The organism is Micromonospora sp. CA-263727, from assembly GCF_050942455.1.
In the GTDB taxonomy this organism is placed as follows: Bacteria; Actinomycetota; Actinomycetes; order Mycobacteriales; family Micromonosporaceae; genus Micromonospora.
Genome location: NZ_CP192031.1, coordinates 6,901,267 through 6,958,937 on the forward strand (window position 1 = coordinate 6,901,267; position 57,671 = coordinate 6,958,937).

A 57,671-nucleotide genomic window follows, 5' to 3' on the forward strand; every position below is an offset into this window, starting at 1 on the left:
CGATCGGGCGCTGACGATGCCGGGCCGGTCAGGGAGGGGCGTGCGGTGACGCATCCGGGTGCGGCACGACCGGGCGAGCCGGGTTGGCAGCATCACCCGGGGGCGGCGGCACCGCCGCAACAGCGGAGCGCGCAGCCGCAGCAGCAGACCGGCGCGCCGGTGCCGACGCCGACGCTCGGTGGCACCGGGTCGGGGCAGAGCTGGGCGGCCCAGCGCGGGCAGGGGCGGGCGACCGCCGGCACCGCGTACACCAGCCAGGCCGCCGCCGTGGCCCAGAGCGCGGCGGCCCGACCCGCCGCGACGCCACCGCCGGCGGCCCCGGCCGCGGCAGCGACCATCCCCGGTGCGACGCCGCAGTCGGCGGCCTCAGCCGCCGCCGCGACGGCGGCCCCGGTGGTACGCCAACACCGCCGGCAGCTCCGGGTCGCCGGGATCCACGTCGCCCAGCTCGTGGCCTGGCAGGCCGGCGGGGCGGCGGTGCTGGCGGCCACGCCGCACGGCGTCGGGCTGACCGTCGCCGTGGCCGCCGCCGTGGTGCTGCTGCTCTCCCCGACCGTGCTGCGGCATCGTGGCCGGTGGCTCTACCAGTGGCTGGCGGTCTGGTGGGGCTATCGGGGCCGACGCCGGCAGCTGACCGGCACCGGGCCGGACGTCGCCTGGCAGGTGCTCGCCCACCTGGAGCGCAGCGTCGAGCTCGACCAGGTCGAGATCGACGATCAACCCGCCGTGCTGCTGACCCACCGGGGCGGGCTGAGTGCCGTGCTGGAGGTCGACCCGACCGAGGGCGCGCTGCTGATGGGCGCGCCGCAGTCCCTGCCGTCGCCGGTCTCGCTGCTGCCGGCGGCCGACCCGAAGACTCCGCCGGTGACGGTGCAGGTGATCATCCAGGTCACGCCGGCACCCCGGGCGCGGGCGGCGGCGGTCGACCGGGCGTACCGGGAGCTGACCGGTGGGGGCGTGCCGGCCAGCCGGCAGGCGTGGGTGGTGCTCCAGGCCCCGCGTACCCCCGATTTCCATGCCGACCGTGACCTACGTCCGGCGCTCACCGCGGCGATCCGGCGGACCCGCCGCCAGCTGCGCCAGGACCGGGTGACCGCCCGCCTGCTCAACCGCGACGAGGTGCTCGCCGCCGTCGCCCACCTGACCCACCTGACCGGTCAGCCGGTCGGCGGGGACCGGCCGCTTGCCCGGGAGAGCTGGCGGAGCTGGTCGGCGCAGGGCACGCCGCAGAGCTGCCACCGACTGCTCGCCTGGCCCGACCGGGTGTGGGAGCTGGATCCGCTGCTGCGTGGGCTGCCGGCGGCGGCCGGCGTGGTGTCGATGTCGGTGGCCCGCGAGCCTGGTCACTCCGGTGGCGACGACGCCGTGGTGGAGGTGGCGTTCCGGCTGATCGGCGCCGACGCCGCGGCGCTCGACGGCGCCGACCGCGCGCTGGACGAGGCGATCCGCGGTCACGGCGGTCGCCTGCAACGACTCGACGGCGAGCACGCTCACGGCGTGGCCGCCACCCTGCCGCTCGGAGGCTTCCTGCGGTGAACAACAGCGTCGCGTTTCCCGGCAGCCGGATGGGGCTGCACGTCACCGACGGCGCCACCGTCGCCGGGCTGCGGCTGGTCGCCGGGGGTGGCGGGCTGGTGGTCGGCCGCAACCGGCAGCAGGAACCGGTCGGGCTGCGGGTGTTCCGGGCCGAGCCGACCCGGCTGATGCTGACCGGCGGAGTCCGCGCGGCGGAGTTGCTCGCCTTCCGGGCGCTCGCGCTCGGTGCCCGGCTGTTCATCCAGACCGCCCGGGAACAGGAGTGGGACGCCTTCCTGCGGCGCTGCGTGATCGGCCGGGAGATCGCCTCGTTCCTGCCGCCCGGGGTGCCCCCGCCGCTGCCGGCCACTCCGACCGAACCACAGCTCGTGGTGATCGACACCGGTCCGGTGACCGGGCCGGACACCAACCTCAGCGCCCCGTGGCGGGCCACCCTCGTGGTCCGCGACGACCTGGCCGGCTGGGACGTCGAGGTGCTGGTACGCAGCGACATCGTGGTGCTCCAGCGACTCACCGAGACCGAGGCCGCCACGGCGGCCAACGCCCTCGGGTTGGTGAGCGTGCAGAGCTGGTTCACCCAGTTGCACCCGGAGATGGTCGGTCTGATCACCAAGGGCAAGGTGCAGTGGGTCATGCTCAGCATGACCGGCACCGAGCGTCAGCTGATCGGCCCGGTCGCCCGGGGCGGCTGAAACCCGACACCGCCAACCCGGAACCGGATGGCCCCCGGTATCGCGCCACCGGTTGATCCGGGGAGATCAGGCAGGCCAGACCGGTGACGTGAAACACGACCGGTCCGCGGATTAGTACATCTGGTGGCTCCCGCACGGCCACCGGCGCACCTTATCCTCCGACGGTCTATCCACTCGGAGGCCCCGCGGAGGCCCAGCACATGCAGCGAAGTAGAAGTACGCGACTACTCACAATTCCGGGCGTACTGGTCACCGCCACTGCGCTCACCCTGTCCAGTGGCACCGCCGCATTCGCCGAGCCGGTGCCGGCGGCACCGTTCATCAGTGAGATCCACTACGACAATGTCGGCGCGGACACCGGCGAGGCGATCGAGATCGAGGCGCCGGTCGGCTACGACCTGACCGGCTGGCAAATCGTTCTCTACAACGGCGCCAATGGCGCGGCGTACAACACCAGGACCCTCAGTGGCTCGGTGCCGGACGCCGGTGTGGTCGTCGCGTCGTACCCGACGGACGGCATCCAGAACGGGTCGCCCGACGGCGTCGCTCTCGTCGCGCCCGGCGGCACCGTCCAGGAGTTCCTCACCTACGAGGGGACCTTCACCGCGGTCGGCGGGCCGGCGAACGGGCTGCCCGGCATCGACATCGGTGTGGAGGAGACCGCCACCACCCCGGTCGGCCACTCCCTCCAGAAGATCGACGGCACCTGGCGGCCCCCGGCGCCGAACAGCTTCGGTGTCCGCAACACCGCTCCGGACGAGAACCCGGATCCGGACCCGGATCCGACCATCGGCTGCACCATCACCGTCGACCACACCATCGCCCAGGTCCAGGGCACCGGCAGCGCCACTCCGGTGGCGGGCACCCGGGTGACCGTCGAGGGCATCGTCACCGCCGACCACCGCACCGGTGGCTACAACGGCGTATACGTGCAGACGGCGGGTAGCGGCGGGGAGCGCCCCGTCGCCGCCGGCACCGCCTCGGACGGCATCTTCGTCTACCTGACCACCTCCACCGCCAACCACCCGTCGGTCGCGATCGGCGACCGGGTGCGGGTCAGCGGCACCGCGAGCGAATTCAACGGCCTGACCCAGCTCTCCATCGCCGCCAAGAGCGACGTGCAGATCTGCGAGCAGGGCGCGACGCTGCCCGCCCCGGTCCCGGTGAGCCTGCCGCTGGACGACGCCGCCCGCGAGTCGGTCGAGTCGATGCTGGTGGCGCCGGTCGGGCAGTACACCGTCTCCGAGGTCTACAACACCAACCGGTACGGCGAGGTGGTCCTCGCCGCCGGTGACAAGCCGGCCGTCAACCCGACCGATCTGGCCCGCCCCGGCTCGGACACCGCCCGGGACCTGGCCGCCGAGAACAAGCTCCGCCGGCTCCTGCTCGACGACGGCAAGACGACCAACCTGGCCACCGCCGGGCTGCTGCCGCCGTACGTGTCGGTGGCCAGCCCGCTGCGGGTCGGCGACTCGGTGGAGGCGTTCGGGCCGTCGGTGCTGTCGTACGGCTTCAACGAGTGGCGGCTACAGCCCGCCGTCCCGGTCGACGCGGACACCCTGCCGGCCGCCCGGACCACCTTCAAGGCCACCAACCCGCGTACCGCCGCGCCGGTGAACGTCGGCGGCGACCTGCGGGTGGCCAGCTTCAACGTGCTGAACTACTTCGTGCACTTCGGCGGCGACGCCCGCGGCGCAACCGACGAGGCCGCGCTGGCCAAGCAGGAGACGAAGATCGTTTCGGCGATCAGCGCGCTCGGTGCCGACGTGGTCGCGCTGGAGGAGATCGAGAACTCGGTCCGGTTCAGCCCCTCGGACCCGCAGCAGGCGCTCAAGCGTCTGGTCACCGCCCTGAACACCAAGGACGGCGCGGACACCTGGGACTACGTCCGCACCCCGACCGAGCTGCCCGGCGCGGCCCAGCAGGACTTCATCACCACGGCGATCATCTTCAAGCCGGCGAAGGCGCAGCCGAAGGGCCCGTCGCGCTCCGTGAACGACGAGTCCGTCTGGTTCAACGCCCGCGAGCCGATCGCGCAGACCTTCACCGCCGGCAAGGTCGACTTCATCGTGGTCGCCAACCACTTCAAGTCGAAGAGCGGTGCCGGCACCGGCGACAACGCCGACGCCGGGGACGGCCAGGGCGGCTGGAACGGTGACCGGGTCCGGCAGGCCGGGGCGCTGGCCGCCTTCGTCGACCAGGTGAAGGCCGACAGCAACACCTCCGACGTACTGCTGCTGGGTGACTTCAACGCCTACACCCAGGAGGACCCGATGCAGGTCCTCTACGGCAAGGACTACCGCAACCTGAACAACACCGGGAAGGCCAGCTACGTCTTCGGTGGCGAGTCCGGCTCGCTCGACCACGCCCTCGCCTCGCCGTCGCTGGCGGACCGGGTGACCGGGGTCGACGTGTGGCAGATCAACGCGGTCGAGTCGTACGCCTTCCAGTACGACGGCCTGGCCGCCTTCTACGAGCCGGGCCCCTACCGGGCCAGCGACCACAACCCGCTGGTGGTGGGCATCAACACCGGGATCAACCCGGTCGACCTCCAGCTGCTGAGCATCAACGACTTCCACGGCCGGCTGGAGTCCCCGGCCACCGTGGGCGGTCAGGCGGTCGGCGGCGCTGCGCAGCTCGCCGGTCTGGTGAACCAGCTGCGTGGGCAGAACCCGAACACCGCGTTCGTCTCCGCCGGTGACAACATCGGCGCGTCCACCTTTATCTCGGCGATCAACGACGACAACCCGACGATCGACGCGCTGAACCAGATGGGCCTGGCCGCCTCGGCGGTGGGCAACCACGAGTTCGACAAGGGCATCGCCGACCTGACCGGCCGGGTGACCGACCGGGCGGACTTCCCGCTGCTCGGTGCCAACGTGTACCGGGGTGCCGACCGGGTGCTGCCGGCGTACTCGGTCAGCAACGTGGGCGGCGTCCGGGTCGGCTTCGTCGGCGTGGTGACCGAGCAGACCGCGTCGCTGGTCAGCCCGGACGGCATCCGCGGCCTGACGTTCCGGGATCCGGTCGCCGAGGCCAACCTCGTCGCCGGTCAGCTCAAGGACGGCAACCCGGAGAACGGCGAGGCCGATGTGATCGTGCTGCTCGCCCACGAGGGCGCCGCGACGGAGAACATCGACTCCGCCGAGGAGCTGGCGAACGACCCGGTCTTCGGCAAGTTCACCCGGGTCGACGCCACCATCGACGCGATCTTCAGCGGTCACACCCACCAGCCGTACGCCTTCGAGGTCCCGGTTCCGGGCACCGACAAGCTGCGTCCGGTGGTCCAGGCCGAGGACTACGGCAAGCGTCTGGGCAAGGTCACGCTGACCTTCGACCCGGAGTCGGGCGCGGTCACCTCGGCCGACGCGGCGCTGGTCGACGTGGTCGGCGTGCCGCAGGATCCGGCGGTGGCCGACATCGTCGCCGCCGCCAAGGTCAAGGCGGAGGAGTTGGGCAAGCAGAAGCTGGGTGAGATCACCGCCGACATCCAGCGCGCCTACACCGGCGGCAACGAGGACCGGGGCAAGGAGTCGGCGCTGGGCAACTTCATCGCCGACGTGCAGCTCGCCGGCACCTCCGACGCCGGCCGGGGCGGGGCGCAGATCGCGTTCATGAACCCGGGCGGCCTGCGGGCCGACCTGCTGTACCGGACCGACGGCACGATCTCCTACGCCGACGCCTTCGCGGTCCAGCCATTCTCCAACGACGTGGTCACCAAGACCTACACCGGTGCCCAGGTCAAGCAGGTGCTGGAGGAGCAGTGGCAGCCGACGGGCGCGTCCCGTCCAGTGCTGTGGCTGGGTGTGTCGAAGGGCTTCAGCTACACGTACGACCCGGAGGCCGCCACGGGCTCCCGGATCACCTCGATAAAGCTGAACGGCACGCCGATCGACCCGGCGGGCACCTACCGGGTGACGGTGAACTCGTTCCTCGCCTCCGGCGGTGACAACTTCACCACCCTCGGCGGGGGCACCAACCCGGCGACCACCGGCGACAACGACCTCACCATGCTGGTGAGCTACTTCGCCGCGAACTCGCCGGTCACCGCGGACACCGCGCCGCGGTCGGCCGTCGGTCAGGGCGAGCCGGCGTGGGACGTCGAGGTGCAGGCCCGTACGCAGTGCGTCGGCACCAACGCGTACGTCTCGGTCAACGCCCGCAACGCCGGCAGTGTGCCGCTCACCATCGAGCTGGTCACCCCGTACGGGTCCCGGACGGTCTCCGGCGTCGTTCCCGGCGCCTCCGCCTACCAGGCGTTCAACAGCCGGGCGAAGACGGTGCCGGCCGGCATCTCGACGATCAAGATCACCGGGATCGTCGACGGCCAGCCGGTGACCACGCAGACTGAAGCGCCGTTCGCGGCGATCAGCTGCGGTTAGCCGTTTGCGGTGGCGGCGTCCGCCGGGCGTCGCCACCGCTTCCCGGATCGCCACATCAGTTCAGGAAGCACTAGTACCAACGGAGCATCGAAATGAACACATGGAATCGCAAGCGTCTTTTCGCGGCCGCTGCTGCCGGCGCGTTTCTGGCCGGGTCGGTGGCGATGGCGTCGCCGGCTCTGGCGGAGCCGGGTGACGAGTCGGACGTGCGGGTGACGGTCGATATCGAGGAGATTCGGGAGCCGGGTGTGCTGGCCATGTCGGTGGCGGCGGATTCGGTGGCGTTGACCGAGGACGGGTCGACGTTGTTGGTGCGTCAGTTCGTCGGCACTTTGCCGACGGTGACGGTGACCGATACCCGGACGGCGGATGAGGTGCCGGAGGGTGCCGCGTGGGCGGTGTTGGGCAGCGCGACCGATTTTGTCGGTTCGGCGGGTCAGGCCCCGATCGGTGCCGGGCATCTGGGCTGGAAGCCGCGTCTGATCGACGGTGGTGACACTGGCCTGGTCAGTGAGGGTGAAGAGGTGGTGACGGTTCTGGACGAGGCGACGCAGCCGGGTAACAACGTGGGTCTGGTTGACCAGGAACTCCTGGTGTCGACCTTTGACTCGGGTGCGGTGGCGGGTGACGCGTACTCGGTGAACGCGGATCTGTTCCTGCGGACCCCGGGTGATGTCGCGGCGGGCGCCTACACCTCGACCCTGACCCTGTCCCTCTTCGAGTAAGACCAACACGTGGTGGGGGCCGTAACCACGCGGCCCCCACCACACCTTTCCGTCCGAAGGGCTCCGCCATGATCCGAACCTCGCCGCAGACGCTGCCGCGGCTGCTCGCCGTGCTGGCCGCAGTGCTCGTCACCGTACCGATCGCGCCCGTCGGCGCCGCCGCAGAGCCGGACAAGCCGACGGTGACCTGGTCGGTGCAGCCGGCCGACCGCAACGGCCCCGACGGCCGCAGGTGGATCGAGCGCACCCTCGACCCCGGTCAGGTCGTGACCGAGCACCTGGCGGTGCGGAACTTCAGCGACTCCGCCGTGGTCTTCTCGCTCAAGGCGGCCGACGGATACCTCACCGACAAGGGACGCTTCAACATGCTCCCGTCCAACCAGAAATCGGTGGACGGTGGCACCTGGATCAAGGTGCAGGAGAAGGTTCCGGTGGGGGCCAAGGAGACCAAGGTGGTGCCGTTCACCATCACCGTGCCGCAGGACGCCACCCCCGGTGACCACCCGGCCGGCATCGCGGCCACCGTCACCAGCACCGGCGGCACCGTCGCCGTCGAGAGCCGGGTCGGTTTCCGGGTCATGATGCGTGCCAGCGGCACGATCACGCCGAGCGTGGCGATCAGCGACCTCACCGCCAGCTACACGCCCTCCTGGAACCCGTTCTCCGGCGGCAACATCAAGGTCAGCTACACCGCGACGAACGACGGCAACGTCGCGGTGACCGGCGCCGGCCGGGTGACGGTCAGCGAACTCTTCGGCCTGACCAGCAAGGATGCGCCGGCCGAGGTCGAGGAGATGTTGCCGGGCGGCGACCGGGCGGTCAGCGCCCGGGTGAACGGGGTCTGGGGGCTGGGCCGGCTGCGTACGACCGTCTCGGTGACGCCCGCCGTTCTCGGCAGCGAGCCGACCGACGCCGAGATCCGACCTGCCTCGGCCACCGTGACCACCTGGACGATCCCCTGGGCGCAGCTGGCCCTCCTGATCCTCCTCGCCCTGCTCGTCCTCGGCGTCCGTTTCGTCATCCGGCAACGCCGGCGACGGCTCGCGCAGCTGCTCGCCGACGCCCGGGCAGAGGGCCGGGCGGAAAGCCAGGAGTCTCCGCTCGTGGGTGGCGCACCGAAGTCCTCCTGACCCGACCGGTAGCCGATCGCCGCTCTCCGCGCACCACTGGCCGAGGAGATACCCCGGGGGGTATAGTCGCCGACAGGAGGTGCCGAGATGAAGCTGCGACCCGAGATGACCGGCGACGCCCTGACCCGCCTCAAGCGGGCCCGCGGGCAGCTGAACGCGGTGATCGAGATGATGGAGGACGGCCAGGACTGCCGGGCGGTGCTGACCCAGCTCGCTGCGGTGTCCAAGGCGATCGACCGGGCCGGCTTCAAGATCATCGCATCGGGGATGCGGCACTGCTCCACCGCGCGCGACAACGGCGAGCAGCCGGAGATGACCGAGGAGGAGCTGGAGAAGCTGTTCCTCGCCCTGGCGTGAACCACCGGGGCTGACGTCCCGGCGTAGTTTCGCGGGGCCAACCGGGCCGACCGACCGGACCGGGCCGCACTTCGCGGCCCGTCCGGCGGAGCGCGCGAACTCGACCAAGGGAGAAGACTGCGTGCCGCATACCCCCGGGGGTATGCGGCACGCGAGGAGAGGAGTTGGGCATGGCGGTACGGGTATCGGTCGTCGCGACCTCGTCCCTGGGCGATCGCAGCTATCTGGCCAGCGACGGCCAGGTGGCGGTCGTGGTGGACCCGCAGCGGGACGTCGACCGGATGGTGCACCTCGCCGGAGCGGCGGGGGTACGGATCACGCACGTGGTCGAGACGCACATCCACAACGACTACGTGTCCGGCGGGCTGGAACTGGCCCGGCTGACCGGCGCGCACTACCTGGTGGCCGCGGCCGACGAGGTCGCCTTCGACCGGCTGCCGGTCACCGACGGCGACGTGGTCGAGGTCTCGGAGACGCTGCGGCTGCGGGTGGTGGCCACCCCGGGGCACACCTTCCACCACCTGTCGTACGTCCTCGACAGCACCGACGACGGCGGGTGGACCCCGGTCGGGGTCTTCACCGGCGGGTCGCTGCTCTTCGGCACCACCGGTCGCAGCGACCTGCTCGGCAAGCAGTACGCACACGAGCTGGCCCACCACCAGCACGCCTCGGCGCAGCGCCTGGCCGAACTGCTGCCCGACGGCGCGCAGGTGTGGCCCACCCACGGCTTCGGCAGCTTCTGCTCGGCGAGCCAGTCCGACGCCCCGGAGTCGACCATCGGCCGGGAGAAGCAGGGCAATCCGGCCTTCCGGCTGGCCGCGACGGACTTCGTCACCGAGACCCTGGCCGGCCTGGACGCCTACCCGGCCTACTACGCGCACATGGGCGTGACCAACGCCGCCGGCCCCGCGCCGGTCGACCTCACCCCGGTGACCCGGGCCGACGCCGGGCAGCTGCGGGATCGGATCGCGGCCGGGGAGTGGGTGGTCGACCTGCGACACCGCAAGGCGTACGCGGTGAGCCATCTGGCCGGCACGGTCAGCCTCGGCCTCGACGGGCCGATGTCGACCTGGCTCGGCTGGCTGATCGACTGGGGCACGCCGATCACGCTGCTGGCCGAGACCCCGGAACAGGTCGCCGGGGCCCAGCGCGAACTGGTCCGGATCGGCATCGACCGGCCCGCCGCCCAGGCCACCGGCGCCCCGCAGCAGTGGGCCACCGGCCCGGCGGAGCTGCGGGAACTGGCCGTCGCCGACTTCCCGGCGTTGGCTGCCGCGCTGGTCGGAGACGTCCCGGCCGGGCTGCCCGCCCCGCAGGTCGTGCTCGACGTGCGGCTGACCAACGAGTGGCGGGCCGGTCACCTCGACGGTGCCGTGCACGTGCCGCTGCCCGACCTGCGCCGACGCCTGGCCGAGCTGCCGCCCGGCCCGGTCTGGGTGCACTGCGGCTCGGGCTACCGCGCGACCGCCGCCGCGTCCCTGCTGGCCAACGCCGGCCGCGACGTGGTGCTCGTCGACGACCTGTTCGAGCACGCCCAGCCGGCCGGCCTCCGGTTGTCACCCGCCGCCTGACCTGTCACCGGGCACCTCGGACCGCCGCACCGTGACGACCAAGGAGACGAACATGAGCACGAACCTTCCCCCGACCGTCGACGCGGCCACCCTGCGCGCGCTGCTCGCCAGCGGGCGGGCGCCCCGGCTGCTCGACGTCCGCACTCCGGGCGAGTTCGAGACCGCGCACATCCCCGGCTCGTACAACGTGCCGCTGGATCTGCTTCGGGAGCACCGCGAGGAACTGCGCCGCCACCTCGACGAGGAGGTGGTGCTGATCTGCCGCTCCGGTGCCCGCGCCGCCCAGGCCGAACAGACCCTGGCCGGGGCCGGGCTGCCCAACCTCAGGGTGCTCGACGGCGGCATCGTCGGTTGGCAGGCCGCAAGCGCCCCGGTCAGTCGGGGCCGGCCGCGCTGGGATTTGGAGCGCCAGGTCCGCCTGGTCGCCGGCTCGATCGTCCTGGTCAGCATCCTGGCCTCGGTGTTCGTGCCGGGCCTGAAATGGGTCGCCGGGTTCATCGGCGCCGGGCTGACCTTCGCCGCGCTCACCAACACCTGTGCGATGGGCCTGCTGCTCAGCCGGCTGCCGTACAACCGCGGCGCCAGCTGCGACCTGGACGGCGTCGTCGGTCAACTGCGCGAGGGAACGCCGACCGGGACCCGGCCGTGACGACACTCGCGCTGACCGTGGCCGGCGCGGTGCTGATCGGCGTCAGCCTCGGCCTGCTCGGCGGTGGCGGCTCGATCCTCGCCGTGCCGCTGCTGGTCTACGTCGCCGGGCTGCCCGCCCGGGAGGCGATCGCCACCTCACTGCTCGTCGTCGGCATCACCAGCGCGGTGGGCGTGCTGCCGCATGCCCGCGCCCACCGCGTACGGTGGCGCACCGGACTGATCTTCGGCCTCGCCGGCATGGCGGGCGCGTACGCCGGTGGCCGGCTCGCCGGGTACGTCCCGCCGACCGTGCTGCTGGTCGCCTTCGCGCTGATGATGCTCGCCACCGCCACCGCGATGCTCCGCGGCCGGCCCGGCGACGCGAACCCGTCGACGCCGGACGGCCTGCCCGTGCTGCGGGTCGTGCTGGACGGGATCGTGGTCGGCCTGGTCACCGGCCTGATCGGCGCCGGTGGCGGCTTCCTGGTGGTGCCCGCGTTGGCCCTGCTCGGTGGCCTGCCGATGCCGGTCGCCGTCGGCACCTCGCTGGTGGTCATCGCGCTGAAGTCCTTCGCCGGCCTGGCCGGTTACCTCTCCAGCGTCAGCCTCGACTGGGGCCTGGCGACCACCGTCACCGCCGCGGCGGTCGCCGGCAGCCTGCTCGGCGGCCGGCTCGCCGGCCGGGTCCCGGCCGAGCTGCTGCGCCGGGCGTTCGGCTGGTTCGTGGTGCTGATGGGCGTGTTCGTCCTCGCCCAGCAACTACCCGCCGAACTGCGGTCCGACCCGCTGCTCTGGGCGGCCGTCGCGGTGGCCGGCGCTGCGGTGGCCGTCACGGTGCTGCTCCGGCATCGCCGGCGCGCCCCGGTCAGCCGGCCGGCGACGCCTCGGGGCTGATCGGCAGCAGCACGCGGAACAGGGTTGCTCCACACCTGGCCCGCCGGACGCCGGCGCACCCGGTCAGGACGAGACGGGCGTCACCACCGTGAGGGTACGAAACACGATCGTCTCGCTGAACGTCGTCCCGTCGACCTGGTACGCGTAGCAGCCGGGGCCGCCGACCGTCGTGGTGGCCGGCAGGTCGGTGTCCGGGTCGGTCAGCTCGGCATAGTGCCCACCGTCACGGGGCTCACCGGTGTAGGAGAACTCGACCGCGGCGGTGCCCGGCCCGTCGATGCGCCCGGCCCGCACCAGCACCGGCCCGGTGTAGCCGGAGGCGAGCCACCGCACCTTCACCGTGTAGCTGCCGTCCGGGTGCCGGTCCTGGTCGCGCAGGGGCAGGGCGGCGTCGGGAAAGTAGTCGGCGATCGGGTACACGGGGCCGGGCCCGAGCACCCGGTTCGCCCGTCCGGGCTCGGACCAGGGCCGGGCTCTGCTGACCGGGCAGTCCTCGCCTCGACCCCCGCTGGGCAGCCGCAGGGGTGGGGCAGTGAACGCGCCGGGCGCTGCCGACGCGGAGCGGGTCGACGTCGGCGGGGACGCCGTCGGGGTGGCCTCGGGTGTGCCGTCGCAGGCCGCCAGCGCCGACACGAGTGCGACGACCACCAGTGCCCGGACGAGTCTCACCACCCGGGCAGTATCGGCCATTCCGCTGCGCTCCTGCCGCCCCGGCCGGACGACATGCCCCGTTTCAAGGTTATTGTCCCTTCCAACCGGCGGGGCCGGCGCGGCTATCCGGAGCTGGCCCGGTCGAGCAGGGCCCGACGCTCGGCCGCATTGGGTGTCCGGGTCGCTGCCGCGCGGAACAGCGCCGCCGCGCGCTCGCGGTCGCCCTGCCGCGCGACGAGATCCGCCTCCACCGCGAGCGCGGGCGGATAGTCGTCGAGCGCGCCGCCGGCCCGGGCCTCGGCGAGCAGCGCCAGCCCCACCGCCGGCCCGTACGCGTATCCGTGCGCCACGGCCCGGTTGAGCGCGACCACCGGGGTCGGCTGAAGCCGGACGAGTTGGTCGTAGCACTCGGCTATCCGCCGCCAGTCGGTCTCCTCGACGCGGGACGCGGTGGCGTGGCAGGCCGCGATCCGCGCCTGCCACGCGTACGGGCCGTGCTGCGACAGCCCACCGAGCAGGCGTACGCCCTCGGCGATCGCGGCCCGGTCCCAGCGTGACCGGTCCTGCCGGCCGAGCGGGACCAGGTCGCCGTTCGGGTCGCGGCGGGCCGCGTGGCGGGAGTGCTGCAACAGGAAGAGCGCGAGCAACGCCAACGCCTCCGACTGCTCCGGCATGAGCCGGACCAGCAACCGGGCCAGCCGGATCGCCTCGTCGGCGAAGGCCGGCTCGCCGTCCGCGTCGTAGCCCTGGGTGAACAGCAGGTAGAGCACGGCCAGCACCCCGGGCAGCCGCTCGGTGAGGGCCGCCCCGCACGGCACCTGGTACCGAATCCGCGCGTCGGCGATCTTCGCCTTGGCCCGGGTCAGCCGCCGGGTCATGGTCGACTCGCTGACCAGGAAGACCCGGGCAATGTCGGCGGTCGGTACCGCGCAGATCGTCCGCAGGGTCAACGCGACCCGGGCCTCCAACGCGAGGGCCGGGTGGCAGCAGGTGAAGATGAGCCGCAGTCGGTCGTCCACGACCTCCTCCTCGGCCGGTTCCGTGGTCGCGGCGGTGAGCGCCAGCACCGCCAGGTCACGCAGCTTGCGTTTCTCGACCGAGGCCCGCCGCAGCAGGTCGAGGAGCCGGTTCCGGGCCACCGTCATCAGCCAGCCGCCCGGGTTGGCCGGCACGCCGTCCACCGGCCAGCGGTCCAGCGCCCGGGCCAGCGCCTCCTGCGCGCAGTCCTCGGCCAGCGTCCAGTCACCGGTGATCCGGATCAACGCCGCGACGATCCGCGGGTACGCGTCGACGGCCGTGGCCGCGACGACCTGCGCCGCCGCGGCCCGGCCCGCCCCCGTACCCCCGCTGCCGATCGGGGCTCGGTCGGGCGACGCCCGACGAGCCACGCCCCCGTCGCGCCCAGCGGCCTGGTCCGGTTCGGTCACTGATCGACGTCGGCGAAGGGCCGGATCTCGATCCGGCCCTCCCAGGCCATCGGGTGTGCCCGAGCGACCTCGATCGCCTCGTCGAGGTCCGCGCACTCCAACAGGTCGAAACCGACGATCATCTCCTTGACCTCGGCGAACGGGCCGTCGGAGACCAGCAGTTGGCCGTTGCGGACCCGTACCGTGGTCGCGGTCGCCGCCGGCGCAAGCTGGGCACCCTGTAGGCGCCGCCCGGCGGCGTCGTTCTCCGCCACCCAGACCTCGACGTCCGGGTGGTTCTGCGGCTCCGGGTCCGGTTCCACGTCGGTGCAGACCAGCATCATGTACTTCACGTCAGGGACTCCCTGTCTCGTCGTCACGAAGAGTGGTTCCACGGTCATGACGAACGGCGGACCGGCCATCCGGACAGCCGCACAGTGCCCATCTTCGGCAATGTCGCCGGATTCGGCGCGCGGTGAATCCGCCACGTGCGCGGCTCCCGGTGCATGGCTCCGGGTCAGGCGGTGAGGGTGGAGACGGCGGCGGCCACGTAGAGACAGCCGCCGAGACAGACCGCCGCCCCGGCGATCGCCGGGGTCCAGGCCGACACGCTGGACGCCAGGGCCCATTTTCGGGTGCGACCGGCCAGCATCGCGTGCCCCCGGATGGTCAGCACTCCCACACCGGTCAGGGTCAGCGCCATCCCCGCTCCGAACGCGAGCACGATCACCACCGCGCCCACGGAGCGGCCGGTCAACAGCCCGCTGACCAGGATGAGGAAGGCCGACGGGGAGGGCAGCAGTCCCCCGCTCAGGCCGAGCGCGACGAGGCCGCGCCGTGACCAGGGGTCGACCGGGTCGTGGTGATGGTGGTGGTGATGGGTGTGCCCGCGCCGGCTCAGGTGCCGGCGGATCAGGTGCGCGCCGACTCCGATCACCACGAGCCCGGCGAGCACCTGGAGCACGGCGGTGATCGTCTTCGTGCCGAGGCTGGCCGCGCCGCTCAACCCGGTCCAGGCCAGCGCCAGCAGCAGGACGGAGAACGTGTGCATCACCGCGACGATGACGCCGAGGCGCACCGCGTCGACGTAGCGGCCCCGCGTGCCGACCAGGTAGGCGGCGGTGATGCTCTTGCCGTGCCCGGGTGCCACGGCGTGCGCGGCGCCCACCCCCACCGCCACCACCAGGGCGACCCAGAACAGGGCGCTGTTGTCGAACAGGGCCAGCAGTCGCTCGTCGAGCCCGCTGAGGCCGTTCATCTTGTGCTCCGGGTACGTCGTCGGGACAGGACGAGAAGCAGTGCGCCGAGCCCACCGGCGGCCGTGATTCCGACGGCCAGCCCGGCGGCCGGTGCCGGCCCTCCGCCCGACCGCGAGAAGTCGACCTGGTGGGTGCCGTCGGTCGCGGTGTACAGCGACTCTGCGGGCGTCGCCGATTCGGCGCGCAGCACCGTGCGGTACGCCGGGTTCAGGTCGGTCAGCGCGGTCACGGTGATGTCGAGCGTGCTGACCGGGGCGGGGCAGTCGAAGGTCAGGCGGGCGCCCTGGGCCAGCAGCGCGTCCAGCGGCTGGAGTTCTCCCCGGCAGGGCTGGCCGTCCTGGCTGACCGTGATCCGCTCCCGGAGGTAGTCGCGGACCGCGGTGGAGCCCTGGAGCTTCTGCTCACCGGTGAGCTGGGTGGCGACCGGTCCGGTGGTCGGGTCCTCGAACGCGCCGAGCGACTGGCCGAGCGCGACCCAGTCGTCCTCGGCCGGTTGCCAGGAGATGTCGACCCGAGCGCCGTCGACGGCGACCCGGGCCAGCGTGGGTGGCCCGAAGGGATGGGCGGCGGCGGGGGCGCCGGTCGTCGCCACCAGCGTCACCCCGGCGGCGAACAGCATCCCGGCCAGACTGCTTCGGTGATTCATGATCGTCTCCGGAGCACGGTGTGGGGCTCGCTCGGGCGAGCCCCACACCGGGTTCCCTACTCGAAGAGGGACAGGGTCAGGGTCGAGGTGTAGGCGCCCGCCGCGACATCACCCGGGGTCCGCAGGAACAGATCCGCGTTCACCGAGTACGCGTCACCCGCCACCGCACCCGAGTCAAAGGTCGACACCAGGAGTTCCTGGTCAACCAGACCCACGTTGTTACCCGGCTGCGTCGCCTCGTCCAGAACCGTCACCACCTCTTCACCCTCACTGACCAGGCCAGTGTCACCACCGTCGATCAGACGCGGCTTCCAGCCCAGATGCCCGGCACCGATCGGGGCCTGACCCGCCGAACCGACAAAATCGGTCGCGCTGCCCAACACCGCCCACGCGGCACCCTCCGGCACCTCATCCGCCGTCCGGGTATCGGTCACCGTCACCGTCGGCAAAGTGCCGACGAACTGACGCACCAGCAGCGTCGACCCGTCCTCGGTCAACGCCACCGAATCCGCCGCCACCGACATGGCCAGCACACCCGGCTCCCGAATCTCCTCGATATCGACCGTCACCCGCACGTCCGACTCGTCACCCGGCTCCGCCAGAGCCGGCGACGCCATCGCCACCGACCCGGCCAGAAACGCGCCCGCGGCGACCGCCGCAAAGAGGCGCTTGCGATTCACTGCGTTCATACGATGCTCCGTTGGCACTCGTGCTTGCTGAACTGATGGGGTCATCCGACGAGCAGGTGGTGGCGGCGCCCGGGACGGCGCCACCACCACGAAGGGCTAGCTACAGCTGAGCGCGGTGAACGGAGCCTCGACCTGCATGGTCACCGACTCATCGTTGACGGTCCCGGTGACCTTCACCGTGGAGACGCCGGCCGACACCGACTTGGCCCGGCTGTTGAACGCCTGGTTGGCGGACTGCCCGGGGGCGACGCCGGAGACCGTCCGCGAGCCGTACGGGGTGACCAGCTCGATGGTGAGCGGCACACCGTCGGAGTTACGGGCGTTGACCGAGACGTACACGTTGGTGCCGACACAGTGCGTACGGGCCTGCACATCGACGTTCCAGCCGGTCAACGTGATGGCCGGGCTGGTGATCTTCTGGTTGACGCTGGACAGGAACACCTCGTAGGCGCTACCCGCGTTGACCGTCGCCGGCACGGTCAGTTCGTAGTTGATCCGGCCCAACTCGTCGGCGGTCAGGTTGGCGATGAAGATTTCGTCGCCGCCGCCGACCTTGCGCAGCGAGGCCGCGACCTTCTCGGCCGGGTCGTAGCCGTACGCCGAGACGTTGACCTTGCCCTTGACCGTGGTTTCGGTCTTGTCGACCGTCACCTGCTGGCCGACGGTGTTCTCCGGCGTACGCAGCTCGTTGACGGTGCGCTCGCCCGCGTCGTTCTTGCGGATCAGGAACCCGTCGTGGTGCACGCCGTTGGCGTAGCGGGACTCGTAGCGCAGGGTGCCCTGCTCGACGTCGATGAGCTGGTAGAGCTGGGTGTTCTCGCTGGTGCTGGTCACCTCGGCACCGTTACCGGTCCAGTTCTGACCGTTGTTGAGCGCGTACATCTTGCCGCCGGAGACCGAGACGGCGTAGACCGTGCTGTTGTGCACGGCCGCCGACTTACGGGCGGTGGTCACGTTGCCCCGGCCGTACGAGTGGTCGTGGCCCTGGAGCACCAGGTCGACGCCGTACCTCTCGAAGAGCGGACCCCACTGGCTGCGGACGTTCGGGTTGTTGCGCGTGCCGGTGGTCGAGTAGACGGGGTGGTGGAAGGTCACCACCGTCCACTTGTTGGGGTTGTCCCTCAGCACGCTCTCCAGCCAGGCGGTCTGCGCGGCCATCAGCGTGCTGTTGCTCTGGTAGTTCGAGTCCAGGGCGATGAACCGGACACCCTGGTAGTCGACGTAGTAGACGGTCTGCTTCAGCTCCGCGTTGCCCGGGCCGTTGTCCGGGTACGGGAACTGCGGGCGCCAGAACTGGGACAGGCCACCGCTGTACTCATGGTTACCCGGGACCGAGATGTTGTTGACCTGGCCGTCGATGAAGCTACCGGCCTTGTACCACTGACCCCACTGCTCCTCGCTGTTCGCCGTGTCGATGAGGTCACCGGCGTTGACGATCGCCTTGGCCTGCGGCCGGTCGGCGAACGCCTGCCGGAACACGCGCGGCACCGCGGAGTCGATGTAGTTCTGCGCGTCGCCGTAGTAGATGAACGAGAACGGCTCGAAGTCGCTGGCCGCGGTGGTGAAGTCGATCCACTCGCTCCAGTTGGTGCCGTCGCCGACCCGGTAGGTGTAGCGGGTGTTCGGCTTCAGGTCGGTGAACTCGACCGTGTGGTAGGTCGAGGCGTATCCGAGCGAGGTGTTGACCGGGGTGCTGGAAAGAGCGGAGAGGCGGGTCACCGCCCCGGTGGGGGGAGCCACGTCGCCGAGGGCCCGGGGGGCTTCGAGGATCTCGGCCCGGGCCCATTCCGCGGGGGCCTCGGCACGCCAGGTCACCCGCTGCGAGGTCGACGGTGTGGTGGTCGGGGTGAGCATGATCCGGTCCGGCATCGGGGACGGCTTGTGGATCTCGGCGGCGGGGAACTTGGCTGGTGGGGCGTCACCGAAGGCGGCGGGGCTGATGGCCACGCCACCGACGAGCAGAGCCGCGGCGCCGATCGCCACGATCTTTGCCCGGCGGCTTCCGATGCGCCAGGGGAACGTCTGGTCGGTCAAGACTCTGGTCACCCTTCAAAGAGGAAGCGGAGAGCACCGTCGACCGCCTGGACGGTCGCCGGGCCGTCGTCATTCGCCCAGCCGCGCTCAACCAGGTGACTACAAGATCCTTTCCAGGACGTGAACACTCGCCGGAACAGCGACGTGACCAGGAAGTGTTGGTCCGCCGGTCATCCGCCCGACACCCACGCATGGCTGCCGTTCAGGGTTTCGTTCCTACGATCGGGACCGCTATGACCAATCAGGACACCGCTCCCGACCGAGCCCCGGCCACCCGGCATCGCTTGCTGCGTGGGGGCGCCGCGCTGCTCTGCACGGCGGTTCTGCTCGGCACGCTGGTCGGCAGTTCCACCCCGAGTTCCGCCATCCTCAAGGACGAGCACTTCATCACCGCGCAGACGCCGGGCATCCTCGACATCGAGGGAGGCGAGTGCTTCGACGACCCGGCCGACCTGCCGGAGGCGGGCGGCGTCGTGGTCGTGTACCGGCCCTGCGCGCAGACGGCGGACAACCAGTCGTACGGCTTCGTGCACGCCGACGTGGATGCGGCCTGGGATCCGGCGGCACTGGCCGCGTTCGCCTGGCGCGCCTGCCGTCAGCTCTTCGTCCGGACCTGGCCGGATGACCAGGCCCGGGGGCTGCGCTTCTATCCGATCCTGCCGACCGTCGAGACGTGGGCCGACGGCGACCGGGATGTGATGTGCGTGGCCTACCGGCAGGGCGGCAGGTTACCGGGCTCGATGCTGCCGAAGTGGTGAGCTAACTCCCGTCGACCGGTGGCACCACCGAGGCGAGCACCGCGTCCAGCGGGGGCGGGACCCGGTCCAGGTCGAGGGCGTGCACCAGCAGCCGGGCGTACGCCTCCTTGCGGCCGGACCGGGTGCCGATGAAGCGGTGCAGTTGGGCGGCGAGTTCCCGGCCCTGCTGCGCGGGTTGCCGCTGGAAGAGCCGGAACGAGCGCAGGTCTCCCTCGACCGCCAGCACCTCCTGTACGCCGTCGGTGCTGACCGCTCGGATCAGCTCGTCCTCCAGGTCCCGGACGCAGACGTGGAACCCGAGTTCGGCGATCCGCGCAGCGGACGCGGCGGTGCCGAAGCCGGCCCGGTCGAGTCCGCGCCGGACGAATCCCTCCTCGGCCGCGTCGTAGAGGCCGGCCAGTCGCACTCCGCGGCCCCGGGGCCCGAGCAGTTCGAGGAAGTGGCCGATGTTGGTGGCACCGCCCATCGGCAGCACCCGTACGCCCTCGCCGGCCAGGTCCCGTCCCCGGCGTACCGCGAGGGTCTCCACTGCGGCCAGGTCGCTGGCCCCCTCGACCAGCAGCACGGTCCGGGCATCGCGCAGGATGTCGATCTCGATCTGCATCCCCACCTCCCCACCGCTCTCGGCCATCATGCCGGGGTCGGGCGCACCCGGCCAGGTCGCCACGCTTGATCATGTCGCTGGCAGGATGGCAACGTTGTTGCGTTTAGCGTTTTGTGCGGGGGTCAAGTCCTTTTTCGAAGATTGTGATGGTGGCGTGGAAGGGGACTGTACAAATAACGGCTGATTGACCGATCAAGGGAGAGACGCCAGATGACGACCGAGGCCACCGTGGGACAGCCGGCCGTGGGGCCGGTGGGTGCGGTCACGGATGAGCAGTTGATCGCGATGCTGGTCGATCGGGCTCGTGGGGACGGGCTGAAGCTGACCGGCGAGGGCGGGCTGCTGCAGCAGTTGACGAAGCGGGTCCTCGAATCGGCGTTGGACGGGGAGATCACCGACCACGTCGGCTACGACAGGCATGACTCGGCGGGTCGGGGTAGCGGGAACACCCGTAACGGCAGCCGGACCAAGACGGTGCTCACCGACGTCGGGCCGGTCGAGGTGCGGGTCCCACGCGACGCGGCGGGGACGTTCGAGCCGCAGATCGTGCGTAAGCGGCAGCGGCGCCTGACCGGTGTCGACGACATGGTGCTGTCGCTGTCTGCTAAGGGCCTGACCCACGGGGAGATCGCCGCGCACCTGGCCGAGGTCTACGGCGCTGAGGTGTCCAAGCAGACCATCTCCACGATCACGGACAAGGTCATGGACGGCATGGCGGAGTGGCAGAACCGGCCCCTGGACCGGGTGTATCCGGTCGTGTTCATCGATGCCATCAACGTCAAGATCAGGGACGGGCAGGTCGCGAACCGGCCGATCTACCTGGCCATGGCGGTCACCGTCGACGGCCACCGTGACATCCTCGGTATCTGGGCCGGTGACGGCGGCGAGGGCGCCAAGCACTGGCTGCACGTGCTCACCGAGTTGAAGAACCGCGGCGTGGCCGACGTGCTCATGCTGGTCTGTGACGGGCTCAAGGGACTGCCGGAGGCGGTGGAGACGGTCTGGCCGCGCACAATCGTGCAGACGTGTGTGGTGCATCTGCTGCGCAACTCGTTCCGCTACGCCGCCCGGCAGGACTGGGACAAGATCGCCAAAGCGCTGCGGCCGGTCTACACCGCACCGACCGAGGACGCCGCCACCGAGCGGTTCCTCGAGTTCGCCGAGGCGTGGGGCCGTAAGTATCCGGCGATCGTGAAGCTGTGGGAGAACGCCTGGGCGGAGTTCGTACCGTTCCTCGCCTTCGACGTCGAGATCCGCAAGGTCATCTGCTCCACGAACGCGATCGAGTCGGTCAACGCCCGTATCCGCAAGGCCGTGCGAGCTCGTGGCCACTTCCCGAACGAGCAAGCCGCACTCAAGTGCGTCTACATGGCCTTGATGAGCCTCGACCCGACCGGCGCGGGCCGCCGGCGCTGGACCATGCGCTGGAAGGCACCTCTGAACGCCTTCCAGATCGCCTTCGAAGGCCGGCTCACCCCGGCCAACCACTGACCACCTCAACAACCAAGATCAGCCGTTAACTTGACACTCCCTGATGGTGCAGACCGGCCGACACCGCGACTACTTCCTACCCGTCAACCGCGAGGGCGAGGTACTTCCCGAAGAAATCCACGCCGACCCACCCACGACCGGCCGCGCCCTGGCCAGCCTCGGCCTGCTCCTGGTCGCCCTGGTGGCCGTCGTCGGCGACGCGAAGTCGGTCTCACCCGCGATCGAATCCGGCGTCGCCGCCGTCAACCTGCCCCCGGCGTTCGTCGGCGTCATCATCGCGTTGCTGGTGCTGCTGCCCGAAACCCTCGCGGCGGCTCGCGCCGCCCGCCGCGACCGGGTACAGATCAGCCTCAACCTCTCCCTCGGCTCGGCCATGGCCAGCATCGGCCTCACCATTCCCGCCATCGCCATCGCCTCCATCTGGCTGGAGGGGCCGCTACTGCTCGGCCTCGGCGGCACCGAGATGACGCTGCTCGCCCTCACCGTCATCACCGGCGTGCTGACCGTCGTGCCGGGCCGGGCCACCCTCCTACAGGGCGGCGTACACCTGGTGCTGCTCGCCGCCTTCGTCTTCCTCGCCGCCAGCCCCTGACCACCGCCAGCCGGGCAACGGGCCGGGCCGGGAGTCCGGCTCGGCCCGTTGCCCGGCTGGACGGCGCGTCAGTGCTTGTCGAAGTGCTGGCGGGTTTCGCGGATCGCCTGCTCGGCCGCCGTCCGCTCCTCCGGCGTGGTGCCGCGCTTGGCGGCGAGCCGGGCGCGGAGAAGCTCGATGGCGATCGGGAGCACGGAGATCACGACGATGGCGATCAGGATGTACTCGATGTTGCTCTTGACGAAGGGGATCTGACCGAGGAAGTAGCCGAGGACGGTGACCCCGGTGCCCCAGAGGATGCCGCCGATGATGTTGTAGATCACGAAGGTGCGGTAGTTCATCCGGCTGACGCCGGCGACGATCGGAGTGAAGGTACGGACGATGGGCACGAACCGCGCCAGGACGATGGAACGTGCGCCGTACTTCTCGAAGAACTCGTGGGCCTTGAGCAGATTTTCCTGCTTGAACAGGCGGGAGTTGGGGCGGCGGAAGAGCGCGGGCCCGACCTTGCGCCCGAACAGGTAGCCGACCTGGTCGCCGGCGATCGCGGCGATGGTGATGAGAAGACACACCAGCCAGAGCGGGTAGGTGATGTACTTGCCGTCGGCGACGAGCAGGCCAGCGGTGAAGAGCAGCGAGTCTCCGGGCAGGAAGAAGCCGATGAGCAGGCCGGACTCGGCAAAGACGATCACGAGGATGCCGAGCAGCCCGAACGTTGAGATCAGCCACTCCGGGGCGAGCCAGTCCGGCCCGAGGGCCAGAGTGGTGGTGGGCGTCGGCACGACGATGACCTCCGGTGTCACGAGCACGTTTGTCGCCACGACGGCGCGGCGTCCGTAGTCTAGGTCGCTCCGGATACCCCGCGTGCTCGACATCACAACCATTACCGCCGACCCGGCGGATTGTCTCTTGCACGCGCCTCCGGCAACCCCCCGGTCGCCCGGTTCGCCGGAGGCGCCTCCATGCCCGCCGTTGCTCAGCCGATCGCGTACGCCCGGATGATCGTCACGTCGGTGTAGCCGCCGGTGGTGTCGGTGACCCGGGCCCGCAGCGAGACCGCACCGGAGGTCGGATTGCCGACCGCGGCGGTCCACGTTCCGTCGACCTTCTTGACCTTCACCGACCGCCAGGTCTTGCCGCCGTCGAACGACGCCTTCGCGGTGACCGTCTTCACCTTCGGGTTCGTGCCCAGCTTGGCGTCGACGTAGAACTTGGACCGGCTCAGCTTCAACCTGACGTCGGTGCTGCTGCCCGGCTTCGCCCGGTTGTAGAGGTTCAGGCCGATGGGCAGCATGGTGACCGCGTAGACGGGGGCCGTCACCGACGTGTTCGGCTTAGCCTTGAACCGGTACGTGACGCTGGTCTTCGGCGACAGCATCCCGGCCGGCGAGATGATCTCCGGGTAGTAGCGGCTCGCGTCGTTGGTGAGCTTGTACCAACCGGACTTCGTCACCTTGTACTCGAGGTACTTCTCGTTGGGCTCCCAGCCCTTGTCCCTGACCGTCTTGACCGTCTTACCGCCGAAGGTCAGGGTCGCGGTCGCCTTGTCGCCACCCTCGACGTTGTACCGGGGAAACCCGGGATCGGCGAACATGCCGTTCAGCGAGTAGGAGATCCGGCCGCCGAGCACCACCGGCAGTTGCGCCGACGGCCCCCAGGCGGAGCGGAAGAAGTGCAGGTCGTACGACTTGCCGGCGACGATCTTGCGGGACACCATGTAGCCGCCGACGTTGACGTTGGAGCCGTTCCTGGTCTCCGAGGAACTGCTGGCCCGGATGTCCCACCTGCCGGGTGACAGATGCACCTTGGTCCGGTACGGCTGGTCGGCGTTGAACAGGCCGGCGTACATCTGGCTGCCGCAGACGCGCTCGATCGGCTGCACCGCCAGGTCGCTGCCACCGGTGGTCACGCTCGGACCCTGCCGGCCCGTCACGTTCACGGTGCCCAGCGAGGACCGTTTGAAGGTCTTCGACAGTCCACTCGGGACGCCGCTGCTTCTGGTCTGCATGACCACGTAGCTGTCGACCAGGCCGGAGCCGTCACTCCATTGCCGCATCGCGGAGAAGGCCAGCTTCTTCGACGTGTTCGGGATCACGTACAGGCTGCCGTCGCCCCAGTCCGAAGCCTCGACGTGATAGCTGGCGGAGTCGGACCTGGTGCAGATCCGCGCCGCGGTCCGCGTCCAGATCCCGTCACCGGTAAGCGCCGGGCTGAGGCCGATGGTGATCTTCTTACCCTTGCGGGCGTCCACGGTCGTCCTACTGGCACCGGAGACCTTGACGGTCCGCGCGCCGAGCGTCGCCGCGGAGCCGGTCCTGACCGAGGCGAGCACCGCGTAGCTGCCCTTCGGCAACTTCCTGGCCGTGTTGGACTTGACCGAGCGGCTCTCGTTGGTGGCGAGGTTGACCACCGTCGTGCTGACGGTGACCTTCTTGCCGTTGCGGTCCAAGGTGGTGATGGTCAGCGTGTTGCTCGCGGCGACCGCCGGAGCACCGGCACCGACCAGGATGGCCGGCACCAGGACCGACGCGACGGCAACTCTGGTGAAGGCGCTGCGGCTGTGAGAAGAGAACAATTTTCCGAATCCCCGTGAGTTGAGGCCAACCCGCCGTACGACATCAGCGGAAACATCGATGCTAGGCCACGGACGCCCGGCCGCGCTGTCCCACCAGTCCCGGCTCCGGAAGCGGGACGGGGGGGTGGGTGACCCGGGTGGCGCAGGTCCGCCACCTGCCGTCGAGGCTTTCGGTGCCCGCAGGGCGCTTCAGCCCTCGATCGGTGGGCGGTCGATGTTGAGGTGGAAGGCGCGCTCCTCGGCCTCCTGACGGGCCGTGACGAAGTCACGCTGCCAGTCCTGGGCGGCGTCCGGGATACGCGCGACCACGTGCTCACCGTGCACCCGGCCGTCCGCGTCGGTCAGGCTGACCCCGACGACGGTGTGCCCACGCCCCGGGATGGCGTAGTGGCGCACCACCCAGCGGGCGGACATCTGCGAAGCATGGCGTCGGCGTCGGGCACCGGCCGTCACTGCCACGGAAACCAGCAGGACGGCGGTCAGCACGACGATGGAGACGGCCAGGAACGCGATGATCCGCACCCACCCGAGGCTACCGTGCTTCGTGCCGGCGGTGCACCGTACGGAGACGTCGACAGGCCGCCCGGAATGCGATCAGGGGCGGTCCCCATCACGGCGGAATCAGCCCCGAACTCCGGCCCAGGACATCGTCCTGGGCCGGAGCGGAGCGATGATTGATCGGCCGCGCAGATCAGACAATGTTGATGTCACTGCACCACATGTACGTCTGGTCCATGTGCGACGCCTTCCAGATCACGAAGAGGACGTGGTGTCCGGTGCGTCCGGAAGTCGTGACGTTGAATGAGATGTTCTGTGCCGGCGCGTACCGCCCGGTCTGCAAGATCTGGTCGACGTTCCCCCAACCGACGCGCTGGGTGGTCGGGTTGAACCCCTGCCGGGTGAGGTAGACCCGGAAGAAGTCAGCGCCATGGCTTGCCTGGTCGTAGAACTGGAGCGTGAAGCTGCGGCTGACCGTCGTCGTCCGCCACGCTCCCGGCTGGTTCAGGGTGTCGTTGCGGGAGAGGGCGTTGCTGCACAGCTGCCCATCGGGCGTACGGGCCTGGTACTGCCCGGCCAGGCCGTCCCGCAGCGCGCTCATCCAGTTCCACATGGTGTCGGGGTTGGCCTGGAACGCCCGGTAGCACATCGGGTCCTGCGTCTGCATTGCCGGATCCATGTGCCGGCTACCCCAGGCCTGCCAGCACTGGTAGGCACGACTTGCCGGGTTGATGACGGTGCCGTGGGCCTGGGCGGCACCGGCCCAGGGCAGCATGCCGACCACCATGGTGAGTGCCAGGACCAGCACCCGAATGGGCTGGCGGACGGCGGACCGGGATTGCCGGCCGGATTGATGGGAGTGGTGTGTACGCACGGTGCATCCTCCGTTCCGAGGCGCTCTCAGGGACGGTTTGGGAGCGCTTCCACCGAGTATCACACCAATCAGCCTCTATATCAATGATCGTCTATTGATATAGAGGCTCCGCAAGGTCAGTTGTCGATCGGCCCCGGAACTTTACGAGATCATCCGGGCTGCCGCCGTAGAGCTATCCGGGTCTCTCGTCGGTGCGCGGCCGGGCACCGGCAATGAACGTGTCCAGCGCCGACCCGTGCAGCACCTCACCGGGCAGCGGATCACGCCGCGCCCGCACCACCAGGCGCGCCACGGGCAGTCGCTGCGGGCGCAGCGCCGCAGCGAGCACCATGTTGCCGTACCGCCGGCCACGCAGCATCCGCCGGTCGGCGACGACGCACACGTCGGCGAAGACCGCTCGCAGGGTGGCCGCCTGCACCCGGGTGAGACCCAGGGGCGGCAGATCGGTGACGTTGACCAGGTAGATGCCCTCCGGTCGCAGCACCCGGGCGACCTCCGCAGCGAACGCCACGGTGGCCACGTGCGGCGGCATCCGGGCCGCCCGGTAGACGTCGGCGAGCACCAGGTCGTACGCGCCAACGGGGCCAGCGGCGACCGCCTCCCGCGCGTCGCCAACGCGGATCTCGACACCGCCCGGCCGGGGCGGCAGGTCGCGCTCGACCAGCTCGACCACGGCCGGATCCCGCTCGACCACCACCTGCGCCGAGCCGGGCCGGGTCGCGGCGACATAGCGCGGCAGGGTCAACGCGCCACCCCCGAGGTGCAGCACGTCCAGCGGCCCACCGGCCGGCGCGGCGAGATCGACCACGGCGGCCATCCGGCGCACATACTCGAAGTGCAGGTACGAGGGATCGGCGAGATCCACGTACGACTGCTCGACGCCACCGGCCAGGAGCGTACGCCCGGTGGGCCGGGCCGGATCGACAACCAGCTCGATCCGGACATCGGATGCCTCCATGACCCGGCAGGCTAATCCACCCGGATGGACGGGTAGTAAGGCTCTGTAGTTGCAGATGGCTAGCCGGAAAGAAGCCCCTAGCTGCCATATGGCCTGCTAGAAGGCTGTCTGCGCGCCCGAAGGGACTCGAACCCCTAACCTTCTGATCCGTAGTCGGAGCCGGGCAAAGCATCCCTAAAGCTGTCGCAGACTCCTATAACGTACTGGTTCAGCCGCCTCCGTCCAGACGGAGTGGTGTTTCGTTTCTGCTGGTCCAGGCGTTGGGCTCAAGGGCCACCACCATCGGCGGGCGGTGAAACCGCTGCGATGCTGGAACAGTCGCGCCCGTGCTGATGCGGTGCCCAACATCCGAGCACCAACGGAGCACCACACGATCAGCTCGCCGCCACCGTACGGGCATCCACCCACCATCGGCGTTCATCGAATTCGGCGGTAGTTAGGCGGCGTTGGGGGACTGCTGGGCTGCGTGTCGCTGCCAATCGACGGTTGCCACCGAGGCCGTACGAGTCGCCGCTGCTGTAGGTAGATCAGCCGGGGTCGGGTCGACGTTGCTGCCGACGATGGCGGCACGTGCGTGTCGCAGGGCCGCGATAAGTCGGTCGACGCCACGCCCGTTGAGATCAGTGCCGTCGCCCTTCGTGGTGAGGTAGACGGACGGCGCGTGGTTCGGGTCGTCGTCGTGCTCCAACGCGACCTTGACGTACGAGTCACTGCAACCCTCGCCTGGCACGCGGTCGATGACCATGGAGTGTAGGAGCATGTTTCCTGGTGTTCGTGCGTCCAGGATCTCTCGTTTCGAGTGGCCGTCGCACCATGTGATTCGGTGTGGGCACGGATAGTGGGCGGTGCCGCGCTCGTACCGCAACGGGACGGGGTGGTGCGCCGGTGTGACGGCGGTGTCCGGTGCTTTGGGCAGCAGTGGCGCCGCTTGGCTGTCGTGGATGAGACGCCGCAGTTCGCCGGCCAGGGTACGGGCTTCCGCGGGGGTGAGGGTGATGCCGGCCATCTGCGACTTGGTTATGTCGATCGTCCCGATCGACTCGCGGTAGTGGCGGAACACCATGAGTTCAAGCCACTCCGGGCGGTCGGCGGTCGCACGTTCCAGATGCAGATCCACCCTAACCATTGCATCCTCGCACAGGTCGGGCATGTGGACCCGGTCCTCGTAGAAGCCGTCGACGTCGTGCGTTGCCTGGCACCAGGAGGGGCACGATGCGGTCGACCAGAAGGGCGACCCGGCCGCTGGTGGTGCGATCGGTAGGGGTTCTTCCCCACGCTCGGCTGCCGAGACGAGTTTGTTCGCGAGGTCGCTGGCCTCCGCCACGGTGCAGGTAAACCAGGTTTCCTCGGCCCACCGGTCACGGAAGAACCGGAGGGCCGGCTCGACCTCGGCGGGCCGCTGAACGAGTTTGACGTGCAACCGCGCGGCCTCGTACCGGCGTTCGACGGGGATCTTCGCACCGTGGTCATGGGCATCGGCCAATGACAGCCGCATCTGGACCGCGGCACTCTCGTGACGCCGCTCGTCCAGCTTGTCATCGTCGAAGTGGCCGAACACGCACCACGAGGGCTCTGTGCCCACCATCCAGAAAGGCCGGAAGACCGGCGTCGGCGCGGGGATCTGACTCAGGCCCGCAACCGGGTTGTCCGTCCCAGCCAATGCCACGGCCGAAGTCGGTTGGCCCGCCGGAACCGGGGGGTGCGCCGAAACCGGACGGACCACGGTCAACGACCGCGGAGACCGGCCAGGGCGAAGCCTGCGGTCCTTCGTGCCCGTCCTCCGTCGGCCCAAGCTCTTCGACATCGCGCTTCCTCTCCCGTCGGGGGCGCTACCACGCCCGGCTCGCCTGCCCCCTCGCCGTTCGCGCGGGAAGGCCCCGTCAATATCCGCCCTCCACAACCGACACTGTCGGACGCTATGTGCGCTTTTGTCCCTTATGTAACCGACGCTTGCTGCGTCATGTGCTGCGGCTGTCAGTCCCCCGACCGGTCGTGGATAGAGCAGCGCTGAGACCCCGACTGGCGATCGATGGCGGACCTCCCGGGGTGTCGATTCGCCCGCCCTGAGCGCGACTTGGCCGATTCAGCCGAGCGAGTTAGGAGTTGCTGGGACTGCGATAGCGGTTGCCGCCGTATGTCTGGAGCGCGCGGGCGACGAGGTGGCGGCGAGTATGGAGGGTGTTGAGGGGGCAGATGGCGACCGCGTTCAGCTTCGGCAGGAAGCGCGGCCCTCCGCCGCTGCTGGTGGACTCCGGGAACAGCTCAGGGTTGGTGCACCATCCCACGAGGTGGCGGGTGCCTGCTTCGAGACGCATGATCTCGACGCGATCCAGAGCCTGCCAGGGGAGCCAGTAGGTCCCGCTGCGGCTGTAGACCTGAATTCCCGCCCTGCCGATCTCCAGGCGGGTGGGGTTCCTGGCCATGTTGGCGAATCCGATGGTGGCAAAGACAAGGAACGCGTCGAACAGGCCCAGCAGGGCCTTGGCGATGAGCGGGATGTCGGCTGTGGCGATGATCATCGCCAGCAGGGTGATCAGGAGTGTGGTGATGCCGACGATCGTCCAGTACATGCCGCTGCTTGCGGCGAATGCGACATAGTCCGCGGGTGGGTTGCCTCGGTCCGGACGGGAGAGCACCCAGTCGCCATGCTCACGAGGCGGCTCGACCAGCGGCTCCGTCGGGGTGCTCACCGCTTCAGCTCTGGGCGTGGGCCGATCTTCCCGAGTGGGTTGTGACGGCGTGGGGCTCCGGCGTGGAGGTTGGCCGCCGTCAACCAGTCGTCGCAGGTCCCAGATGGCGAACCAGAGGAGACCGATGAAGGGGATACCGAAGCAGGCGTTGCCAATCACCGCATTCGCCACGGTGTTCGGCTCCCACTGCCCGGTCACGGTGATACTGATCGCGCCGATCTCGCCTACACCCAACACAAGCGTCACCAGCCACAGAAGGCTGCGCCCGATCCACTTCCAGGTCCTCAACCTGCGGGCCCGCCCCGCGACGGTTCGAAGGTCGGTGATGGTGTGTAGGCCGATCGGTAAGCCGGGCCGCGACAGTGGGGTACGAACCCATTGGCTGAGCGTCTCTCGATCCGCAGGAACGAGCCGGCCGCGGACAGCGTCCTGCCAGGCGGTCCTCAACCCATCGGCGAAGCCGACGACATAGGACACCGAGGGCGTGAGCTGTGCATGCGCCACGCGAGCGGGCGCGGCGTAGACCCCGAGGAACTGTGCGATCGATGGTACCCAGTCCGGCACTGTCTCCCCGTGAACAGCGTGCCCAGAAACGATGCGGTCCCAGTGGTCTCGCCATGGCCTCAGCCAGCTCGCGATCTCGAAATTGGTGGCAAGGAGGCCCTCAAGGGCGTACAGGGGAATAGCCACGGCCGCGGTTACACCGTCGGCGTAGCCACGGCGCTGCTCGGTGAGGCGCTCGTCGGCCGACATGCCGTGATTGACGGGCACGCCGGCATCCGCCGCCAGGGGCCGTTCGATGGGCACCCGAACCGCTGGTGGTCCCGCGACCGCTCTCGCCACTGCCCTAACCCTGCCTCGTGCAGGTGGAGTGGCCTCAACCGGTGAGACCCAGGAACCACCGCCACCGACCTCCGGCTCCGGCCGGCGAGAAACCCCGCCGTCGGCAGGCCGGTGGCCGACGATTTCGACCTCCGCGACTGCGAAGTAACCCTCCTTGGCGCGGTGACGCCCGATGACGAAGAGCGAATCGTCGGTGCGGCGGACGAGCGCGCCGGGGAGCCCGGCGATGCTGCTGAGCCGGCCCAGCGGTCTGTGTTCTTGCGTGTCGAGGTCGAACCGCACCAGCGTCAGATCGTCCGAGACCGTGACGACCTGCCGTTCGTTTAGGGCGGTCAGTGCAAGCACAGGTCCTGCCGGTGCCGGCAGACGTCGCTCCACGTCGAGCTGCGATGACAGTAGGAGAAGGTCGGCTCCGTCTGACACCACCAGTCTGGTGCTGGTCAGCCAGGCTGCCGCCGTGACCGCAAGGGGCAGTTCGTACCATTCTTCATCGCCGACTTGCGTGCCCAGCCTGATCAAGCGAGCCGATGCGACCCCTGCCGATCCTCGATCAAGACACCAGGCTGATCCGTCGGGATTCATCAGCAAGTGGCTGTCGTCGAGGTCCGCTGCCCCACTGGACACCACGGTCAGCTGGCCCGCCGCCCACCGGCCGACGCCATATCCCCGGGCCATGAGAAGCGCCCCATCCGCCATGGCCAGCGAACCGTTGCTGCAGCCGAAGACAGGCGCAACCCATTTGGAACGTTGAGCCGGCAGGTCCACCGCGAGGATGCCCTGTTCGAGGGTCAGCAAGGGTCTGCCACCCCGGTCGACGGCGACTCCCGCACGCCGCACATCGGCATGATCGACGGCGCCGACGGTGAAGACTCGCAGCAGTCCGTCCGCGCCTTTCGCTACCGGCTCGCGCGTCACTCTGGGCGTCTCGGGTCGATGCTTCAGGAGTTCGTTGAGTGGTGTGTAGGCGCGGCCGTGGAAGGAAGCGGCGTCAGTGACCAGCTCGAAGAGTTCCTGCGGCGGCACGAAACCGCTGAGCATCGCCTCCCAATGGGACTGGTCGAGCAACAGCACATCCAGACGCCGGCCCTTGTCGACTTCGTCTTTGGCCTCGTCGGTGAAACCCTTGATCGCCAGGAAGACCCCGGTCACCCCTGCCATGCGCTGCTCGACGCGTCGTTGGAGCTTCGCGATCGGCCCCGTCCCCGTCTTGGCCTGCTCCCACTTGGCCTCCAGAATGTAGCGCCGGCCCGCGTGGCTGAAGACAACGTCCAACTCGCCGACGCTCCGCTGATCCGACTTCGCTCGCAGACCAAAGCTCGTCAGAAGTTCGGCGATCATCCCGTTGAACCGTTGGCCACGCGCTTGTCGGGTCAGCCCGGAGCCCGGCTGGCGAAGCGCGCCGTACTCGGCAACAAGCCTGCGCCATCTAATCGGGTCCTCAAGCACCACTACATGCTGTCGCATCACGCTCACTGGTCAACAACCACACGGACAAAGAACCGACCAGACAGGTCGAGTCGATACCGAGGCCAGCCCCATGGCCGGCCAGCTGATCCGCACCACCCGCTTGATCAACCGCGCAACGCTAATCCCTCCTCGCGGCCCAGCTAACGCCAGAAGCAACATGTGGTCGGTCAGGCCCGCACCAGCCCGACCTTGGCCGCCCGTCCCCGGTCACCGTGGTCTTCGGACGTGTTGCGGTAGCCTTCACCCAGCAAGTGCCTTCCGTGACAGGAACATGGGACTCTCGACAAGCCCCATTTTCCCTGATCAGAAGGCACTTCTTCCATTTCGGCCCAGTCTGTGGACACCCCTCAACGAAGGGGCAGGGTTAGCCCACAGCGTGAACACTCGCACCGAATCTGGGACCGGCCCACCCGTGCCCCGACGACCCTCACCAGCGCGTCATCATGGCAACTGTTCGTCCAGGGGTGCAGCGGCAGCAGCCCGCGCACGTTCCGCCGCATCCTCGGCGGATCGGACCCCAGCCCGCCGGAACGGTCGCGGCCAGCCGTTCAGAGTTTGACTCTCATCGGACTGAGCAGGTCGAGAAAACGATGGTTGGCTTCCCACCCATCGACTTCGGGAGGGGCGGCGCCGAGCCATACCGGTTCGTTGTGTGGAAACGAGTCGAGTTGTGCGCGGACTCCGCTTCGGGTAACGACGATGCAAGCCTGACGGTGACGAGATGCGAGGACACACAGGCGGCCTGCCTCAAGATGGAACTTGGATGTGTCCCGTCGTCCGGACAGCGGATGCCACGCGATGACGACTTCGAACTGGCGGCCTTGCAGTCGGTTTGCTGTGTCGACGGTAATCGATCCCGGTCCGACGCCGAGGGTGCCGCTCATCCGATCGATTGCGGTGCGGACCAGCGCACGTTGGTCTCGGTGGGTGACACCAACAGCGATGTGCTCTGGCGCGAGAGGGTGCTGCTGGTCGCCATCGATGAACTGGGTTCGGCTGACAAGCAGGTGATGAACGATCTCGGTGATGGCCTGAACACATTCGGGATCAGTCCGAGGAAGGTGGGCTGGCGGAAGCTCGGCCAGACACCATCCGTGCTGTCGGGCGGTCTGGACGACTTGCTCCAAGCGGCCGCTCCGGGCTGTTCGAATAGGCGACCAGAGTCCACGCTCCTCTTCTGCTGTGCCGGCTCGAAAGGGTTGGGTGTAGAAGCTGGAGGAAACGATGCTCGCTCCACTCGCGGGGAGCCGCCAGGACACGGGAAGCTGGACACATGGTGTCTGGGGATGATTGGTTAGGATCGTGCCGGCAGCCGTGGCGAGTGGCCAGCTTCCTGTCATCCGCAGCGCTGCTTCTTCGGCCGGGCTGAACGGGCTCAGCTGACCAGGGTCCCCGACGAGCAGTAGACGGTTGAACCGGGATCCAATCTTGGCAAGGTGTAATGACGAGACCTGGTATGCCTCGTCGATGATGCCGAGCTGCCATGGCTCGTCACATTCGATGTATGCCCATTTGTCCGCCGGAGCAACGATGATTTGGCAGTCTTCGAGATCCTGGATGTCGTTAGAGGCGCGCCAATCCGGAGGCGGGTCGTAGCCTTCCCGGTGTAAGCGCCCGATCTGGAGGCCGGTAGAAGCGAGCCGTTCTCTGAATCCTCGGACGAGGTCGTCGGCTTGAACGTTTGTCTGAGTGATGACCGGGACCTGCGAGGTCGAGGCGAGGCGTTGAGCCGTGACTTGCACAAGAGTCGACTTCCCAGCCCCGGGTGGGGAGTTCACCACCACGGCCCGGTCGCCGCCCTGCAGGTGCTGCCAGATTTGATCGGTGGCGAGTTGGTGATGCGCGGCGGGAGGGACGGCGGTAGTCATCGGCTGGTTCCCTCGACTCCGACGTGCGTCCACGGCAGCTCGGCCGGCAGCGTGTCCCGGCGGAATTCCCGACGTCCGAACTGGGAGAAAATGACTCGTTCGCCGATCTGCGGTAGGAGACGCCGCCGGTCTTTGCGGACCGCACCGCGAACGACGCGGAGTTCAACGTTCTTCTCGTCGGCGGAGATCACTTCGACTGTCACCATGGGTCTGGTGACGCCATCGGGACTTCGTACAGGTTCGGCGAACCAGTGCAGTTCAGTGCCGACGGGACGACGGAATGGCATATCGGGCCGGAGTGACAACGACGGCCGGTCTCCTGCAGCGTCACGTCGGGTAATCTCGCCCGACAGGGCATCTCCAGATGCGATGTAGTTGGCCATGACCAGAGGGTCATCGAGGGCCATGTCGCGGGTGAGGTTGGCGGTGAGGCGCTCAAGCCTTGTCAGCAGTCGCATGCCCTGAAGTTGCTGTGGGCGCCGGCTAAAGTATGCCTTGTTAGCGCGTACACGTTCGGCGTGCCTATGCCACTGATAGCGGTCCATCTCCCAACGATCTTCAACGCTGTCCGCGTCCGGAAGCCCGTCGAGCAGTTGGACGGCGTCCCAGCAAGCCTCCCAAGCCGGTTGCAACGCAGCCTCGACAGCAATCTTCATGGGTTCGCTGGCGCGGGTGATGTTGCTGCCGCTGTCGCTGAGGCGCTGGTACGCCTTAATCGCGTCGCTGAGGTGCGTCTTCTCCCAGTCGCCATCTGGTACCGGCCCTGCGGACCCGGCGCCCTCGGCGTCCTCGATTCCGGCCGGATTGTCGATCCACGCCACTTGCACGGCTAGGGCGGCGTCAAGCGCGTCTAGCTGCCCTGTCGCCCAATGCTGTGACAGCAGGTCGGTCAAGGGCAGTACCAGTGATGAGCCGGGGACGCGTTGACTGGCGAAGAAGGAGAGGTGCGCCCCGATGCTCGGCAGCGCGGGGTGAACCGCGTATTCGCCCTCGGTGTCCAGCGTACGCAGCCTGCGACCCATCACGTCGCACAACCACTGGGCGGTAGCCGCGTTCGGCACAATGAGCTGAGGCGCGGGTGGAAGTCGGCGAGCGCTCCCTGTGCGTCGGGCTGGCCGTGGCAGCACTGGTTGGATGTACCGGCCGAAGTAGCCGTTCAGATCCATGGCGAAGTCCGCGAGTTGTTGGAATCGCAGCTTGCCATTTCTCGGCTCGCCCACGACAGCGGTGCGCGGGCCGTTGCGATGGGTGCCGTACATCAGGCCGATGGGAGCGCCGAGGTCGCCTGGCATGTGATAACCGACGACGACCAGTGGTTCGGCTGCCGGGTCCAGGTGGACGTGCCGGCGAGTTGCGCGCGGTAGGGCCCGGCCGAGAGCGACTGCTCTGAGTCTGAGGTAGGTGTCGACGCTCATGTTGAGACACCTGCCAGCTGCACTGCGGCTGCGGCGCGACGGAGCTCGTCGGCAACGGCAGACTCGGCGGAGCCGATAGGCGCCCGTTCGCCCGAGGCGAGGGCGAGCGCGTGGCCGACCGTCCCGACGTCGCCGCAGAGGTTCGCTGCTTCGGTTCCCAGTTGCGCGACCTGGTCTTCGCTGCGTGCCTGACCGCGGCAGAAGTCGAACAGGGCGCAGCTAGGGCAGCCGTCACCGAAGCGCATGTCGAGCGCTCCGATGGCCTCCTTCGCCTGCTTCGCGGCGTCATGCTGCTGCTTGCTCGCGTCCTTGTTCGGGAGTGCCGGCAGACTGATGCTCGTTGGCACCCGAGGCGCGAGATGAGTGACATGAGGGAAGTCGTTGAGCAGTCGATTGAGTCGCAATACCTGAGGTCGGAGATCGAGAACGCTTGCCGTGGCAGTGAGGGCGAAGTCGCGTGCCATGACCAGCAGGCCCCGGCTAGCAACCCGGTCCGGTTCGTGGCCGAGGGAGTCGACAAGGCGGCGTAGCGCGATGACGTACACCGCGGTCTGCCGAGCTGCTTCGGCCGTCTTGACGGGATCGGCGACGCCATCGATGCACGGGAAGGACTTGATCTCGATCGGCGACAGGGCTTGCACGGCTGCGTAGCCCAGGAGGTCAGGTTCGAGATGCGCGGGCATGTCTCCGAGTGAGAGTTCCAGATACGGATGGTGTAGCAGATTGATGGCGTGCTGATCGCCGTCGAGCATCGCCTCGACGGCCTCACGGGTCAGCCGCAAGCGAAGTTCCCTGACGGCCTGCGCACCCCTAATCGCGGGGTACTGCGATCGGGCCTGGGGCTTGGACAGCAGTTGCTGGCGGACGTCACGAACGTCGAGCCCGAGATGCTCCCGCACGAGCGGGACGAGCGGCGTCATGGCGTCCGAGATGACGTTCTGCTCGAACCGGATCCCTCGTTGCAGCGCGAACGGACTGGGTACCAGCGGTTTACATCCGACTAGTTCGGCCAGCTTCTCCAACGAGACTGACGCGGCGTCGACAACCTGACGCCGAGGACAGCCGGGTGCGTCGAGGAGACCGGCAATCCGGCGGGCGTCCATCGATTCGGCGGGAAAGTCGCCCCGAAAGTGTTCAAGACGTTCGCGAGCGTCCGTGAAGATCATCCAGTAGCCTCCGTGGAGGGCTGATCGGCCAGTCGCAGGTTCGTGCCGAACAGCTGAGAGTCCTTGTCGAGCTGAGCACGAGCTCGGCGGGCTGCCTGCTCGCGTTCGGCGGTATCGGCGTCCGCGATCTGCTGCAGTTCGCGTTCTGCGGCAGCACGGACATGGGCGTAGTCGAACCCGCGTCGGCTATCCATTGCGCCGGCCACCGAGCGGGCGAAGCGCCAGACGAGCCGGCGGAGGTTGGGTGTCCAGGGTGCGTCACCCGCGCGGTCGAGTTCGCCGATGAGCCGGATAGTCACATGCAGGATGTCAACACGAGGGCTCGCTGGCGCGATGAGGCGGACCTCGAGCGGCCAACTCGAGAGGGCGAGCATCCCACGCACCGGGGTAAAGCGGTCGTAGGTCAGCGCCGGCACGACGTACACCGGACGGCCCAACGGTCGCGTGGTGCCTCCGTCGTCCCGGTGTGCCGCCCGCCAGGACCGCTGCTCGTCACGGCGCAGTGATGCGAGGCGGCTCGGCTGGATGTTCTCGCCGTACCGCCCGGCGGCAACGTCCCGAATGAGGGAGACCGAGGACGGCCTCGTGAGCAGTCCGAGCACGGCGGCCACCTGCTCCCGCACCGGCGGAGCGGCGTCGAACGTTCCCGCCTTCCCCGCAGAGGCTCGTTGCAGGACTCGGTTACGACGTTTCTCGGCCACTGACAACTCGACGAGCAGCTGATCGACCTCAGTGTGGTCTTCCGCGCTCAGCGCCGTGGCCAGCCGCTCCTGGAGTGCAGCAACGTCCGCCATCGCCGCCCTGACTTCGGCCATGCTTGGCATAGCCCAACGCTACCATGTCACTTGACTTACTTCCATGTTCTGCCAAACTTGGAGTCACGCAGGGTAGTCCTATGACCAAACACGAAGTGGTCACCTCGCCGAACTCCCTTCTTCCCCAAGGATGACGATGAAGCTCTTGCACACATCGGACTGGCACCTCGGCAAAACGCTCTACCGCCATTCGCGTTCCACCGACCACGACGCGGTCATGGCCGAGATCGTCGGCGTGGCGCGATCGTTCCGTCCCGACGTGATCTGCCACAGTGGCGATCTGTTCGACCACGGCCGTCCCGCCACCGAGGACATGGTTCGGGCCGGCGAAGTGCTCGCCGAGCTGGGATCCATCGCGCCGGTCGTGGTGGTCTGCGGCAACCATGACTCGCCGAGCCTGTTCGCGGTGTTCAACCTGCTCGGACGCCTGTCCGGTCATGCCAGCCGGGTGCACTTCGTCGACCGCCTTGATCCGAACCACTCTGTATTCCGATTCCCGACCGCCAACGGACAAACGGTCCGTCTGGCCGCGCTTCCGTTCCAGCACGCGCATCAGATGACGGACGGCTTCGGCGACCCCTCACGCTGGGGCACCGACTACAACGCCCAGATCCGCGGCATCGAAGCCTCGCTGGGCAGCGTGTTGATGGACAACTTCGATCCCCGCACCGAGTTCGCGGTCTTTGCTGCCCACCTCCACGTGGGAGGCGCCGAGTACTGCGGCAGCGAGCGCGGCATGCACGTCGACGACGTGTACGCGACGGACCTTGACCACCTTCCGTCCGTCACCTACGCCGCGTTCGGCCACCTACACAAGCCTCAGCCGCTGCCGGGCAGAAAGGTCACCGGCCGGTTCGCCGGTTCGCCGATCGCACTGGACTTCGGGGAGATCTACGACGAGAAGAGCGTCGTCCTCGTCGAGGCGGAACCTGGCAGGCCGGCTCGCATCGAGACGGTGAAGCTCAGCGGCGGGCGCCGACTACGGAAATTCCGTGGCACGCTCACCGATCTCGCCGCGGTGGCACCACAAGTCGGTGACGATCTGTGTCTTCTGGCGGTCGAGACCGACGTCCACGTGCCCACGCTGAACGAGCAGGTCAGGCAGCTCCTGCCCCGCGCCACGGTCTTGCAGGTCGATCCGATTATCGCGGGTGAACAGGTCGAGATCGTGTCCTCGGACGGTACGGCGACCGAGGCGGACCTCGACCTGGCCGGCTTGTTCGCCGAGTACCTCGGCGAGCGCGGAACACGTCGAGCCGATCAGGCCACCGTAATGCGGACGTTCACAACGCTGATCGACGCCGTGGACACCGGAACCAAGGCGATTTTCGCCGAGGAGGCTCTTCTGGTCAGCGGGTCCGCCGATGGGGCGGAGGCAACGGGATGAGGCCGTTGCAGCTCACCATCCGTGGACTGCGGTCCTACACCGCCGAGCAGGCGATCGATTTCAGCGACGTCGGGCTGCTGGCCATCCTGGGTGATACCGGCGCCGGGAAGTCGTCCATCCTCGAAGCGCTCTGTTTCGCCTTGTATGGCGGATGCACCTGGGACAAGCGCAACGCTACCGTCCTGATCGCCGACGGCGCGCCGTCAATGCAGGTCCGCCTCACCTTCGTATGCGGCAACCAGACCTGGCAGGTCACGCGATCTGCCTTCCGGGCGACATCGCCGCCGTCGCGTCACGAACTGATCTGCGTGGACACCGGGCATCGATACGACACGAAACAACAGGTCAACGCCACCATCGAACGGCTCCTCGGACTGACCCACGACGCCTTTCTCAAGGCCGTCGTACTGCCGCAAGGCCGATTCCAGGCACTGCTCCACACCAACCGGGAGGATCGGACTGCGATCCTCAAGGGGCTCCTCGGCATCGACCTGCTCGACACCGTCCGTGCGGAAGCCACCGAATGCCACGACCGTCTCCGGCCCCAGCTCGACGTCCTCCACCGCGATCGCGACCGGCTCCTGCCCGACCCCGCAGCAGCCGCCGAAACGGCGGCAGGGCAGCTCGCGGTCGCGGCCGGACGGCGTGACCGCCTGCAGAACGCACGTCAGGAACACTCGACCGCGTCACGCAACCGCGATCAGGCCCAGGCGTTGGCGACCGCAGCAACGACCCATGTCGATCGAATTCGGCAGCACCAGCTCACCGCCGGTACCGGCGACCTGCATCAGTTGGCCACCCGGGCAGAGGAGATCGGCCTCGCACGACGGCAGGTCGTGGAAGCCATCAGCGTGCAAGAGGAGAAGGTGCGGCAGGCTGAGGAGGAGATTGCGATCGCGGACGCCGCGGGACGAAGCCCCGCCGCGCTGGTCAACGCTCGCACGATCCTACAGGCCACGCGCCGGCGACTCCCCGGGCTCATTCAGGAACAGCGACGACTCGCAGACGTCGAGCGGGACCTGGCCGGTGAGCTTACGGTCTTCGAGCGGCAGCAGCCCGTGCTCGATGGACTGGCCACAGCCGCCACGGCGGCCGACACCGAAGCCAGCACCGCCGCCGAGACTGTCAACGATCTTCAGCGGCGCCTAACCGACGCTCGCACACTCGTGCAGCAACTCCGACGACGGCATGCCGCGCTCAAAGGCGCTGAGAAAGAGCTGACCGAACTCAAGACGACCACCGCGGCCACCCAAGACGACATCCTCAAGGTGGAGGAAGCCATCGGCGTCGCGGAGTTCCGGCAGCGCGAGGCGGAGGAGACGCTGAACGCTGCGGTGCGGGCCAGCTCTGCCGTGTTCGCCGCCTCGACATGCACGCCCGGCGACCCCTGCCCGATCTGCGAGCGAAGCCTCCCGCCGGACTACGTCGCCCCACGAGCGCCCGAGCCGGGGCCGCTCGAGGAAGCCGCCGAAGCCAGACGTCAGGACTTTCTCGACGTACAACTTCGTCGCGCGAGTCATCAGGCAACGCTGAGCGAACAGACCAAGCAGGCGAAGCGGCTGGGAACGAAGGTCGACACCAAACGCACCGAACTCGCTGAAACACGTGCCCAGTTGCAACAGCTACTTGAGCTGGATACTTCACCCAGTGACGACGTCGCGGACGACGACCTGTTCCGAGATCTCGTCCAGCAGATGTCGGACGCAGGCGAACGTAAGACGGTCACAGCGGCAAAGGCCCAGGCTACCCGCGTCGCGGCAACAGTCGCCAAGACCGCGCATGAGGCCACCGGCGTCGCGCTCGAACGCCGTCATGACGAACTCACCGCGGACCGGAAACGGCTCAGTGACGAGTTCGACGTGCTTACCGCCAGCGTTCTGGAGCTCCCGGCCCTCTACCACCTTCCGGTACCGCTGCACGACGAGTCGATGGAACGCATGCTCGGTCAGATCGAAGCGTGGTCCATCAACGCCGAGGAATTGGCGAACCGTCACGCCGACCTCACGTCCGACCTCGGGGGCCTCCGGGAACAGCAGGCGGAACTGGCGACCCGCCATCTGGAGCAGGTCGAGAGAACTGCTGCACCGATCGAGCAGCAGCTACGGACGCTGCACAGCACGCTTCGCGACGCTGTGGACGCTCTCGACATGACAGTGGCAGTTCCGGCCCTGCCCGCTTTCGAGCATTGGGCCGAACACCTCTCCGAAGTGGCGGAGTGGAGCGCGGTCCTCGAAAACACCGTCGAGGAGACGGCGCACACCCTGGCTACCACCGCAACCCGGGCGGCCGGCGAAGTGACCCGCCACGAAAAGGCCGCCGCCGCGGTGCTGGACACTGCAGGTGCCTTGGACGCTGACGCGCTCGACGACGCATGGGCGGAGGCGGTCTCCGACGCGAACCGCGCCGAGCGCGACCTGACCAGAGCCCGACGCGAACTGCCCATCGCCGCCGACCTCGACGACCGGATCACCCGTGCGACGCCCGTCGTGGAAGCGCTCCGTGAAGTGGCTGGCCTGCTGGCGAACGCCCAGTTCCCAGCAATGGTCGTAGCCAAACGACAGCGCGCCTTCCTCGCACTCGCCACCGAACAACTGCTCGCGATGAGCGGACGCCGGTTCGCGTTCGCCGAGGACTTTCGCATCATCGACCGGCACACCGGTCAACCACGCGACGTCCGCACGCTGTCCGGCGGCGAGACCTTCCAAGCCAGCCTGTCGTTGGCGTTAGCCATCGTCGAGCTGGCGGGCCGAGCTGGAGGCCGCGTCGATGCACTCTTCCTCGACGAGGGGTTCGGCACGCTCGACGCGGACAGCCTCGACGACGCCATCGAGGCACTGTCCCGGCAAACCCTCGGCGGTCGACTAGTCGCTGTGATCACTCACATGCGTGCCGTCGCCGAGCGGATCGACAACGTCCTCGTCGTGTCTCGGGCCTCCAGCGGCAGCCAGGTTGCGTGGGCAACTGCCGCAGAACGGGCGTCGCTCGTTAGCGAGGATCTCCAGGAAGGGCTCCTCCCATGAGCCATCGAGGGCTATTATTACGATAGGCACGCAAAACTAGGCAAACGGGCACACCCAGAATGACCCGAGGTCGCAGTCCGCTGCGGCGTTCTGGCCGTCGGTTCAACTGTGACTGGGCAGACGAAGGGCCGTGGAGGCCGGCCAATCTGGCTGGCCTGCGCGGCTCTGCCAAGTGGTAGACAGTCAGAGCTGGGTAGAGCGGGTTTGCTGTACCCAGTAGTTGTGCAGCTCGCCGGTCATCCCCGCCATCGTGATCAGCGTGATCGCCGCTCCTTCGCTTGCGACCGCGATGGAACACCCTACGAAGGGGTTTCCGTCCGGCCTATCTGCTCGGCGCTGTTGCTGTTGTCAGGTGGTGCGCCCAGCCAGGCGTGAACCGTCGCGATCTCATCGTCGGCGAACGTGATCTCCGCTGCGTCATCGCGGCTGAGAACGTTGCCGACGAACGCCGCTGCGATCTCGTCGGCTGTCGGTGGGGGGGTTGACGGTGCAACGGGCAACCGCCGATCGACGTGCCCCGCACGACGAACCCGACGGCGTTGCGGCTGACCGGCAGCCCCTGCTCGCGGAGATGATCACGGACCCAACTGGTGCACTGGGTCCAGTTGGGTCAGCTGAGACTGGGCGTACTCCGCGAGTGTCCGGTAGATCGCCGGCCACCAAGGCTGCGGCATCCGCGGCAAATCGAGATGGTCGCCCAGGCCCTCGACGGGATCCGGCAGGGCGACGCGTGGCGGCGTCGCAGTGACGGCCTTCGGAGCCGGATTGCGGCCGGTGTCCCGGAGCAAATGCTGCGACATCCGCAGGTTCGGCAACGCCAGGCTCGCCACGGCGCGGGCGAAACCGCCGAAGCAACTGGCCGCGATGCTCGCTTGGCGCAACGGACAGGCGCCAACAGTTCGACAGCGTCGACGGGTCAGCAGCCGCTAGCTGGGCAACACTGCGTCGCGGGACCGGAGTCTCGAGACCTCATGGCCTCCAGGTCGGCGGGGCTGCGGCTGCTTGGGCGCGTACCGCTCGGCTGCACCGACGCGCTGCAACTCGAATCTGCCGCTGGCAGCGTGTCGAAGCGGGGCTCCACGCCGGCCACCGCGCAAGAACGGCCGTACTAGGGCAGCCTGGATCCTCCTACTGGGAACGTCCAGCGGGAGGATCTGGTCCGCGGCCCTGCGTTAGGGAAGTTGCGTGTCGTCGACGATCCGTCGTACGGCCGCCACAGCCACCTCAAGTGGGATCCGCTCCTGCTCAACACGGCGGTAACGGGTCCAGCTCTCGGCGATAAGGCACCGGTAGAGCGCTTCCTCTGCGGCGGTGAGGAATGGGACTGGCCTGGGCGTCCGGGCCCGCAGGGGACGGTTACGAGCGTCGACGTTGGTGCCGTAGCGCTCCCACTCTTCATAGGCGGGAAGACTCATGAACAGCGACGTGGCTGGGACGCCGACGGCGCGAAACTGGTCGAGGATCTCCAGGCCGTCGCCGTCCATGTCGCCCCAGTAGAGGACGTGCGAGGCGGTCGTCAGCCAGGGCAGAGCGGCGATCGCGCCGCCACCACGACCCACGCCCTCGACGCTGATGCCGCCGTCGAGCTGAGGGAATTGGATGGCGGTGTCCTTGTTCTCGGAAATCACCACCACCCGTGGTTGGTACTCCGGTTGTGCCCGGTCGCCGATGGTGATCGAGTCGTGTCGGCGTCCGCCTGCGGCAAGGTGGACGGGGTCGAGGTAGGTGAAGTGGACTCGGGGCGGATGTGGTGGCAGCAGCCCCAGGTCGTCTTTGCCTGAGAGGCGACGTACCAGACCCAACCGATGGTTGAGCCACTTGGCATGCAGTCCCTCGATCGGCACCTGCCGGGGAGTGAGGCCGGCCGCGTCGTGTTCGGTGAACCACGCTCCGGCGCGGCACAGCAGCTCGAAGTCCACCTCGCTGAGCTCATCAACTGCGGCGACTGTCGCGGCGAGCAGTTGTGCTTGAACAAGGTGGGGGAAGCCGCTAGTGAGGAGGGCGCTGCGTTGGCGGCCTCGCTCCAGGCGCTGCGGCCAATGCCCGCCGCACAGCTGTGCGGCGTGGTCGACGTCGGTGACGACGAGGTGCGTGGGGAGTTCCTGATTGGTGTTGTGGACTCGCCGGGAGCGTGTGCGCAGTGACGTGCCGTGCGTGGCGCTCCATGCTCGCCATGTGGCGGCCCAGGCCACCGGGAAGGAAAAGTCCTTCTCGAGGTTGGTCGAGAGGGGTTGTCCTAGCGGGAAGGCATGCGGCCAGGCCCTTGATGGCTGGTCGGGCTGTTGGGAAGGTACTGGTCTCGGCGGCAATGCTGTGCCGTGCGCTGTCGCCAGCGACGCCACCGCATGAGGGTCGGCGACGCAGCGCGCCCAGGTGTTGGCGAGCCGTCGCTCGATGTCGGTCAGGACCTGCTCAGGGGATTTCATCGGCCGGTTGACTCACCGTCTCGTAGGCGACTGTCTGCCGGGGCGCTGGCACCGTTAATCGCGCTGCGCGCGATCGGTATGGCCGGTGAGCTGCTGGCCGTGTGCTGCCTGACGTCGCTGATTCGGGTGACGAAGGAGTAGTGGGTTGTCGTGTTCTTGGTGATGGCCAGTAGTTCGTCCATGTGTGGCTCGAGCGCTGTCACCTTGTCCAGCGGCGCGCCCACGATCAGCTGGAAGCCCAGGCCTCGCCACGCCTGCACGGCGCGGCCGGCGAACTCGCCATCGGACTTGACGAAACCTTCGTCGAGGAAGACCGGCGCGAACCGGGGGCGGGTCCGCAGTTCGTCGCCGAGACGGAACCGCAGTGCCGCGCCGACGATGAACGCCACCAGTTCCTGGCTCTCGCCGCCGCTCTTGCCGCCGAGCGAGGAGTGTGTGCTGAGTAGTTGTCCGGTGGTGTCGTACCGTTCGGCGGTGATCTCGACGTGGCGCCGCACGTCGAGCAGTCGGTCGCGGTCGCTGAGGTCGGCGATCGCGCGAGGGTCGTCGCGGCGGCGAAGGCGGCCCATGAACTGTTGCAGTTCGCGGAAGCGATGCTCCGTCTGGTGTTCGGGTAGGTCTCGGGTGGCGCCGGAGGACAGTGTCCGTAGCTCGCGGCGGAACTGGACTACAGCGGTGGGGGTCAGGCGCCGAAGCTTGATGCGCAGCCGGTCGCGGTTGGCGCCGAACGGCAGACTGCGGAGGATGCCGTTGATCGGATCAAGGCGTTCCTCGATTTCGTCGACCGAGGACTCCATGGCCCCGGCGAGCGGGACCAGGTCCTCGCCACTCCACTTCATGAGACGCTGACGCCACTCTTCCCGACGCTCGTGCAGACCGGTGGTGAGGATGGTGTCCAGAATCGCGGCGTAGTCAGAGTACGACGCGACACCGCGGCCAAGATTCGGGTCATCGAACTTCACCTGGTAGGCGGTGAAGATCCGCTCGAGTTCGACCTCAGCGTTACGCGCCTGATGATCGGCCTTTCCCGCTTCGGTGGATAGGCGCTGCAGGAGCCGACCCAGGTGGGTCGGGAACTGATCTAGGTCATCAGGGTCTGCTGGGGCGACTGCCTCAATAAAGTGCCGATCGAGTGCGGCGGCCTGGGCGTCGGTCAGGACCACCCGCTGGTCCTGGATGATTCGCTGAAGCTTTCCGTCTACCGCGCTGTGCTGCTCGAGCAACCAGGACGTCCTCTTGTCGAGGCCGGATTCCTCCTGCCTGAGCTGGTAGCGGACTTCGCGGGCTACCTCCAGCTGCTGGCCGAGGTGGTCGATGCGCCGTTGCAACGCCTGCAGTTGGTCGTCGGCGTCAAGAATTGTTTGACGTGCCCGGTCGAGACTGGTGATGCGCGCAACGACGCTGGCCACGTCGATGTCGTCCCAGACGGCTGCCCGGACCGCATCGTGGGCGCTGCGGCGGGCGTCCAGGTCGCTGCGCTCGGCGTCGATCACGCCTCGCGTCTGGTCGATCTGGCCTAGCTTCTTTTCGATGTCGGCCAGTTCCTGGTCGATGTCGGCCAGGGCCTCCTCGTTGCTGAATCCGATGATGTTCGCCTGTTCGCGCCGGCCGTGCGTACCGCGCGTCCCGAAGCGGGTCTGGCCGGCCAGCGTCACCCGATAGCCGGGTCCTTTCAGCTCGTCCGAGGTTTCCACGCAGAGGGCGTTTCGGGCGGGCTCAGACACGTGTTGGCGCACCCACCCGGAGAACGGGGAGTCTTTGAAGATCAGTTTTCCGGCGAGCCGGTCTGGGTTGCGCTCGGCGTGGCCGTCCTGGCCGTGCGCCACTGCTTCGAATGTCAACCGGCCGCGCAGGTGGAGCGGGTCGATCGCTGCGGAGAACTCCTCCAACCTGTCTTGAGGCACCAGCAGCAGCCGGGCGCTCGCCCCGAGGACCGTTTCCACCGCAGCCCGCCACCGCCGCTGGTCTGCGTCGACGTCGATCAGCTCAGCGAGGAACGGCAGCTCAGCCACATCGATGCGGGACGCCCGCGCGACCTCCTGGCGTAGGTCATCGAGATACTTCGGGACGCGTCCGGCCCGACCGGCCAGCGACGCACGATCCTCGGTCAGCTTCCTGCGGCGTTCAAGCAGCGGAAACTCGAGGTCCCGCAATTGCTCACGGCGGTCCCGTAGCGCCCCTGCGGCGTTCTCGTAGTTGCTAAGGAACGCCGCAGCCGTCTCTTGGAGGCGGGCGAAGGCATCCCCATCGTCCAGTGGCACGCCCAGCTTGGTGGTGCGTTCGGCGAGTGCTGCCCGCCGTGCCAGTCGTTCGTCGCGGCGCTGGTTTTCCTGGATGGCCTGCTGGGTGAGACTCTCCAGTTCGCCGCCGCCGGCCTCCCAATGGGCGGTGACCGTGACGGCCAGATCATCTTCGAGCGACGTTACGGCCGACGATGCACGGGCGAGTTCAACGGCGTTGACCTCCTTTGCTCGCTGGGTGCCGGCAATCGCCGTTTGCAGCAGCGCAGCCTCACGACCAAGGCTCCAGCGCACGATGGGGGTGTCGCCCGCCGCGGTGAGACCGAATGCCTCGATTTGCGCGGTTGTCGATCGTGCCGTCTCGAGGTCGGAGTGCTTCTGTGTGATCGGGCCGAGGATGTCGGCTTTCTGCTGCTCGGTCTGCATGGCAACGTAGGCGACCTCGAGGTCGTCGAAGTGGCTGATCGCTTGATCGGCTGCGTCGTACGTCGCTGGCCGCTCCAGGACCATCTCCTTGTAGAGCTCGTCGACAGTGCGGATCTGATGGCCGGACTGAATCCGCACCAAAAGTCGCAGGGCCTTCGCGCCGTCGCCGTTCGCGCCGATGCCCAGCCGTGTGTGCAGGCGGGCGGCGAACGAGGCGTAGCTGTCGTGTGTCACCAGGCCGGGAAAAGCCGTCTTGAGAGACTTCGGCGCGAACTGCGAGGCAGCGTGCTCGGCGAGGTCTGCCAGGTCGAGGTACCCCTCGTAGGTGGCCATCCGCATGGTGATGTCCCCGGCCTGGGCCGCCCGCGTCGAGACGTGGTACACCCGTAGCGCGGTGAATCGGCGGGCGTGGTCGTCGATGAACGTCATGGCCACCGCGCCCCAGGTGGGTCGGCCGTCGCCGCGGAGCACCTTGGGCCGTTCTCGGCCGTGGTCGTCGGCGGTGGTGTCGGTCTGGCCGCGCAGGTAGGACAGCAGGTTGCGTTGCTCGGCGCTGCGGGCTCGGCCGGCGACGGCGTCGTTGGACGCGCCGTTGAAGGGTGTGTCCGACGGCATCATCAGGGCGATGTACGCGTCGAGCAGAGTGCTTTTCCCCGTGCCCGACGCCCCGGAAATCAGCGTCGCGCCGGTGTGGAATTCGAAGCGGACCCGGCCTTCGAATCCTCCCCAGTTCACCAGCTGAAACGCCTCAGCCTTCCACTGCAGCGTGCCGGCGGTGGCTCCGGCGACATAGAACAGTGGAGTTGGCGATGACGTGGTGGCAGGCGGTGAGGGCACGGCGGCGGGCAGCAGGGCGGGTTGGACCTCGTCGCCGATCGTCACGGTGCCTCCTCGCTGATGGCAGCGTCGGTAGCGTCCGGATCGCTGCAGCGGATAGAGCCGGTGGCAGATTCATCGCTGGCTTCGCCTCGGTCTGACGCCTTGAGCCATCGCAGCAGGTCTTGCAGACGCTCCAGGGGCAGCACGACGTCGATGGCGGGGCTCACCTCGAACCGCTCGGCGGTGCTGGGGCCGATCAGCAGTCCGGCTCGGATGAGACTTTCGATGGCCTTGACGGCGCGTCGCCCATCGGCGGCGTGATCGGTGGCATGTGCCGGGCGGAGCGAGACGATGTGCTCGAGGATGTCCTGCCGGTCGACATAGGTGCGTGAGGTGCCGGCGACCTCTTCCGAGCGGCTGCGGGTGCGCAGGTACACCAGCAGGATGGTCTCCTCTCGGCTCCACGCGGTGTCATGGAGCAAGGTGGGGAACCTGCCGCCGCCTTCGGGGACTGCCGGCCGTTTGTAGGCGACCTCGCGGGTGGCGTCCAGGTGGAGGGTGAGGAACAGGTCGTTAAGCCGAGAGCGGAACAGCCGTGGGTTCGCCGTAAGCGTCTTCCATTCCTTTGGGTGGCTCTGCGCGGTGATAAACCGCTGCTTGAGCAGAGCGACCAGCACGCGGCGTTGCGGCAGCTCGAGTCCGCCTTCATCTCCTTCGAAGAGTGAGACCCTGCTGGTCAGCTCCCGCTCCGGGTCGTCCCAGCCGAGGGGGATGTCCGCGGCTGCACAGGTCGAGGATGTCTCGTCGACGCTCATGCCGGCTCCGATCTGGGCGCGCGGCCCGGGGGGTCCTCTGCGAACGTGACAGGCGAATCTGGGCTCCGCGGGCCCGGTGTAATCACTGGGACCGCGAAGTCGCGGCGGGTGCCGTCTGGCCGCAGCGTGCGGTACACCTCGGTGTGCTCCTCGTCTGGAACGAAGTCGTCCATGTTCGTGGTCAGGTGAAGCAGACCGAAGATCTCGACGGGCCGGCGTAGCGGTGCGTCGAGCGCGTCGAACAGCCGCCCCAGGGACGCCAGGGGCTCGTCCGAGGAGAGGGCGTCGTGAACGGCGGCGCGGAGTTGGTCAAGCGACGGGCCGCCCTGCGCCAGCAGGTCCGCCAGGGTGAGCCCGTCGGGGCGTTGCGTGGTGACGTCCCGCAGTGGCGGTGGCCCGGCGTCGTCCTCCGGGTTGTGGAATCGTTCGCGCAGATGGTGCACGTCTAAGCGGGCGGGGAGCAGCGGCAGCGCGACGGTCGTGCGTGGCCCGGCCGAGGTCATCCATCGGGCGAGTTCGCCGTCGAGTTGGCGCAGGGTGTTGTCCAGCTCGCGGTCTCGGACAGTGTTGTGGGTCTGGATGTACTCGCGCAGCGTCGCGGTGACGCGGTTGCGTTGGGCGAGCACCGCGTCGATGCCGCGCCGGATCAGCCCGACAGTGCCGCGCAGATCGCGGCGGTCGACGTCGTTGAGGATGTCCTCAGCCATGGGATGACTCAACAGCGCCGAGAGGTCTTCGCGCAGTTGCAGGAGCAGCTCGTCGTCTCGGAGCAGGGTGAAGGCGCCCTCGAATGCTCGGCCCTCGGCGGTGGCGGTCATCAGCGAGTCGGTGTGCCGCAGGTAGTCGTCGATCACCTCGCCGGCGTGGCGGTCTTCTGCGCGAAACGAGGCCAGGATCTGCGTGCGCAGGGCGGTGAACGCCTCCTGCACGCGGGCGAAGTCGCTCGGCAGCGCCGCCACCAGCTGAAGCAGTTCCCCGTATCCCTCGAGCATGTAGTCGGCTGACACGTGCGGCAGGTCGGCGCCTTCCAGCAGGCGGTCACGCTCGCGGGTCAGGCGGGCAATCTCGCTGTTGAGGATGTCTACCCGGGCGCCGCGGTCTGGGTTGACCTCGGTGTTGAACCGCCGCACCGCGTTGACGATCGTGGCGATCCGGTGCTCACTGAGGCTGGCGCGTTCCCTGGTCAGGTTCGTGACGAGGTTGAGAGCGTCCTGGGCGTGACTGGTCAGCGTGTAGACCTCGGCGCCATCGTCTTCCACGCTCCGGACAAGCCACTGCCCCCGCATCCAACGCATGCACAGATCACGACCCGTGCCGGATGGGAGATCAGTGAAGCCCGCGATCCGCAATTGATCAAGGTAGGTGTCGACCTGCGCGTGGAGTCGAGCGGTGGAGATAGTGCGGTTGTCCCGAGTGAACGCGCTGCGCAGCATCGCGATCACCACTTTCGCGTGGCCTCTGTACAGGAGTGTGAGGGTCGGCTGGTCGAAAGCCCCAGCGACGCGGGCAAGCTCGCCGACGATGTCGCTCACCGGGCGCGATCAGCTCTCGATGTCGGCCGGCAGGAAGGCCGTCGCCATCTACGGTGTGGCCCAGCCAGGTAGGACGGTGACTTGCCGACGCATCGCACAGCGGCGAACGTCGTGGCTCGCCCGCAGTCGCATCTCATGCAGCATCCCATCGGCGCGCTGTCGATTCGCACCCGATGATGCCAGCCGCGTCCGACAATTACCGGAGTCGTACAATCGTTCTAAAATTGTTTTCGTCCGACCAGTCCATGATCGGCTTCCATGAGCCGTGACATTCGCCTGAACGTTTACCGCAAACTGCCATCGCGAGATTCCCCGACCATCAACAGGCGCGGTCGCGTTTCACCTCATTCCATTCTTACTAGACGGATGCCGAATATTTCGGGTTGAAGCCCTCAGTCGCTACCTGCGGTTTAGCGACGATGAGCCCTGACCAGATCAGAGGGAGAGATCATGAACAGTCAGGGTGTCGTCGTGAAGCGGTGTCGGTGTGTGGACCCGGAGACGGGCCGGCAGCGCGGCGTGTCCTGTCCGCAGCTGACGCAGCGCGCTCACGGCAGCTGGTACTTCCACTGCTCAACCCGCAACCTGCTCGGGCAGACCGAGCGGATCCGCCGGGGTGGCTACCCATCGGAGGCGGCGGCGCGTAAGGCGCGTGACGAGTTGCTGGCGTTGTCCCGGGAGGAGCAGGCCGGCCGGTCCTGGACGGTCACCCGCTGGTTGCGGTACTGGCTGTCGACGAGGACCCGGATCCGGCCGACGACGCGAATGCACTACACCCACGACGTCGAGCGATTCCTGATCCCGCACATCGGCCAGCTGATCCTCGGTGACCTGAACGCACGGCAGCTCGCCGCGGCGTTCGCCCAGATCGCGACAACCCGCAACCGATCCGGGCAGCTGCGGAGCCCGTGCACCTTGCAGCACATCCACACGACGCTGCGGGCGGCGCTGACCGGCGCCGTCCGCGAGGGCCTGCTCGTCACCAATCCGGCCCGCCACCTGGAGCTACCCGCGCGCCCCCGTCCACAGGCACAGGTATGGACCGAGGCCCGCGTCGCCGAGTGGAGGGCCACCGGGGAGCGGCCCACCGTCGCGGTGTGGACACCCACACAACTGGCTGCCTTCCTCGACTACGTCCGCGACGACGGCCTGTCCGCCCTGTGGTGGCTGATCGCCCTGCGGGGTCTGCGCCGCGGTGAGGCCGCCGGCCTGCGGTGGAGCGAGGTCGACCTGCACGCGGGCCAGTTGTCGGTGGTGCGGCAGCGCACCACCGCCGGCTACGACGTGCACGAGGGGCCACCGAAGTCCGCGACCAGCCGCCGCAGCGTGGCCTTGGACCAGCACACCGTGCGGGTGTTGCGCCAGCACCGCGACCGGCAAACCCAGCAGCGCGACCTGCGGGCCACGGCCGGGGAGGTGTGGCACGACAGCGGTTACGTGTTCACCGGCCCCGACGGGATGCCGATCCACCCGGGCTATCTCACCCAGCGGATGCGGCTGCTGGTCGACCGGGCTGGGCTACCGCCGATCCGGCTGCACGACCTGCGGCACGGCGCGGCGACCCTGGCGCGGGAAGCCGGCGCTGACCTCAAAGCGGTGCAGGACCAACTCGGGCACGCCACCATTCAACTGACCGCCGACATCTACACCAGCGTCCTGCCCGAGTCTCAGCGCGAGGCCGCGGAAGCCACCGCGCGTCTGGTCCTTGACGCTGCCAAACCTGGCGAGGAGATCCGGCGCCAGCTCAGCCACCATCCGAAGCCACCGCAGGAACGCCGGGCAAAGGCACGGCCGACGGCGGCACCTGCCTGCCGCCCTCGGTGGAAGCCGTCCTCAGCCACAGGAGGCGCCAAGCTTCGGTCCTCGGCAGGCCGGCGATCCGGACGGGCGCACGGATCCCGCTGACACGTGTCATCGCTGGAGTTCCGAGCGGCACGGCGACAGACGCGCATCGCCGTCACCTGCCGCCCGGAGTCCGTTGACCGTCGTCGCGGCAGAGAATCCTTTGGCGACGCGTCGTAGCATCGGCGCATGCCGACGAAGGACCAGCAGGTGAAGCATGTGGTCGAGGGGATGGCGCTAGGTGTGCTCGCGCAGGGCGTCGAAGCGGTGTCCAGCGCCAAACAGAATCTAGAGCTTGCCTTCAACCACGCCTGGAGCAGGTGGGCACCGGCGACACGCTTTCCGAGCATCGCTGGCCCCCGGACCGATCCGGGGAATCTGTTCTGGATCGGCCTGAACAGGTCCGAAGGGCGCCAGGGCACCCGTGCGGCGTGGCGCAGCGGGCGCTGGTGCGAGCCGTATGTCACCTACGAGGACTGGACCGTTGACGAGTGTCTCGAGTTTCACGCTGATGAACGGGCTTCGGTCCAGGACTGGCAGGACCTCGGCCGGCTCTTCGTTTCGCGGTTCGGGCCCGAGGAGGTCCGCCGCGTGTCGTGACCTCGATTCCCAGTAGCAGCCGGGTGGCGCGTGGCGGCATGGGGGGACTCGTTGCGTTGTTCTCGCCGGGCGCCGTACAGCCGGCTGCCGGGATGGGGGAACGCCGAGGCAGGTGTCGGCGTACAGGTCTGAGTGCAGAGGTAGGTACGGCTGCAAGTGCACACCGCGACCGTCTCGATCTACGCACGGCGACCGCCCCTTCGACGTGGCGGCGATCCGAGTCGGTGACGTTGCCTGACAGATGTTGCTGAGCCCGCCATCCCTCGACATGCGGATCTTGCCGATGAGCGCGCACGGTCGCCTTCCCGACGCAGGAGGACGACAGCCGCGATCAGCTGACGCGCACACAGCAGCTCGTCGATCCGGTTCCGTACCTGCGGGCTCAGCGCGTCCCACCAGGCGTCGTGCGCACACATGCCGCCATTGTCGCCGATCATGCCGGCGGCAAGCCGCACCGACGGACGCGGCCCTGACGTACCGTCCGGATCTGGCCGCGATCCGGGCGCCGACCCGGCTCGACTGGTAACTCAGCGTGAGTAGCGGACGGCGGGCCACTACGGCTCGCAGCCGAAGCGGCAGACGACCCGGCCTTGTGTACGTCTGGCGTACCTGAGTCTGCACTGGAACCCGTACGCCGACAGCAGGACGGTGTAGGAGTCCCCGAGCGCCGGGCACGTCGTGGATTACCTGCAGGCCTACGAGCAGCGCTACGGCCTCTGCGGCGCGTCGCCCGCTCCTGCTGCGGGAGGCGCACAGACTCTGGATCGTGGCCAACCCGGTACGTCATCTCCGCGACCAGGACGTGGCAGTGCCCGTACCTGTCAGACGTCGGGGGTCGGGAGGAGTTCGGCGGCCGGCATTTGCATGCCGTGGACTACCCTCCGCCGCTGGAGTTCCCCGGGCAGCGGGTCGTCATCGTCGGCAGGCAACTCCGGGGCGCAGATCCTGGTCACGTAGGCCAACTACGCGAGCGGATCCGCGACCTCCCACCGATCACGCCCGCGCGGCTGTGACCTGACGATCCCCGATCGCCATCAGCCGCATGGGGCTATGCGACGCCAGGCCCCTCGGCCTACCGCCCGTGGCTGGCAACCTCCTGGCTCATGGCCGCAGACGCAGCTCACAATCTCCTCAGCCAGCGCGCCGTCGCGCCTGGTTGGCCCTACCGACCGGCAACGGGAGCTGAACCATCTGGCCGACCACGTCTGCGGGTTCGCCGCGCAGGGGGTCGTTCTGGCCCGGTGACTGACTCGTATCCGCCTCAGCAACCGGGCTGTTCTTCGGTACCGCCCGCAGTCGGTCGCTCGGCGTTGACCGGTGAGCGACACCGACGCCGATCCACTCGACCAGCGGCAAGCCGCCGCCGTACGCGCGTTGGTGAAAAGCGCCGCTCGGGCCCCCTAGGAGCGTGATCCGATACGCGAGGGTCGTTCGCGAACGGCACGACCGTGGCCTCACGACGTGCCTGCAGGCCGATGGAGGCCGGCGCGGTGATCGCGCTTGGGGCGTCACGCGTCGCGGCCGGACAGGAACCGGATCACGGTGAGGACAAGGGCGCAGCAGCCGCCGAACGCGACCCCACCCGACAGCAAAGCCTGGCCGATGCTCGGCTCGATGGCCCAGGAGATCCAGCTGGTAATCGTCGCGATCAAGCCACCCGACAAGACGGCGATGACCAGGCACAACAGCCGGATCAGGGAACCACTCTCCATGCTTCCACCTTTCGCTAAACAGACTCCTCCCCAAACGGGGTGTCTGAAGACGCGTGGGAGCGATGGAGTTGTCCGTCCATGATGGCTGGCGCTAGAGCCGACCGCAAGTACTGGCAGTCGGGGGTCGCCGCCAGCTTTCGCACGGCGCGCCACGGACTGGCAGTCCGTCTACCCCTCAGCGCCTTCAGAAATAATGTGACCAGTCCTCATAAACATCTCCTTAGCGCACAAGGAAGAGGAGAATCATGGCTGGTTCGGGAACTACCTACAAGCGGTGTGGCTGCCGAAACAATAAGACGAAGAAACGACTCGAGGCCAACTGCGCGCGCCTGCCGGAACGCGGCCATGGCACTTGGTACTTCGCCTGCTCCGCGACCGACGCGTTCGGCAGGCCGGCACGTGCCCGTCGAGGTGGCTTTCGGTCCAAGGCTGCCGCCACCCAGGCGCGGAACGAGTGGCTAAGCCAGACCGGCGAAGAACGCACCGCGCAGGGATGGACCCTCGAACGGTGGCTGCGATATTGGCTGTCCACCCGCACTAAGCCTCGATCCACCGACGCGGTTCGTGCTGAGCCTGTTGAATAGTTCCGGTATTGGGCGGTTCTGGAGCAGGGTGGGGTTGCCGATTACGTGATCGGCTTGCTCCGTGCGTGGTTGCTGAGGGGTGGGACGGGGTTCGTGGCTTGTGGTCGGGCCGCTTGGTTCCGGTCGGTGTGCCGTGGTCAGCTGGGTGCGGGGTGGACGGCGGTGAACAGGTTGTCGAACGCGGCCTGCCAGGGCCAGTAGTCGGGTAGGTGCAGGTGAACGGTCCGGGCCCGGTGGGCGAGGCGGGCGGCGACGGTGATGATCCGGGCTCGGATCGTCGCGGTGCGGGCGGTCGGCCAGGTGCCGGCGGCGAGGTGTCCGGCTGTGCGGGTGAGGTTGTGGGCGATGCCGGCGCAGGTCAGCCAGGCGTTGTTGGCGTTGAACCGGCCCGATGGCAGGTGCGCGAGTGGCCCGCCGATCAGGTCCGCGTTGACCTGCTCGATGACAGCGTGGTGACGGTGCTGGGCTTCGGCCTGGATCAGGGTGAACGGGCTGTCGGTGAACACCGCGTGATAGCGGTAGGCGGGCAGGAGTTCTTCCTGGCCCGGGGCTTGGGTCGGGTCGTCGCGGCGGACCCGGCGCACGATCAGCCGGGCGGTCACCGCGTGTCGGCTGCCGGCGAACGCGGTGTAGGTGGTCTCGGCGATCTGCGCGTCGGAGATCCACCGCTGGGCGTCGTCGTCCCAGACCGCCTGCGGATATTTGATGTCGATCCACTGGTCTGCGCTGATGTTCTCGCATGCGGTGCGGATCTTCGCGTCGATGCGGGTGGTGACGGAGAACCGCACGTCACGGCGCCGGCAGGTGCTGATGACGGTCTTGGCGTAGAACGCCGAGTCGGCCCGAACCACGATCTCGCCGGTAGCGCCGCACGCACGGGCGGTGGTGATCGTCTCGGCGATCATGCTGGCGGCGCCGCGAGCGGAACCGGCGTTACCGGCGCGCAGCCGGGTCGCGGCGATCACCGGCGCCGACAGCGGCGTGGACAGCGTCGCGACCAGCGGGTTGTAGCCGCGTAGCCGCACGTTGTAGCCGCCGACCTTGGCGTGACCGAACCCGATGCCCTGTTTCTGCTTGCCGTAGACCCGGCGCAGCATCGAGTCGATGTCCACAAAGCACAGCACGCCAGCACCGGCCAGGATCGGCGCCCGCTTCGACAGCCCGATCAGGGTGTCGCGGGCCGCGGCCTGCAACTGGCGCACGTGCCCGTGGGTGAAGGTCCGCAGGAACGACCCCAGCGTCGACGGCGCGTACACGCTGGTGAACAACGACCGCATACCCCCGTGCCGGGCGACGTCGAGGTCATCGATGCTGTCCGCCCCGGCGAGCATCCCGGACACGATCGTGGCGACCTTGCCCGCCGGGTTCGCGCCCTTGTCCGTCGGCACGCTCACCCGCTCGGCGACCGCGTCATACAGGCCCGCCTGCTCGGCAAGGCGCATCACCGAAACCAGGCCGGCACACGACACCAGATTTGGATCATCGAACGTCACGGCCGTCACCGGCGCGCCATAGCGTAATCTCACTTACGAGGTGCCCTCTCGAACCGAGTGATAGAAGCTTCGCAACTCCTATCCTTCCAGTTCAGAGGGCACCTTCTATATCCGGGGTCCTGCAGAGCCGACCTTCATCGGTGGATCGAGGCTAAGATCAAGGACACCACCAGGGCCCAGTACACCCGCAACGTCGAACAGTTCCTCATCCCGCACATGGGCAGGATCACCCTGGCCGAGCTCAACATTCGCCGAATCCGCAGCGGCTTCGACGACATCGCACACACCACCAACGGACGCGGCCAGCCACAGTCGCCCTCATGCCTGCAGCATCTGCGGACCACTCTTCGCGCGGCACTCAACCTCGCTGTCCGGGAGGGACTCCTCGACGCCAACCCGATTCGGCACCTCGAACTCCCGTCCTACCGCAAGCCACACGCCCAGGTCTGGACACCGGCACGCGTCGCGGAGTGGAGGGCAACCGGTCGACGACCGTCGGTGGCTGTCTGGACCGCGCCTCATCTCGCTGCGTTCCTCGACGCGGTCACCACCGACCGGCTCTTCGCCCTGTGGTGGCTCATCGCCCTACGCGGCCTACGTCGCGGCGAGGCATGCGGCCTGCGCTGGTCCGACATCGACCTCGACCATGGTGTGCTGTTCATCTTCCGCAGCCGCACCGTCGTCGACTACCAGGTCATCGAAGGAGAACCCAAAACGGCCGCCAGCACGCGCGCCGTCGCTCTCGACAAACACACCGTGGCCGTACTCCGCGAGCACCTACGCCGCCAGCGTCAGCAACAGGCCGCCCGCGAGACGGCAGGCAGAGCCTGTTACGACAGCGGCTACGTGTTCATCCGCCCCGATGGCAGGCCGCTGCACCCCGAATACGCCACACGGCACTTCAGTCGACTAGTCAAGCGAGCCGACATCCCACCGATCCGTCTCCACGACCTCCGCCACGGCGCCGCGTCCCTCGCCCACGAAGCCGGTGCCGATCTCAAGACCGTGCAAGATCAGCTCGGCCACGCAAGCATCGTCACCACCGCTGACACCTACACCAGCGTCCTGCCAGATACCCAGCGTAGGAGCGCCGAAGCCACTGCCCGACTAGTTCTCGCCGCAGCCCGCCGCACCCGCGAAAAGATCAGGAAGCGGGGCCAAAGCAGCCGCCCCACACCCCGCCCAAAAAGCAAGCGCACTACCCGTCAAGCACCAGTGACCCCACCACATAAGAGCAGGTCAACGCCTACGCGATCCAAGCGAAACTACGGAAAGTGACGGCGCCCACATGACACCCAGGCGACACCCACTGTCCGACCGGGACGATCAACAAAAAACGCCTGACCGCGTTTCCGCAGGTCAGGCGTCTTATGATCTTGCGCGCCCGAAGGGACTCGAACCCCTAACCTTCTGATCCGTAGTCAGATGCTCTATCCGTTGAGCTACGGGCGCTGGTGCTCGGCCAGTCTACACACCGGCTTTCGCGCGGAGACTCCGGGATTCGAACCCGGGAGGGGCTTTAAGACCCCAACCGCATTAGCAGTGCGGCGCCATAGACC

Annotated in this window: 43 protein-coding genes, 2 tRNA genes and 1 pseudogene (2 of these 46 only partly in view); 18 read left to right on the forward strand and 28 right to left on the reverse strand. The window is 68.4% G+C overall.

The features are described from left to right. The 10 genes from ACQPYA_RS30380 to ACQPYA_RS30425 all read left to right on the forward strand — a co-directional run. Positions 1-14, forward strand: the final stretch of a protein-coding gene (locus ACQPYA_RS30380; RefSeq protein ID WP_433530413.1) for a right-handed parallel beta-helix repeat-containing protein. It extends 1,666 nt beyond the left edge of the window; the window shows 14 of its 1,680 coding nt (coding positions 1,667-1,680); its start codon lies beyond the left edge, outside the window; its stop codon occupies positions 12-14. Positions 15-45: 31 nt separating this feature from the next. Continuing rightward, on the forward strand, positions 46-1,536 hold the full coding sequence (gene eccE / locus ACQPYA_RS30385; RefSeq protein WP_433530414.1) for a type VII secretion protein EccE: 1,491 nt from the start codon (positions 46-48) through the stop codon (positions 1,534-1,536). Further along, positions 1,533-2,228, forward strand: coding sequence for a hypothetical protein (locus ACQPYA_RS30390; protein WP_433530415.1), 696 nt, complete (start codon positions 1,533-1,535; stop codon positions 2,226-2,228). Before eccE ends, ACQPYA_RS30390 begins: the two co-directional genes overlap by 4 nt. Positions 2,229-2,428: 200 nt before the next feature. Next, on the forward strand, positions 2,429-6,610 hold the full coding sequence (locus ACQPYA_RS30395; protein ID WP_433530416.1) for an ExeM/NucH family extracellular endonuclease: 4,182 nt from the start codon (positions 2,429-2,431) through the stop codon (positions 6,608-6,610). Between the two features lie 92 nt (positions 6,611-6,702). Further along, positions 6,703-7,335 carry a hypothetical protein gene (locus ACQPYA_RS30400; RefSeq protein ID WP_433530417.1) on the forward strand — a complete coding sequence of 211 codons (633 nt, stop codon included), beginning with the start codon at positions 6,703-6,705 and terminating at the stop codon, positions 7,333-7,335. A 68-nt stretch (positions 7,336-7,403) separates the two neighbouring features. Next, the gene (locus ACQPYA_RS30405; RefSeq protein WP_433530418.1) at positions 7,404-8,465 is read left to right on the forward strand and encodes a WxL protein peptidoglycan domain-containing protein; all 1,062 of its coding nucleotides are present in this window, start codon (positions 7,404-7,406) and stop codon (positions 8,463-8,465) included. 87 nt (positions 8,466-8,552) lie between these two features. Beyond that, complete coding sequence (locus ACQPYA_RS30410) at positions 8,553-8,822, forward strand: metal-sensitive transcriptional regulator (protein WP_111219150.1); 270 nt, start codon at positions 8,553-8,555, stop codon at positions 8,820-8,822. Between the two features lie 170 nt (positions 8,823-8,992). After that, positions 8,993-10,393 carry an MBL fold metallo-hydrolase gene (locus tag ACQPYA_RS30415; RefSeq protein WP_433530419.1) on the forward strand — a complete coding sequence of 467 codons (1,401 nt, stop codon included), beginning with the start codon at positions 8,993-8,995 and terminating at the stop codon, positions 10,391-10,393. Positions 10,394-10,445: 52 nt separating this feature from the next. Further along, complete coding sequence (locus tag ACQPYA_RS30420; RefSeq protein WP_433530420.1) at positions 10,446-11,042, forward strand: rhodanese-like domain-containing protein; 597 nt, start codon at positions 10,446-10,448, stop codon at positions 11,040-11,042. Then, positions 11,039-11,917, forward strand: a complete 879-nt coding sequence (locus tag ACQPYA_RS30425) for a sulfite exporter TauE/SafE family protein (RefSeq protein WP_433530421.1) — start codon at positions 11,039-11,041, stop codon at positions 11,915-11,917. Before ACQPYA_RS30420 ends, ACQPYA_RS30425 begins: the two co-directional genes overlap by 4 nt. 63 nt (positions 11,918-11,980) lie before the next feature. Here the strand turns inward: ACQPYA_RS30425 and ACQPYA_RS30430 are convergent, their stop codons facing one another. The 7 genes from ACQPYA_RS30430 to ACQPYA_RS30460 all read right to left on the reverse strand — a co-directional run bounded on the left by ACQPYA_RS30430 (position 11,981) and on the right by ACQPYA_RS30460 (position 18,614). Next, the gene (locus tag ACQPYA_RS30430) at positions 11,981-12,589 is read right to left on the reverse strand and encodes a hypothetical protein (RefSeq protein ID WP_433530422.1); all 609 of its coding nucleotides are present in this window, start codon (positions 12,587-12,589) and stop codon (positions 11,981-11,983) included. A gap of 101 nt (positions 12,590-12,690) precedes the next feature. After that, on the reverse strand, positions 12,691-13,923 hold the full coding sequence (locus ACQPYA_RS30435) for an RNA polymerase sigma factor (protein WP_433533691.1): 1,233 nt from the start codon (positions 13,921-13,923) through the stop codon (positions 12,691-12,693). 68 nt (positions 13,924-13,991) lie between these two features. Then, positions 13,992-14,327, reverse strand: a complete 336-nt coding sequence (locus tag ACQPYA_RS30440) for a YciI family protein (RefSeq protein WP_433530423.1) — start codon at positions 14,325-14,327, stop codon at positions 13,992-13,994. Between the two features lie 164 nt (positions 14,328-14,491). Beyond that, entirely contained in the window at positions 14,492-15,232 is a 741-nt protein-coding gene (locus tag ACQPYA_RS30445) for an urease accessory protein UreH domain-containing protein (protein ID WP_433530424.1), read from the reverse strand. Next, positions 15,229-15,879 (reverse strand): hypothetical protein, encoded by a 651-nt coding sequence (locus ACQPYA_RS30450; RefSeq protein ID WP_433530425.1) that lies wholly within the window; start codon positions 15,877-15,879, stop codon positions 15,229-15,231. Before ACQPYA_RS30450 ends, ACQPYA_RS30445 begins: the two co-directional genes overlap by 4 nt. Before the next feature lie 56 nt (positions 15,880-15,935). Then, positions 15,936-16,568 carry a hypothetical protein gene (locus ACQPYA_RS30455; RefSeq protein ID WP_433533692.1) on the reverse strand — a complete coding sequence of 211 codons (633 nt, stop codon included), beginning with the start codon at positions 16,566-16,568 and terminating at the stop codon, positions 15,936-15,938. Positions 16,569-16,664: 96 nt separating this feature from the next. Beyond that, complete coding sequence (locus ACQPYA_RS30460; RefSeq protein WP_433530426.1) at positions 16,665-18,614, reverse strand: fibronectin type III domain-containing protein; 1,950 nt, start codon at positions 18,612-18,614, stop codon at positions 16,665-16,667. 221 nt (positions 18,615-18,835) lie between these two features. Between ACQPYA_RS30460 and ACQPYA_RS30465 the strand changes: the two genes are divergently transcribed. Further along, complete coding sequence (locus tag ACQPYA_RS30465; RefSeq protein WP_433530427.1) at positions 18,836-19,360, forward strand: hypothetical protein; 525 nt, start codon at positions 18,836-18,838, stop codon at positions 19,358-19,360. 1 nt (position 19,361) lies between these two features. Here the strand turns inward: ACQPYA_RS30465 and ACQPYA_RS30470 are convergent, their stop codons facing one another. Continuing rightward, positions 19,362-20,027: a TOPRIM nucleotidyl transferase/hydrolase domain-containing protein gene (locus ACQPYA_RS30470; protein WP_433530428.1), complete on the reverse strand. Its 666-nt coding sequence runs from the start codon at positions 20,025-20,027 to the stop codon at positions 19,362-19,364. A 222-nt stretch (positions 20,028-20,249) separates the two neighbouring features. Here ACQPYA_RS30470 and ACQPYA_RS30475 point away from each other — a divergent pair, with 222 nt between their 5' ends. Then, positions 20,250-21,455 (forward strand): IS256 family transposase, encoded by a 1,206-nt coding sequence (locus ACQPYA_RS30475; RefSeq protein WP_433533476.1) that lies wholly within the window; start codon positions 20,250-20,252, stop codon positions 21,453-21,455. A 40-nt stretch (positions 21,456-21,495) separates the two neighbouring features. Continuing rightward, a pseudogene (locus ACQPYA_RS30480) lies at positions 21,496-22,047 on the forward strand (ionic transporter y4hA); the annotation flags it as partial. Positions 22,048-22,115: 68 nt separating this feature from the next. Here ACQPYA_RS30480 and ACQPYA_RS30485 read toward each other — a convergent pair. The 11 genes from ACQPYA_RS30485 to ACQPYA_RS30535 form a co-directional block, all read right to left on the reverse strand. After that, positions 22,116-22,829, reverse strand: a complete 714-nt coding sequence (locus ACQPYA_RS30485) for a DedA family protein (RefSeq protein ID WP_433533693.1) — start codon at positions 22,827-22,829, stop codon at positions 22,116-22,118. Positions 22,830-23,023: 194 nt separating this feature from the next. Further along, positions 23,024-24,622: a hypothetical protein gene (locus ACQPYA_RS30490; RefSeq protein WP_433530429.1), complete on the reverse strand. Its 1,599-nt coding sequence runs from the start codon at positions 24,620-24,622 to the stop codon at positions 23,024-23,026. Between the two features lie 189 nt (positions 24,623-24,811). Beyond that, a complete protein-coding gene (locus ACQPYA_RS30495) occupies positions 24,812-25,144 on the reverse strand; it encodes a hypothetical protein (RefSeq protein ID WP_433530430.1) in 333 nt (110 codons plus the stop codon). 169 nt (positions 25,145-25,313) lie between these two features. Next, a complete protein-coding gene (locus ACQPYA_RS30500) occupies positions 25,314-25,928 on the reverse strand; it encodes a lytic polysaccharide monooxygenase auxiliary activity family 9 protein (RefSeq protein ID WP_433530431.1) in 615 nt (204 codons plus the stop codon). 238 nt (positions 25,929-26,166) lie between these two features. Next, a complete protein-coding gene (locus ACQPYA_RS30505) occupies positions 26,167-26,952 on the reverse strand; it encodes a spermidine synthase (RefSeq protein ID WP_433530432.1) in 786 nt (261 codons plus the stop codon). Between the two features lie 436 nt (positions 26,953-27,388). Continuing rightward, the gene (locus ACQPYA_RS30510; RefSeq protein WP_433530433.1) at positions 27,389-28,618 is read right to left on the reverse strand and encodes a DUF6907 domain-containing protein; all 1,230 of its coding nucleotides are present in this window, start codon (positions 28,616-28,618) and stop codon (positions 27,389-27,391) included. Positions 28,619-29,048: 430 nt separating this feature from the next. Next, the gene (locus ACQPYA_RS30515; RefSeq protein ID WP_433530434.1) at positions 29,049-31,931 is read right to left on the reverse strand and encodes a restriction endonuclease; all 2,883 of its coding nucleotides are present in this window, start codon (positions 31,929-31,931) and stop codon (positions 29,049-29,051) included. A 569-nt stretch (positions 31,932-32,500) separates the two neighbouring features. Continuing rightward, entirely contained in the window at positions 32,501-33,820 is a 1,320-nt protein-coding gene (locus tag ACQPYA_RS30520) for an AAA family ATPase (RefSeq protein WP_433530435.1), read from the reverse strand. Then, positions 33,817-35,235 carry a hypothetical protein gene (locus tag ACQPYA_RS30525; protein ID WP_433530436.1) on the reverse strand — a complete coding sequence of 473 codons (1,419 nt, stop codon included), beginning with the start codon at positions 35,233-35,235 and terminating at the stop codon, positions 33,817-33,819. The genes ACQPYA_RS30520 and ACQPYA_RS30525 overlap by 4 nt, the downstream gene beginning before the upstream one ends. Continuing rightward, positions 35,232-36,401 (reverse strand): hypothetical protein, encoded by a 1,170-nt coding sequence (locus ACQPYA_RS30530; protein ID WP_433530437.1) that lies wholly within the window; start codon positions 36,399-36,401, stop codon positions 35,232-35,234. Before ACQPYA_RS30530 ends, ACQPYA_RS30525 begins: the two co-directional genes overlap by 4 nt. Next, positions 36,398-37,225 carry a hypothetical protein gene (locus ACQPYA_RS30535; protein ID WP_433530438.1) on the reverse strand — a complete coding sequence of 276 codons (828 nt, stop codon included), beginning with the start codon at positions 37,223-37,225 and terminating at the stop codon, positions 36,398-36,400. The genes ACQPYA_RS30530 and ACQPYA_RS30535 overlap by 4 nt, the downstream gene beginning before the upstream one ends. A gap of 127 nt (positions 37,226-37,352) precedes the next feature. Here ACQPYA_RS30535 and ACQPYA_RS30540 point away from each other — a divergent pair, with 127 nt between their 5' ends. Next, positions 37,353-38,603: a metallophosphoesterase family protein gene (locus ACQPYA_RS30540; RefSeq protein ID WP_433530439.1), complete on the forward strand. Its 1,251-nt coding sequence runs from the start codon at positions 37,353-37,355 to the stop codon at positions 38,601-38,603. Between the two features lie 5 nt (positions 38,604-38,608). Next, positions 38,609-41,623, forward strand: a complete 3,015-nt coding sequence (locus tag ACQPYA_RS30545; RefSeq protein WP_433530440.1) for an AAA family ATPase — start codon at positions 38,609-38,611, stop codon at positions 41,621-41,623. A 575-nt stretch (positions 41,624-42,198) separates the two neighbouring features. Here the strand turns inward: ACQPYA_RS30545 and ACQPYA_RS30550 are convergent. From ACQPYA_RS30550 to ACQPYA_RS30570, 5 genes are all read right to left on the reverse strand, one after another. Next, entirely contained in the window at positions 42,199-42,453 is a 255-nt protein-coding gene (locus ACQPYA_RS30550) for a hypothetical protein (protein WP_433530441.1), read from the reverse strand. Positions 42,454-42,795: 342 nt separating this feature from the next. Then, positions 42,796-44,049 carry a Wadjet anti-phage system protein JetD domain-containing protein gene (locus ACQPYA_RS30555; protein ID WP_433530442.1) on the reverse strand — a complete coding sequence of 418 codons (1,254 nt, stop codon included), beginning with the start codon at positions 44,047-44,049 and terminating at the stop codon, positions 42,796-42,798. Continuing rightward, the gene (locus tag ACQPYA_RS30560) at positions 44,046-47,597 is read right to left on the reverse strand and encodes an ATP-binding protein (protein ID WP_433530443.1); all 3,552 of its coding nucleotides are present in this window, start codon (positions 47,595-47,597) and stop codon (positions 44,046-44,048) included. The genes ACQPYA_RS30555 and ACQPYA_RS30560 overlap by 4 nt, the downstream gene beginning before the upstream one ends. Beyond that, positions 47,594-48,349 (reverse strand): DUF4194 domain-containing protein, encoded by a 756-nt coding sequence (locus tag ACQPYA_RS30565; RefSeq protein WP_433530444.1) that lies wholly within the window; start codon positions 48,347-48,349, stop codon positions 47,594-47,596. The genes ACQPYA_RS30560 and ACQPYA_RS30565 overlap by 4 nt, the downstream gene beginning before the upstream one ends. Further along, complete coding sequence (locus ACQPYA_RS30570; RefSeq protein WP_433530445.1) at positions 48,346-49,881, reverse strand: DUF3375 domain-containing protein; 1,536 nt, start codon at positions 49,879-49,881, stop codon at positions 48,346-48,348. Before ACQPYA_RS30570 ends, ACQPYA_RS30565 begins: the two co-directional genes overlap by 4 nt. Positions 49,882-50,331: 450 nt before the next feature. Between ACQPYA_RS30570 and ACQPYA_RS30575 the strand changes: the two genes are divergently transcribed. Both ACQPYA_RS30575 and ACQPYA_RS30580 read left to right on the forward strand, forming a co-directional pair. Next, the gene (locus ACQPYA_RS30575) at positions 50,332-51,786 is read left to right on the forward strand and encodes a tyrosine-type recombinase/integrase (RefSeq protein WP_433530446.1); all 1,455 of its coding nucleotides are present in this window, start codon (positions 50,332-50,334) and stop codon (positions 51,784-51,786) included. A 126-nt stretch (positions 51,787-51,912) separates the two neighbouring features. After that, positions 51,913-52,323, forward strand: a complete 411-nt coding sequence (locus ACQPYA_RS30580) for a hypothetical protein (protein ID WP_433530447.1) — start codon at positions 51,913-51,915, stop codon at positions 52,321-52,323. Between the two features lie 1,508 nt (positions 52,324-53,831). Here the strand turns inward: ACQPYA_RS30580 and ACQPYA_RS30585 are convergent. Beyond that, positions 53,832-54,035, reverse strand: coding sequence for a hypothetical protein (locus ACQPYA_RS30585; RefSeq protein WP_433530448.1), 204 nt, complete (start codon positions 54,033-54,035; stop codon positions 53,832-53,834). Between the two features lie 721 nt (positions 54,036-54,756). Next, a complete protein-coding gene (locus ACQPYA_RS30590; protein WP_433530325.1) occupies positions 54,757-56,145 on the reverse strand; it encodes an IS1380 family transposase in 1,389 nt (462 codons plus the stop codon). Between the two features lie 183 nt (positions 56,146-56,328). Between ACQPYA_RS30590 and ACQPYA_RS30595 the strand changes: the two genes are divergently transcribed. Then, the gene (locus tag ACQPYA_RS30595; protein WP_433530449.1) at positions 56,329-57,390 is read left to right on the forward strand and encodes a tyrosine-type recombinase/integrase; all 1,062 of its coding nucleotides are present in this window, start codon (positions 56,329-56,331) and stop codon (positions 57,388-57,390) included. Between the two features lie 101 nt (positions 57,391-57,491). Here the strand turns inward: ACQPYA_RS30595 and ACQPYA_RS30600 are convergent. After that, positions 57,492-57,564 (reverse strand) — tRNA-Arg (locus tag ACQPYA_RS30600). A 34-nt stretch (positions 57,565-57,598) separates the two neighbouring features. Beyond that, positions 57,599-57,671: transfer RNA gene (locus tag ACQPYA_RS30605), tRNA-Ser, on the reverse strand; it runs 18 nt beyond the window's last position.

Bases quoted from the DNA above. Each gene is read 5' to 3' on its own strand.
- ACQPYA_RS30400 (WP_433530417.1), top strand. From the start codon at position 6,703: ATGAACACATGGAATCGCAAGCGTCTTTTCGCGGCCGCTGCTGCCGGC.
- ACQPYA_RS30535 (WP_433530438.1), bottom strand. From the start codon at position 37,225: ATGCCAAGCATGGCCGAAGTCAGGGCGGCGATGGCGGACGTTGCTGCA.
- ACQPYA_RS30595 (WP_433530449.1), top strand. From the start codon at position 56,329: ATGGGCAGGATCACCCTGGCCGAGCTCAACATTCGCCGAATCCGCAGC.
- ACQPYA_RS30445 (WP_433530424.1), bottom strand. From the start codon at position 15,232: ATGAACGGCCTCAGCGGGCTCGACGAGCGACTGCTGGCCCTGTTCGAC.
- ACQPYA_RS30555 (WP_433530442.1), bottom strand. From the start codon at position 44,049: ATGAAATCCCCTGAGCAGGTCCTGACCGACATCGAGCGACGGCTCGCC.
- ACQPYA_RS30405 (WP_433530418.1), top strand. From the start codon at position 7,404: ATGATCCGAACCTCGCCGCAGACGCTGCCGCGGCTGCTCGCCGTGCTG.
- ACQPYA_RS30420 (WP_433530420.1), top strand. From the start codon at position 10,446: ATGAGCACGAACCTTCCCCCGACCGTCGACGCGGCCACCCTGCGCGCG.
- ACQPYA_RS30505 (WP_433530432.1), bottom strand. From the start codon at position 26,952: ATGGAGGCATCCGATGTCCGGATCGAGCTGGTTGTCGATCCGGCCCGG.
- ACQPYA_RS30475 (WP_433533476.1), top strand. From the start codon at position 20,250: ATGCTGGTCGATCGGGCTCGTGGGGACGGGCTGAAGCTGACCGGCGAG.
- ACQPYA_RS30520 (WP_433530435.1), bottom strand. From the start codon at position 33,820: ATGACTACCGCCGTCCCTCCCGCCGCGCATCACCAACTCGCCACCGAT.
- ACQPYA_RS30465 (WP_433530427.1), top strand. From the start codon at position 18,836: ATGACCAATCAGGACACCGCTCCCGACCGAGCCCCGGCCACCCGGCAT.
- ACQPYA_RS30565 (WP_433530444.1), bottom strand. From the start codon at position 48,349: ATGAGCGTCGACGAGACATCCTCGACCTGTGCAGCCGCGGACATCCCC.
- ACQPYA_RS30540 (WP_433530439.1), top strand. From the start codon at position 37,353: ATGAAGCTCTTGCACACATCGGACTGGCACCTCGGCAAAACGCTCTAC.
- ACQPYA_RS30450 (WP_433530425.1), bottom strand. From the start codon at position 15,879: ATGAATCACCGAAGCAGTCTGGCCGGGATGCTGTTCGCCGCCGGGGTG.
- ACQPYA_RS30585 (WP_433530448.1), bottom strand. From the start codon at position 54,035: ATGGAGAGTGGTTCCCTGATCCGGCTGTTGTGCCTGGTCATCGCCGTC.
- ACQPYA_RS30580 (WP_433530447.1), top strand. From the start codon at position 51,913: ATGCCGACGAAGGACCAGCAGGTGAAGCATGTGGTCGAGGGGATGGCG.
- ACQPYA_RS30415 (WP_433530419.1), top strand. From the start codon at position 8,993: ATGGCGGTACGGGTATCGGTCGTCGCGACCTCGTCCCTGGGCGATCGC.
- ACQPYA_RS30530 (WP_433530437.1), bottom strand. From the start codon at position 36,401: ATGATCTTCACGGACGCTCGCGAACGTCTTGAACACTTTCGGGGCGAC.
- ACQPYA_RS30455 (WP_433533692.1), bottom strand. From the start codon at position 16,568: ATGAACGCAGTGAATCGCAAGCGCCTCTTTGCGGCGGTCGCCGCGGGC.
- ACQPYA_RS30575 (WP_433530446.1), top strand. From the start codon at position 50,332: ATGAACAGTCAGGGTGTCGTCGTGAAGCGGTGTCGGTGTGTGGACCCG.
- ACQPYA_RS30525 (WP_433530436.1), bottom strand. From the start codon at position 35,235: ATGAGCGTCGACACCTACCTCAGACTCAGAGCAGTCGCTCTCGGCCGG.
- ACQPYA_RS30395 (WP_433530416.1), top strand. From the start codon at position 2,429: ATGCAGCGAAGTAGAAGTACGCGACTACTCACAATTCCGGGCGTACTG.
- ACQPYA_RS30410 (WP_111219150.1), top strand. From the start codon at position 8,553: ATGAAGCTGCGACCCGAGATGACCGGCGACGCCCTGACCCGCCTCAAG.